Annotated in this window: 42 protein-coding genes and 1 pseudogene; 29 read left to right on the top strand and 14 right to left on the bottom strand. The window is 46.6% G+C overall.

Annotated elements, in window-relative coordinates; all coding sequences use genetic code 11:
• Positions 1-18: 18 nt before the first annotated feature.
• Together DXA74_RS11485 and DXA74_RS11480 are read right to left on the bottom strand one after the other, a co-directional pair.
• Positions 19-4,566, bottom strand: coding sequence for a leucine-rich repeat protein (locus DXA74_RS11485; RefSeq protein WP_118527730.1), 4,548 nt, complete (start codon positions 4,564-4,566; stop codon positions 19-21).
• A 9-nt stretch (positions 4,567-4,575) separates the two neighbouring features.
• On the bottom strand, positions 4,576-8,415 hold the full coding sequence (locus DXA74_RS11480) for a leucine-rich repeat domain-containing protein (protein ID WP_118527728.1): 3,840 nt from the start codon (positions 8,413-8,415) through the stop codon (positions 4,576-4,578).
• A gap of 1,611 nt (positions 8,416-10,026) precedes the next feature.
• On the opposite strand from DXA74_RS11480, the gene DXA74_RS11475 reads away from it, so the two are divergent.
• The 4 genes from DXA74_RS11475 (at position 10,027) to DXA74_RS11460 (ending at position 13,535) form a co-directional block, all read left to right on the top strand.
• Positions 10,027-11,307 carry a S41 family peptidase gene (locus DXA74_RS11475; protein WP_233550523.1) on the top strand — a complete coding sequence of 427 codons (1,281 nt, stop codon included), beginning with the start codon at positions 10,027-10,029 and terminating at the stop codon, positions 11,305-11,307.
• A gap of 337 nt (positions 11,308-11,644) precedes the next feature.
• Positions 11,645-12,622 (top strand): 26S protease regulatory subunit, encoded by a 978-nt coding sequence (locus tag DXA74_RS11470; RefSeq protein WP_118527724.1) that lies wholly within the window; start codon positions 11,645-11,647, stop codon positions 12,620-12,622.
• Between the two features lie 31 nt (positions 12,623-12,653).
• Positions 12,654-13,118 (top strand): hypothetical protein, encoded by a 465-nt coding sequence (locus tag DXA74_RS11465; protein ID WP_118527722.1) that lies wholly within the window; start codon positions 12,654-12,656, stop codon positions 13,116-13,118.
• Between the two features lie 15 nt (positions 13,119-13,133).
• Complete coding sequence (locus DXA74_RS11460) at positions 13,134-13,535, top strand: YbjN domain-containing protein (protein ID WP_118527720.1); 402 nt, start codon at positions 13,134-13,136, stop codon at positions 13,533-13,535.
• 113 nt (positions 13,536-13,648) lie between these two features.
• Here DXA74_RS11460 and DXA74_RS11455 read toward each other — a convergent pair whose 3' ends face one another.
• Together DXA74_RS11455 and DXA74_RS11450 are read right to left on the bottom strand one after the other, a co-directional pair.
• Positions 13,649-14,725, bottom strand: a complete 1,077-nt coding sequence (locus tag DXA74_RS11455; protein ID WP_118527718.1) for an ADP-ribosylglycohydrolase family protein — start codon at positions 14,723-14,725, stop codon at positions 13,649-13,651.
• Positions 14,726-14,827: 102 nt separating this feature from the next.
• Positions 14,828-15,550, bottom strand: coding sequence for a hypothetical protein (locus DXA74_RS11450; protein ID WP_147401099.1), 723 nt, complete (start codon positions 15,548-15,550; stop codon positions 14,828-14,830).
• A 272-nt stretch (positions 15,551-15,822) separates the two neighbouring features.
• On the opposite strand from DXA74_RS11450, the gene DXA74_RS11445 reads away from it, so the two are divergent.
• The 7 genes from DXA74_RS11445 to DXA74_RS11410 all read left to right on the top strand — a co-directional run bounded on the left by DXA74_RS11445 (position 15,823) and on the right by DXA74_RS11410 (position 26,586).
• A complete protein-coding gene (locus DXA74_RS11445; protein WP_118527714.1) occupies positions 15,823-16,740 on the top strand; it encodes a hypothetical protein in 918 nt (305 codons plus the stop codon).
• Positions 16,741-16,778: 38 nt separating this feature from the next.
• Positions 16,779-17,222 (top strand): hypothetical protein, encoded by a 444-nt coding sequence (locus DXA74_RS11440; RefSeq protein ID WP_118527712.1) that lies wholly within the window; start codon positions 16,779-16,781, stop codon positions 17,220-17,222.
• A gap of 13 nt (positions 17,223-17,235) precedes the next feature.
• Positions 17,236-17,685 (top strand): hypothetical protein, encoded by a 450-nt coding sequence (locus tag DXA74_RS11435; protein ID WP_118527710.1) that lies wholly within the window; start codon positions 17,236-17,238, stop codon positions 17,683-17,685.
• Positions 17,686-18,262: 577 nt separating this feature from the next.
• Positions 18,263-19,561 carry a phenylacetate--CoA ligase family protein gene (locus tag DXA74_RS11430; RefSeq protein WP_118527708.1) on the top strand — a complete coding sequence of 433 codons (1,299 nt, stop codon included), beginning with the start codon at positions 18,263-18,265 and terminating at the stop codon, positions 19,559-19,561.
• 14 nt (positions 19,562-19,575) lie between these two features.
• Complete coding sequence (locus DXA74_RS11425; protein WP_118527706.1) at positions 19,576-20,007, top strand: amino acid-binding protein; 432 nt, start codon at positions 19,576-19,578, stop codon at positions 20,005-20,007.
• Positions 20,008-20,229: 222 nt separating this feature from the next.
• Positions 20,230-21,651, top strand: a complete 1,422-nt coding sequence (locus tag DXA74_RS11420) for an alkaline phosphatase (protein WP_118527704.1) — start codon at positions 20,230-20,232, stop codon at positions 21,649-21,651.
• 243 nt (positions 21,652-21,894) lie between these two features.
• A complete protein-coding gene (locus DXA74_RS11410) occupies positions 21,895-26,586 on the top strand; it encodes a LamG-like jellyroll fold domain-containing protein (RefSeq protein ID WP_118527700.1) in 4,692 nt (1,563 codons plus the stop codon).
• A gap of 110 nt (positions 26,587-26,696) precedes the next feature.
• Here the strand turns inward: DXA74_RS11410 and DXA74_RS11405 are convergent, their stop codons facing one another.
• Positions 26,697-27,896: a hypothetical protein gene (locus DXA74_RS11405; RefSeq protein WP_118527698.1), complete on the bottom strand. Its 1,200-nt coding sequence runs from the start codon at positions 27,894-27,896 to the stop codon at positions 26,697-26,699.
• 146 nt (positions 27,897-28,042) lie between these two features.
• Here DXA74_RS11405 and DXA74_RS11400 point away from each other — a divergent pair, with 146 nt between their 5' ends.
• From DXA74_RS11400 to DXA74_RS11380, 5 genes are all read left to right on the top strand, one after another.
• Entirely contained in the window at positions 28,043-28,453 is a 411-nt protein-coding gene (locus DXA74_RS11400) for a PaaI family thioesterase (protein WP_118527696.1), read from the top strand.
• A gap of 14 nt (positions 28,454-28,467) precedes the next feature.
• Positions 28,468-29,142: a response regulator transcription factor gene (locus DXA74_RS11395; RefSeq protein ID WP_118527694.1), complete on the top strand. Its 675-nt coding sequence runs from the start codon at positions 28,468-28,470 to the stop codon at positions 29,140-29,142.
• 7 nt (positions 29,143-29,149) lie between these two features.
• Positions 29,150-30,445 (top strand): HAMP domain-containing sensor histidine kinase, encoded by a 1,296-nt coding sequence (locus DXA74_RS11390; protein WP_118527692.1) that lies wholly within the window; start codon positions 29,150-29,152, stop codon positions 30,443-30,445.
• Positions 30,446-30,510: 65 nt separating this feature from the next.
• Complete coding sequence (locus DXA74_RS11385; protein ID WP_118527690.1) at positions 30,511-30,948, top strand: PepSY-like domain-containing protein; 438 nt, start codon at positions 30,511-30,513, stop codon at positions 30,946-30,948.
• 35 nt (positions 30,949-30,983) lie between these two features.
• Positions 30,984-31,427, top strand: a complete 444-nt coding sequence (locus DXA74_RS11380; RefSeq protein WP_118527688.1) for a PepSY-like domain-containing protein — start codon at positions 30,984-30,986, stop codon at positions 31,425-31,427.
• 82 nt (positions 31,428-31,509) lie between these two features.
• On the opposite strand, the gene rmuC is transcribed toward DXA74_RS11380, so the two are convergent.
• Entirely contained in the window at positions 31,510-32,925 is a 1,416-nt protein-coding gene (gene rmuC / locus DXA74_RS11375; RefSeq protein WP_118527686.1) for a DNA recombination protein RmuC, read from the bottom strand.
• A gap of 156 nt (positions 32,926-33,081) precedes the next feature.
• Here rmuC and DXA74_RS11370 point away from each other — a divergent pair, with 156 nt between their 5' ends.
• Positions 33,082-33,651, top strand: coding sequence for a GNAT family N-acetyltransferase (locus DXA74_RS11370; protein WP_118527684.1), 570 nt, complete (start codon positions 33,082-33,084; stop codon positions 33,649-33,651).
• 169 nt (positions 33,652-33,820) lie between these two features.
• Here the strand turns inward: DXA74_RS11370 and DXA74_RS11365 are convergent, their stop codons facing one another.
• Entirely contained in the window at positions 33,821-34,444 is a 624-nt protein-coding gene (locus DXA74_RS11365) for a DUF4230 domain-containing protein (RefSeq protein WP_118527682.1), read from the bottom strand.
• On the bottom strand, positions 34,441-35,121 hold the full coding sequence (locus tag DXA74_RS11360; protein WP_147401098.1) for a DUF4230 domain-containing protein: 681 nt from the start codon (positions 35,119-35,121) through the stop codon (positions 34,441-34,443). Before DXA74_RS11360 ends, DXA74_RS11365 begins: the two co-directional genes overlap by 4 nt.
• A gap of 186 nt (positions 35,122-35,307) precedes the next feature.
• Here DXA74_RS11360 and DXA74_RS11355 point away from each other — a divergent pair, with 186 nt between their 5' ends.
• Together DXA74_RS11355 and DXA74_RS11350 are read left to right on the top strand one after the other, a co-directional pair.
• Complete coding sequence (locus tag DXA74_RS11355; RefSeq protein ID WP_118527678.1) at positions 35,308-35,868, top strand: DUF4738 domain-containing protein; 561 nt, start codon at positions 35,308-35,310, stop codon at positions 35,866-35,868.
• Positions 35,869-36,020: 152 nt separating this feature from the next.
• Entirely contained in the window at positions 36,021-36,470 is a 450-nt protein-coding gene (locus tag DXA74_RS11350; RefSeq protein ID WP_118527676.1) for a DUF4488 domain-containing protein, read from the top strand.
• A 69-nt stretch (positions 36,471-36,539) separates the two neighbouring features.
• On the opposite strand, the gene DXA74_RS11345 is transcribed toward DXA74_RS11350, so the two are convergent.
• From DXA74_RS11345 to DXA74_RS11325, 5 genes are all read right to left on the bottom strand, one after another.
• The gene (locus tag DXA74_RS11345) at positions 36,540-37,268 is read right to left on the bottom strand and encodes an HAD-IA family hydrolase (protein WP_118527674.1); all 729 of its coding nucleotides are present in this window, start codon (positions 37,266-37,268) and stop codon (positions 36,540-36,542) included.
• Between the two features lie 11 nt (positions 37,269-37,279).
• On the bottom strand, positions 37,280-38,629 hold the full coding sequence (locus tag DXA74_RS11340) for a glucose-6-phosphate isomerase (RefSeq protein WP_118527672.1): 1,350 nt from the start codon (positions 38,627-38,629) through the stop codon (positions 37,280-37,282).
• Between the two features lie 29 nt (positions 38,630-38,658).
• Entirely contained in the window at positions 38,659-39,654 is a 996-nt protein-coding gene (locus DXA74_RS11335; protein WP_118527670.1) for an NAD(P)H-dependent glycerol-3-phosphate dehydrogenase, read from the bottom strand.
• Between the two features lie 10 nt (positions 39,655-39,664).
• Complete coding sequence (gene lysS / locus DXA74_RS11330; protein ID WP_118527668.1) at positions 39,665-41,395, bottom strand: lysine--tRNA ligase; 1,731 nt, start codon at positions 41,393-41,395, stop codon at positions 39,665-39,667.
• A gap of 152 nt (positions 41,396-41,547) precedes the next feature.
• Positions 41,548-41,976: a GNAT family N-acetyltransferase gene (locus tag DXA74_RS11325; RefSeq protein ID WP_118527666.1), complete on the bottom strand. Its 429-nt coding sequence runs from the start codon at positions 41,974-41,976 to the stop codon at positions 41,548-41,550.
• 242 nt (positions 41,977-42,218) lie between these two features.
• On the opposite strand from DXA74_RS11325, the gene DXA74_RS11320 reads away from it, so the two are divergent.
• The 6 genes from DXA74_RS11320 (at position 42,219) to DXA74_RS11300 (ending at position 50,936) form a co-directional block, all read left to right on the top strand.
• Positions 42,219-43,619, top strand: a complete 1,401-nt coding sequence (locus tag DXA74_RS11320) for a leucine-rich repeat domain-containing protein (RefSeq protein WP_118527664.1) — start codon at positions 42,219-42,221, stop codon at positions 43,617-43,619.
• A gap of 16 nt (positions 43,620-43,635) precedes the next feature.
• The gene (locus DXA74_RS11315) at positions 43,636-46,323 is read left to right on the top strand and encodes a M60 family metallopeptidase (protein WP_118527662.1); all 2,688 of its coding nucleotides are present in this window, start codon (positions 43,636-43,638) and stop codon (positions 46,321-46,323) included.
• Between the two features lie 402 nt (positions 46,324-46,725).
• Positions 46,726-48,966 (top strand): formate C-acetyltransferase, encoded by a 2,241-nt coding sequence (gene pflB, locus DXA74_RS11310; RefSeq protein WP_118527732.1) that lies wholly within the window; start codon positions 46,726-46,728, stop codon positions 48,964-48,966.
• 12 nt (positions 48,967-48,978) lie between these two features.
• A complete protein-coding gene (pflA, locus tag DXA74_RS11305) occupies positions 48,979-49,707 on the top strand; it encodes a pyruvate formate-lyase-activating protein (RefSeq protein WP_118527660.1) in 729 nt (242 codons plus the stop codon).
• A 109-nt stretch (positions 49,708-49,816) separates the two neighbouring features.
• On the top strand, positions 49,817-50,041 hold the full coding sequence (locus DXA74_RS16220) for a hypothetical protein (protein WP_147401097.1): 225 nt from the start codon (positions 49,817-49,819) through the stop codon (positions 50,039-50,041).
• Positions 50,042-50,213: 172 nt separating this feature from the next.
• Positions 50,214-50,936 (top strand): TetR/AcrR family transcriptional regulator, encoded by a 723-nt coding sequence (locus DXA74_RS11300; RefSeq protein WP_118527658.1) that lies wholly within the window; start codon positions 50,214-50,216, stop codon positions 50,934-50,936.
• Between the two features lie 75 nt (positions 50,937-51,011).
• Here the strand turns inward: DXA74_RS11300 and DXA74_RS11295 are convergent, their stop codons facing one another.
• Complete coding sequence (locus DXA74_RS11295) at positions 51,012-51,761, bottom strand: response regulator transcription factor (protein ID WP_118527656.1); 750 nt, start codon at positions 51,759-51,761, stop codon at positions 51,012-51,014.
• 256 nt (positions 51,762-52,017) lie between these two features.
• On the opposite strand from DXA74_RS11295, the gene DXA74_RS11290 reads away from it, so the two are divergent.
• The 4 genes and pseudogenes from DXA74_RS11290 to DXA74_RS11270 form a co-directional block, all read left to right on the top strand.
• Complete coding sequence (locus DXA74_RS11290) at positions 52,018-53,556, top strand: energy transducer TonB (RefSeq protein ID WP_147401096.1); 1,539 nt, start codon at positions 52,018-52,020, stop codon at positions 53,554-53,556.
• Positions 53,557-53,639: 83 nt separating this feature from the next.
• The gene (locus DXA74_RS11285) at positions 53,640-55,013 is read left to right on the top strand and encodes a hypothetical protein (protein ID WP_147401095.1); all 1,374 of its coding nucleotides are present in this window, start codon (positions 53,640-53,642) and stop codon (positions 55,011-55,013) included.
• A gap of 298 nt (positions 55,014-55,311) precedes the next feature.
• A complete protein-coding gene (locus DXA74_RS11275; RefSeq protein ID WP_118527650.1) occupies positions 55,312-55,926 on the top strand; it encodes a TetR/AcrR family transcriptional regulator in 615 nt (204 codons plus the stop codon).
• Positions 55,927-56,023: 97 nt separating this feature from the next.
• Positions 56,024-56,203, top strand: a pseudogene (locus DXA74_RS11270) (recombinase); the annotation flags it as partial.

Here is a 56,203-nt window from a genome sequence, read left to right as displayed (position 1 = left end):
AGAAGGACGCTGAAGAGCTTAGTTGCGGATTTGAGGATTTTCTGAAATAAGTTTTGCAACGTCAGCTATTTCATCTTGCGTCTTGCTGATTTCTTTTGCAAGACGCGCCATTTCATCTGGATCTGTGGCTGCCTCATATTGTTTTAATAGGTTGTTTAATTTTTTGTTCTTTTGGTTATACGTGAAGGTTTGTATGTTGATTACATATCTTGCTTCTTTTTGGTTCTCTGTAAATTCATCTATCAGAACATCGAAATTATTTTGAATCTTGAAGTATACTTTTCTTATTTCATTTAAAGCACTGTTTATTTTCTTGTTAAACTCTTCAATATTATTACTTAAATCCTTACTGGTCTTATTCTTTAGAAATTCCTTGTCGAATATTGCCATTTCAGAAAGTGTAATAATCTCCACAAATGAACGTTTGGAGAAATCAACCAAAAATACTGAAGACATTTCTTGTTTTCTGTATATGGCGGTATTGTCTGTTAATTTGATCTTTTCATATCCATCATTTATCAGATCATTTTCAGAATTCCATGTAAAAGGATGATTCACAATCTTGACATATTCTGAGACGATTGAATCAGAAACATTTGTCGTGAACATTTTATCCGTCTGTTCCAATAGGCGAGCGTTGTTCTTATCGAAAATATCTTGACTACTCTCCAACAGACTGTCTAACTGTTTCTCTGATAGTGTAGAAAGATATTCTTCTAATTTTTCGTCGACTTCGATATCAAAATCTATGTCTTCCTCATTGGTATGGTATCCTTTGATGATTGAATCCAATTCATTAGAATAGTCATCAAGCATATTACGGTCTAATAATAGCTCATTTTCGGCATCCCATGTAACAGAACAATTCTTTGGTTTTGTATTGCTGGTAAAAGGAGCTGTAGCAACCCAAAGATTTTTCTTTTCATCGTATGATGCTGGTATACTTTTAATGGAATTGTCCAAACATAAAACATGAACATGAACGTTGCTTACCTTTTCGGGAGAATTATCCGTAAAATCAACCAAGAATGTAAAGTCCGGATAAGAGGGCCAATACCAATACGTTGCAGACTCTGCCGACGGATTCTGAAAATCATAAACTGTTCTGTATTCGTACAAGTTCAAGTTTGCCGCAGTATGAGCCGTGTTCAACATTGTTACGGTCTTTACCTCGATAGCATTCGTATTATAAAACAAATCTTTCTCTTCGGAAGCTAATACGAGATTTTGTTTTGTTGTTACTTTAGCATGTAATTTATGCTTGGATAAATTATAGGGTTCATTCAGTTCACATGTTGTACTCCATACGCCATTGGCCAATGATGTAGTTTGTCCAATCAATACGTCATTGTCATAAATTTCAATGGTTGACTTGCCTATAGCTGTTCCACTGATTGGAAATGTTGTTCTTGCCACAGTGGAAGGCACATTGATAGACAGATTCTGAGCCGTATAATGGGCTGAACCAATCGGCTGTAAAATTGTGGATCCGTTCAGTTCAAACTGTGTGTATGCTGTAGGAGCATATTCGCCACCATCCGTAGGGATGACACAAAAACGCACACGGTCTGCACTGTTACTCATCGGAATGGTAAGGCGATGACCATTTAGGGTATAGCTGCTGATGCTATTCCCTACCATGACTGAGTTCTCTACAAAGGAGCATTTCTCAGGGATATCCACGATCATTTGCACATTACGTACACTGCCGGAATAAGATGGTTTAAAGTCGAGATTACCAGTCAATGTCAGATAGTTACCTATGACGATGCTTGGTTTGTTGACGGTAAAAGAGGTATTCTCTCCTGTATAGTATAACTTGCTTTCGTCAAGCATCGGCACTTCTTCAATGGCAATGGTGGTAATACAACCGCTTTTCACTTCAACTTTGTGCTGTACATAGTCCTTGTTTATTGTCAGTCCGACATTAGGCAATTGCTTGAGATCGTAAATGGTATTAAACAATTTACTGCTTCCCATGGTTACAAGTGTATATGTTCCATCTTGTAAATTGTCAATTGCTATTGATGCGTTGGTATAGTTGTATGACTTGATGTATTTTTCAGTTTCATCGTAAAGCATTGCAACTACTGCTTCATTCGAGTTCTTTGTGAAACTTGCCTGGATTTTACCCAACTCTACAATCGGGAAGGTGGCATCGGCTTGTTGGTCTTTACTGATTACAGCTGTGGCTTTTACGGGTGTGAATGCAGCTGTTCGGCTTGTTGCTGTCAATTCAATTTCATCACCGGTTGCAACTTCTTCCAATAACACAATCTTAGGATATTGCACATTGAATTGTGTGATACTCTTCTGCTGTGTTTTGTTGTAAATTGTGTAATCCACATTATTGTAGTCGCTGTACCATTCTTGCTTTTCTGCCGTCCCACCTTCTACTACCGATGGGGTATAAGTGAATGCTAACGAAACGGTTGCACCTGTGATAGGCTTCAACAGCACATCATTTAACTGAACATGCTGCTCTCCATTTACCAGAGTATCGCATGCATGAGTTTGACTGATGTAGTCGGTTGCAGCTACGGTAAGTGTAGTGGGTACACCGAAAACAGTCAAGGTATACTCACCCTTGCTGTTTGTCTTGGTAGTCACCGTATTGGTATACTTACCCGCAAAGGTTTGGGACGCACTGATTGTAGCACCATTAATAGAACTATTGGTCTGAATGTCTTTTACGCATCCAGACAATTCAACCATCCCGATTGTTGTCAATCTGACAGGAACTGTATTGTTATCTTGCTGTATGGTGTAGATGCCTTCTGCTGGTAAGTTATACTTCATGGCAAGTTCCTTGCTTAAAGTCAATTTGTATTTTACCTGATAACCTACAGGAAGGCCGCTAAGCTGCGCACCTTGCACCAAGTAATTACCAAGAGTATCGGTCCATGCTATTTGAACTTGCGAGGTAACGTCTTCACTTTCAGGAGTCAGAACGGATAATGTGACATTCTGCGGTTTTGATAAGGCGGTAAATGTCGTGGTGACGTCTTCATCCTTAATTTCCACATTTTCTATTTGTCCAAACACATCTCCGCGTTCATTTCGAATAATGATATTCCATGAAGTATTGCAGATGATATTGGAGAATGTATAGCTTGACTTGTCTGTCATGATATAGTGGAGACGTTGGCCGCTCTTTTGGTTTATCAGCTCCAGCCACATCTGGGAGAAGTCTTTCGGATTGATGCTTTCGGGTAAGGAAACAGTGATGCTCCTTATATCTTCTTGTATAGGCAGAATGGTAAAGTCTTTCCACCCTTCTGCATCTTGGTATTGGGCGATTGCAGCTGCTGGTACATAGACAATCAATCCTTCCTGTGTATTCTCAAAGACACGGTCTTCCAATACCGGTGGTGTCATAGCATAACAGGTAATGGATGTCAATGATTCGCACCCTTCAAAAGCACGATAACCTATTTTCTCAATACTTGCCGGAAGGTAGACTGATACCAAATTTGTTCCGTCAAAAGCATACGAAGGTACCTCCGTCACTCCTGCAACGCGACTCAAATCAAGTAGAGAACAGTTCTGGTAGCTGTTGGCGATACCAAAGTCGTTACTGTTGATCCGTCCGGCTACAGTTATCATCGTAACTTCTGAACTGTTGCTACCTTTTATTGCTTCTGAAACAGCATTGTTTAGTCGACCTTCGGTAAAGTCATCCACGATTAATTCACCGGTTTCCTTATCCCAGAAATTCTTTGCAGGATTTCCAGGGAGCGGGGGATCAAATTCGAAAACACCATATATCTTAGAATCACTATGAGGTATCACATAGTAAAATTCTCGTGATGAAGAAATGATTTCGCCTTTTTCATTCTCCCAATGCAAGAAATTGTATCCTGTATTGGTATAAGCATAAAGGCGAACATTGCTTCCTGCTGTTTCTGTAACACTATTTGTGTTGAAAGAACCACCGCCATTGGGTTTTGAGTGTAATGTTACAGTTGACTTTTGGGCTGTTGAGTCAGGATTTGCTGGTACATCGGGATCATAGGTGTATAGCGCAGTCAGATGGGAATTTCCCTTTGGCATGTAATAGTTAAACGAAGTTGAAGTTGATACTGTCTGATCGCTTTCATTTTTCCACGCTATAAATTTATATCCTGTATTACCGTAAGCACGCAAGTTTATTTGTGCGTTTGCCGCATATTTTCCTCCATTGGTATTCAAACTGGCAGCTCCCTCGGGAGATACAGATGTAGTTAGAGTGAAATATGTTGTAGTATCCGGCATGGCTGGGTTGTCGGGTACAGTGGGATCATAATCATATCTTGCCTGTAAAACTACATCTTTTGAAGGCATTTTGTAGTTAAAACTAGTCACAGAAGAAACCAATGTTTCTCCTTCATACCATCCCTTAAACACATAACCTGTGTTTCCGGATGTTCGAAGATTGATGGTATTACCTTCTTCGTATATTCCGCTGGTGAGATTCAGTGATCCTGCACCATTGGGTGTTACTTCCACAGACAATTTGTAGGTGGAAGCAACAGCCCATGATACATGTAGCAGACATACGAGCAATATGTTTAATAGTCTGTTCATCTCTATTGTTTATTTAATGACGATTTTCTTGCCGTTCTGAATATAGATACCCTTGCTCAAAGGCTCTGAGACTTTCATACCAGAAATAGTATAAATTTCTTTGGTATTCTCTTTTTCTTCATCTTCATTAACGCTGTCTATCGATGTTGTTTCTCTCTGCAAATACAGAATAAAGCGATTTGGATTTTCTACAGAACTTGCATTGAACATATAAGCGGTTTCTGAATCCAATACAACGCGCTTGTTCAGTGCTTTGTCTTCCAATACAATCTTATATCCATCAATTTCTTTTTGCAGTGCTATCGTGTAGATGGCTTTTGATGGAGTCTTTGCATATAAAGTGACGGCGTTTTCTGACAGCGGTCGTTCATTGATAGCATAATTCACATTATTGTGATATGAGTACAGTTGAGGAACCGATGCATCGGGACTAATGAACTTATTTGCGTCTTTATCCATTTCATAATCCATGGATGACTGGTCGTTGAAAACAATGCGGGTATAGTCTGTATTCTTATCGTCAGACAAGGTTAGGTTAACGACAATGCGTTTTGCTTCATTGAGGTTATTTGCCTTTGCCATAGTCTGTACGTCCAATGTTCTGGCGGTACGATTGGTTTGACGACCATTTTTATCGAAGTTGATCACTTTTTTGTCTACAGGGCATTGTACGAAAAATGCCTCTCCTGGACAAAGAATATATGAATCGTCAACAGGACTATAAGCGACGTACGTATTGTTCTTTATATTCCAAACAGTAATAGGAGCCGTGAAATCCATATAGCGGGTGTCATAATAGCAAGGATATGGGTTGCCGATAAGGTTCCAGCCTCTGTTATGAGCAAATTCACTTTGGTACTCATTCAATGTAACATCTATATTATTTGATGTGAAAATATTGTTTTTCCTTGCATTGTTGATGGCTTTTACTTTAAAACCACTAAAATCTTTCCATGAATTTTCTATATAACGACTACCTTGGATAATATATCCCTCACCGGCATTTAAAATGTCATCACCATTTAATCGTATCCAGGTTTTGTTGACTTCTCCAGCAGCTCGTTTGGCACCGTCATATTTACGGATTACCCAATTAGTAGTACCAGCTTCTGTAGGTTGTATCTCTGAGACCTTTACATCAAATGGGAATGTAACAAATGTCCATCTGTCATTTCGCGTAAAAAACTGAACAGACACACTGTCTGCACGAAGATGGGAGTTGTTTACCAAAGAGCAGAAATTTTGATTTCTGTTATTGTTGTTATAATCCCAGTTTGGATCCCAAATTAAAGAGAAGTTATTCATGGATAAGGTGCCTGCACCATTAACCGTTAAGCTACCATAATTATAATAATTTGAACCCTTTTTATCGTGGATAAGAGCTACGTTGGGTTTATAGTCTGCAGGAATTGTTTCCGGCAAAGTCAACTTCAGATTAGATAACACTGTGAAATTTTCCGGCAGATAATCAATCGGCTTTATCGTTGGGAATTTGTCCCAACCTGTTGTTTGCTTGTATGTGTTGATAGAAAGTGCAGGTACATACAATTCACGTCCTGCCATATCACAACCGTATGGAATCTGGTCTGTCATATACGGTGGCTCTATTGACAGGCAAGTTACTTTTACAAGATTATCACAATGGTCAAAAGGAGAACTGTTGGCAAGCACCAATGAACTTGGAAGAGTTATTTCTTTCAAAGCATCACAATGGTAGAATGCATTATCCCCAATTTGATATAATCCCTCATTAAATAGAATATCGGTCAGAGCTTTGTTCTTGTAAAATGCGTTATTTCCAATATAAGATAATGTTGTTGGGAATTTTATTGTTTTGACCGAAGGACAATCGCTAAAAGCATGTTCTTCTATTCGGGTTAAACCTTCTGCAAATTCAATATCAGTTAAATTATAAATGTCACCAAACGCATAGGGAGATATTGAAGCCAATGAAGCTGGCAACTTCACTTTCTTGATGTTGTCACAGCTATAAAATGCATACCCTTCCAGAGAAGATAGTTTCTCGGGTAAGATAACTTCTTGCAGATTGTTGCATCCGGCAAAAGCATTTTCTTTTATTGTATTTAATGTTGACGGGAAGTCTATGTTTTTTAATCCATTGCATTGATAGAATGCATATTCACCTATTGTTACCGAATTCTTTGGCAGCTTTATTAACTCAATTGCAGAACGCTGATAAAAGAGTTTATTCGGCAGGTCTTTCATATTTACATCTGCCAAGTCAATTTCACGCAGGCTGGTCAAGCGAGTTTGTATTGTTGTGATATCATCCGCATTTAATGTTCCAGAAAGTTTGATACTTTTTACGTCAATAAAATTTTCTACATATTTTAATATAGAATCTCCCAATGACCCAGGAACATCCACTGAAATATCAAGATATGTATATGAAAGGCGCTCCATTAATCTATTCATTTTCTGAATAGCTGTTTCTACCTCTTCATTGGTATATGCTCCGGTTTCATGTGCGGCAAGAACTTCTGCTTTGAAATTGTTTGCTTCTTCAATTGTTGCCGGAGATACAAAATTATCCAAATTGCTTATGCTGTCTGCAAGCATTTGGTAACTTTGATAAAGTTTTTCGTACGCAATAATGTTTTCTGCAAAAACATTATTCTTTGTAAAGGCATATATACGTGATTTTGTTGCATAATCCACAGAAGACTTCTGTTCAAGATATTTTTGAATCATCTCCTTATAGTTTTTGCTCATCGGCTTTGACACAAGATCTGTCAAGTCATCAACTATGGAATTCAACAAAACATTGACCTCTTCTTCTGTGTAATAAGACAGGCTCATGTTGTCCCATGCAGCCCAACGATCAATATCAGAATTGGGATAACAATGAATGCCAGCGGTCAATGATTCGGATTCTTTAGGTTCATAATAACTCCAAACCTCTGTTTGATACATATTTCGCTTTAAAGCAGCGGGAACTCTATTGTAGGAAGAAGGCACATAACCTCCATTATATTCCCATCGGTACGAGCCGTTGTAAATGTCTGTTTCTGCAATTTCTGAAAAGACACTCGGAATAGATACCTCATCTTTTCCAATGAATAGTTTTTGATCGAGAGGATTATCTTTATGGGCAATAGCTTCATTATTATCATTATAATAGTTTAGGCCACATGCATTTGCTGATAATTTGTACAAACCTGCTGCCATATTCGTAAAGGATTGTTCACATGTCCAATTCTTCCCATATTTATGAGCTTGAGTGTTGTTATCATAGGTAGATCGGTCATAGCTGCCTTTCCATCCATCATTATAGTCAAAGAAAGAGTTTGCCAAGGAAGTTCCTATTAGTCCGAAATCCATATATGCGTCACGTCCACCTGTGTCACTGACCTTAACAGCTAAGACATTATCGCCTGTTTTCAATAAATTTCGAACATTATAAATATTGGTTTTTGCATAGTTTGATACGACTGCACTTGATGAATATATCAGTGAATCATTTAAATATGCTTCACATCCATCATCATGTACACAATAAAATTCAAGTACATTTATATTGTTAAGACTTTCAATATTAAAATGTCTTCTCACCAGATATGTTGTATTATTATCTCCCCAAGGACTCTGATAGTTGGGCCATTTGTTATTGGTACTTAACGGGCCGTGAATTGTGTTCCATTCCTTCTCTTGGAAGTTGGTTTTATACCACCCCTCGGGAATAACTCCGCCATCAATAGGCAATTGGATTCCAACACCAGTCCATTGCTGTTGTGAAGTTTGTCCGGATTGCAATAATACTTTTTGTGCTTTTGTGTCGTTGCAACAAACTGATGTGGCAACAAGCATCATTAAAAAGCTTTTTTTCATTTTGGTAATTATTTAAATTAGAGTTTATGAAATCATTTATTTATCATTTCTTCAGATGGTATATGACTGGTTTAATTAGTTGTATCAATCAGATAGTTAGGAACCAACTGTCATCTGAAGAGTCAGTCCAAAAGAATATGGAGAAACCACATCACGGATTTCTTTTATTTTTGGAAAAGATGATAAGTCACAATTTAAGTTTGATTGCGTCAGATGTAGCTTCTATATTGTTGTGTCCATCTGATGATTTACGCTTTAGTTTTCGTTGCAGTCATCTTGCTTGAGATGATCAAATTCAGTATACCCCTATGCTTATGTTAATTATTAATTTCGGCACCATTTTTTTAATCTTGTAACTACCTTTGTCTTTTACTGTTAGCAGTAAGTCTTTGATTCTGTAACATCAGATTGTGTATTATATCTCTGTGGAAGATCCTTGATTTTACGACATTTTTTGTAAATGGAAATTTCGGAAATCTTGTTTTCATCATAACCATAGCATGCATTTGATGGTTGTCGTATCAATGATGATACAGGCGAGTCGTTACAGATGTTGCAATTCTGATTTCTAGGTGCTTATTGTATGTTATTTTGATGTACTTCCATTTGAAGGAGTTACCTAACTCGATTAACAGTTATTTTTAGTTAGATTCTCCAATAGATATCAGTCTATTCTGGAAGATAGATTCTTTATGTCATTATTTTTTTTGATTTATATTTGGGTTAATTGGCGTTCAAAAGTACGAAAATATAGTGATACGAACAAAGGTTTTTAAAAATAATATATTGTAAATCAATATTAATGCACTAGTTTGATATTTCTGCATAAAAACTTATAAGACATTGTACTTTTCTGTCTATGTTGAAAAAATTAGATAAGAATAGAATTCAGGGTATTTGGAGGGAATATATGAATAGATAAAGCTGTGCTTAAATATTTTAACGGACTTCTTGGAGTGAAAAATAGACTGTTGTCAAATAATGATATCGAAAATATTATCTATGTTTGTATTTTGTTGATTTGCAAAATCATATTATAGGAAGGAGCCAGTATTGGAGATAATAAGGTCTTTCAGGTATACTTAAGTATACTTCTGTAAAGAAAACTTTGTAGTTTTTTTTCTGATAAGAAAAGAGTTCTTATTTTTGAGCAGATCAGAATGTAAAGAGTCATTTTTAAGTATGTAGTTAAAAGATATTTTGTTTTGGCAGATAAAGAATCCTGCTGTCAAAGCAAGAAAATGTAAAATGATAGGGTTCATCTAGATTTGTTTTATGAAGCATTTGTTATGTACCATTTTATTTTGTGGTTTGTCTTTTGGGGGCATTCGCAGTTATGCACAAACTTCGCAGGTTGTTTTGGGGGATACACTTGTGTCCGATTTTGAATATCTTGTGGAAATGTTGGAAAGTACACATCCGGATCCTTATACCGGTTTCGGTGGAAAATTCTTTTTTCGAAAGGCTGCTTTTGAATTGGAAAACAGACTACGTTCCACACCTCACAGTATGCAGGATTTTTATGATCAGGTTTCGGCTTTTCTTTCAAACATACGGGATGGGCATACTTGGCTGTCCAGTCCCGCTCCATCGGGGGAACAGATGCAGCGAATGCTACCGTTACGTCTGAAGGTGATACCGGAGGGACTTATTGTGAACGGTTTGCCTAAGACATACCGTCACTTGTTGGGAAGCCGGGTGCTCTCGATCCAAGGTGATTCCCTGCAGGCTGTGTTGACTCGTGCTTCACAATTGAGAGCATGTGAGAATCTTTATGACAGCTATACCCTTATATGCAACCAAATATTGCACGAAAAATTCCTGCACCAGCTCTTTCCGAGACAGAAAGATTCGTTGTGTCTGACTTTGCTGTCACCCGATAATCGTACGGAGCAGGTTACTCTGCCGTTGGAGTCTCCAGAGAAGGCTTATGCCGACATAACCGCATTTGTTTCCACTTCCATGCAACTGCCCAAAAAGCAGTTGGAATATCGGTTTATCGATAAGGAGAAGCAGGTGATGTATATCAATATTGATATGATTTACGGTCGTGACAATTTTGAATTCATGTACAATAACGGATGGGGAGGAATGGAGCAGCTGGATAGTTACTACCGGAATTTGGGTATGAAGAAGCCTGCTGATACACTTGAGGCAATCAAGAACCTTGCTTCCTTCTCCGAAACCTTTGCGGAAATGCTGACAGAAATGAAAGATAACCGGTCGACTACATTGATTATTGACCTTAGAGGCAACTCGGGAGGATGGACACCCATTACGCTTCCTACACTCTATCAGCTTTATGGTCCGCGTTGTATTACCGTTGAAAATGGGAAATTCTATCAGCTCATTTCTCCTTTGTTGCTGCAAAAGCAGAATACAGACCTTGCCCATTTTAACAGTGCCCGGAAAGCCAATTGGAAAATGGGAGATTATACTTTGGGTGTAGAGGATACAACGGCATCAGTTCCTACAATCGAGCAATTGTGCCGTGACAATATTTATATGACCAGTGTGCCTCATTTGTTGGCAGCACAGAACGAAAAGCCGTTGTATACTCCCCGGCATGTTTTTGTGGTCACAGACTGCAATACCTTCAGCGCAGCTTTTCACTATGCATTTTATTTATGGAAATTGGGAGCTACGGTTGTAGGCGTACCGAGCAGACAGGCACCAAATACCTTTATGGAGCAAACCACGTTCAAACTTCCGCTTACCGGTTTGCGGGGGAGTATTTCCAATTCCTTGCAGATATTTCTGCCAGGCAATGATCGGCGAGCCAAGACCTTCTATCCGGACTGGATGCCATCTTATGAGGACTATAAAAAATATGATTTCGATAGAAATGCGGAAATTCTTTTTCTTCTCGAAAAATTGAAAAAGGAATTCTGATACTAATTCTTATTCTCCGGCAATCTTTTTCAGAATATAAATGATTCATTCTGAAAGAGATTGCCGTTTTTTTATAACTACAGATGTGCCATTCTGGAAACATCTGTTTCTAAAAAATGAAGGTTCCCTGATATATTCTTTTCTGTATTCTCTTCTTTAATAATGTTGACGCCCCAATACTGCACCTCGTAAAAACAGATTTGAAGGCTGGTGATGTTTTGGAGCGATACAAACATTTTGTTGATGTTTTAATAAAAAATAACAGTTTTTCGAGTAGAAGAGGTTCCTGGCATCCCTCTCTGCTTATAAAGACAAACAAAACATAGGAGGATAGAAGATGAAAACATCAGATATAGAAAAAGACTTGCTTCGCCGTATCAGCGGACAGAACCTTGTGAGCGAAGAAAAAATCTTTTCGGGGCAGGAAACCGAGCGCAAGCCCGCAGAGAAACCGAAGAAAAAGGGAAACGGTCTTGCCGACATCGCAGGAATGAATGAGCTGAAGGATTTTATCAAAGAAGGCTTTATCAATGTACTGAAGAACCGTAAGTGTGCCGAGGCGTATGGCATCAAACCGCCGTCCATGCTGTTCTATGGTCCGGCTGGTTGCGGGAAGACATTCTTTGCCGAGAAGATAGCCGAAGAACTCGGTATCAATTTTATCAAGATTGTGCCTGATGATCTGGCCTGTACGTGGATTCATGGCACACAGCAGAAAATCGGCGAAGTGTTCCGTAATGCCGAGAAAGAGGCACCCACATTGCTGTTTTTCGATGAATTCGATGCTATGGTGCCCAAGCGTTCCGGCGGTGAGGAAAATCAGCATTACAATGGTGAGGTCAATGAATTTCTCTGCATGCTTAACAATGCTTCCGAACGGGGAGTCTACGTGCTGGCTGCGACCAATCATCCGGAGTATATCGATAAGGCAGTATTGCGTACCGGACGCATCGACGAGATGGTCTATGTCGACATGCCGGATATGGAGGCACGCAAGAGTCTTTTTGCCTTGTCTCTTTCGAAACTGCCGTTTGAAGAGGATATCGATATGACCCGTTTGGCAGAACTGACAGAAGGATATAATTGCAGTGACATTTGCTATATTGTGCAATCGGCAGCACGCAAGATGTTCAATGCCACGATAAAGGAAAAGGCAGAAGACTACCGGCGCATCAGCCAGACTCTTCTGGAGGAGGTCATTTCCAAAAAGAATCCTTCGGTCAGCAAAAAGGAGTTGCGCGAGTATGAGCGGATAAGAGGCGAGTTTTCACCGAAAGATGAAGGATGCCGTCCTGCCGTGATCGGATTCAGATAAAAGAAGTAAAAAACCATAAAATAATACGACTATGAAAGAAAAACTTTTTGAAGCATTCAGTGATCTGGGATTTGTTCTGGAGCCAGAGGAAAATGCCAACTATAGCTTCACTTATGAAGGGATGAATTTCTTGCTTGTCTATAACGACAGCGACGAGGAGTTTCTCAGCCTGTCCTTGCCCGGGATCTATGAGTGCGAGGAAGGCAAGGCACTGCAAGCCTGTGCCTTGATGGAGAAGATTAACTCAACCCTGAAATATGTCAAGACCTTTATATGCGGAAGCAGTATCTGGCTTTTTTATGAAAGAGAACTGATTGGCGATGAGGATTTTATGAAGACAATTCCTCAAATGATCATTCGATTGGTTTCCGCCCTTAAATTTGCCCGTAAGGTAATGGCGGAGATTGAAGAGGCTACGTCGGATGCCAGCAGCGAAGAGGGTAGTAAGGAAACGGTTGCCGAAGAAGTGACTGATAATGATGAGGAACAAAACTAACAGGAGGAAAGCAAGATGATTAAGAAAGAAATGATTCAGGAAGCCATTGAAGCCAATGGTTACAAACCGCAGATTGACGAAGACGGCGATATTTTTGTACGCTATCAGATGAAGTGTTTCTATTTTTTGACCGGTGACGATGAAGAACCGTTTGTTTCGGCCTTGTTTCCGCAGTTTGCCGATATTGAGGAAGGCGAAGAGGCGTTGACTCTGGCCGTCTGCAATAAATTAAGCCGGGAAATCAAGCTTACCAAAGTCTATATTGACCGGACCTTGAAAAGCGTTTCAGCCAATTGTGAGTTCTTCTATACCGATGAGGAAAGCCTGAAGGTTAATGTGGGGCATATCCTGCGAATATTAGGTATGATAAGAAGCACCTATTATGAAGTGAAGGCTGAATTGGGTAATCTGGAATAACTTATCTGAGTGAGTCCTAAATGTTGATATTCGTTGCAGAATGCCGTGAAAGACAGATGACGGTGCAAATCCCCGCTATCTTCTTTCACGGCATTTTTTGTATCAGAAACTCTCTACTCGAACTGGGATTCAGCACCGGCATAAAGATCATCGGCAATATGCAGAATGACCCGATGCAGTTCCAGATTCTCTTTATAGAATGCCGGCAAGGCTTCATATCCCATTGCGGCTCCGAGAATATTTCCGGTTACGGCACCGGTTGAGTCGCTGTCGCCGCTATGATTGACCGCGGCAATCATGGCTTTCTCAAAATCGTTGAAATGGGCCAGCGAACAGTAAACGGCTATGGCTGCCGTTTCTTCGGCAACCCAACCGCCGCCCAGTTCCTTTTCAATGACGCGGACATCATCCTCCGGTGTCTCTGCCCACTGGACGGCAGTCTGAATCAGTCGGTTGAACTTCTCCACCTCCTCCGGATGTTCCGGATAGGATTCCTGAATAAAGTCCAGACTCTCTTTAATGTATTTCCTGAAGCTTTCGGCATCGGGATGCTGATCCTGTGCCAGACGGTAAATGAGGTATGCCGTGAAGGCCGATGGGATATAGCCCAACGGGTGCTGATGAGTCAGCTTTGAGGCCTCGGCTGCCAGATGGCAGGCTTCCCGGATGTTCATACGATTATCCACCGCTCCATAAAGAGAAATCGGAGAGATACGCATGATGCCGCCGCACCCCTTGCTGTTGTTGTGCGGGGTGAGTCCGGCCATAATATGGCGCAGGGCAGAGATACAGGTGTTTCCCGGTGCCCGGCGGGCGTTAAGTTCGGGTAGTCTGCGAATCCAGCACTGGTCGAATCCCTTTTTGTTCTTTTCCATTTGGGTGCATAACCATTCCAGATAAGCCTCACAAATCTCTGACAGAATGGCTGTTTGGTTCTTTTGGGCGTTCAGGATGCCGCAGGCGGTGAACAAAGTCATTTGCGTATCGTCCGACACTACGGCTGTGCCGTTGTTGTCGGTATTTTCCGTCCACCATTGCGTCGTGTCATAGCGTGTGATACCGTTGATACCATACTTTTCCTGTATGCGATGATAGGGATAGATAAATTCCACGGGGTAACCCAGAGCGTCTCCTATGGCTCCGCCAATCAGGGAACCTCTTATCCGGTCGTTTATGTTGTGATGTTCCATATTATATTCGTTTTTTACTGTGATTTTTTATTTATGGTGATGCATGGAGATTTCCAAAGATGCTTTTCCCTGGTCGGCTTTGTGAGGCGCGAAGGCCGCTTGTCATACAGACTCCAGTTTGAAGAATGCGATGATCATTGCCGGTTGGCTTTTGATTTTGGAGTGCTCCGACAACTTCCCTTCGGCCGAAACCGTTAGAGCCAGTGCTTCGGTATAATTTACGTCGTTTTCCGATGTCGGATGTCCGTTGTCTGTCGAAGACCATATTTGCAGTTCCCGGTTCGTATAATCTTTTCCGGATTGTAGGGAGGCATACTTTCTCCACGCGGCTGCTACCAGAGGATTGGAAAACATGTTCCATAATTCATCAAAGGCCGGCAGATACCATCCGGCTCCCAGAGAAGAGCAGAAGTCGAAGGCCGGAATGTAATACTCCGGTGGAGGACAGCCGTAAGTGTTCCGGGTAGGTGATTCTAACTGACGGATCAATGATTCCACCAGAAACTGGTTTTCGGCTCCGTTGCTCCGGCTTGTAGCCTGGGTCTTCAGTCCGCAGTCGCCATTGTAACCCACCTCGTGCAGGTAGGGGCAATATGAATTCATAAATTGCCATTTGCCTTCCTGAGCGGCAATGGTGGCTATGGTCTTTTCGTCCACAACGATGGCGAGTGTCTTGTTCTGGATGACCAGGTCTCCCACGTTCCATACTTCTTCTTTATGCTTGGCCAGTTGCATCAATCCGGCATGTTGCAACTTGTTTTTTGCATAGTTCATGGCGGCTTTGGCCATTAGATGGGTGGCGGTTTTGATTATTTTTTGTTTCATGGCAGTTTCTTGTTTTTCTGAAGGTTATTCTCAATGAAGTTTGGCAATCATTCCTCAAAGTTAATCATCCTGTTTTATATTTTTCCATGAAAAGTCCGAAATTTTGTGCGGATTTTTTATTTTTGTGAACTATGGCATTCTGCGGTTTCATCGGCTGTAGTCTTTTCTGATAGATTTCATGCTGTTGTCCCCTCCATTAGTTATAGAAACAGTAAAAGCATGGGCGGTGAATCTATTTGCAGGAGCATCCCTTGTTAAAATCAGGTAGAGAGATGAAGATAAAGAATTTGATATGGGCCATTGCAGAGCAGCTGACACGACCGGGAGCATTCGCCAATATATTTGTGACACGCAATGCTTGGGGGATATTCAGCCGCTATAGCCATGTCTCGCGTCGGAGCGGAGTACTGAAGGTTTCCTATCCGTCGAAAATGGCCGCACAAAAAGCAGCCGATGCTATGGGAAGTAAACGGGGTGTGCATTTTTCGGTATATAAATGTGCCTGGTGTGATGGGTGGCATATCGGAAAGAATGCACAAAACAAGATTCCGTCTTCGCAAGGGTTACAGGCGGATGGTGCGGCAGGGTTTCGGAAGACGAACGCTCTTTTTGAGCATCTGAAACCGTTGCCTATTGTTGATCTGGCCCCCGTGACGGCATGCGGAGTGCGTGGGCGTACCCTTTCCGGGCGCGGCAGTCACTGGCTGTTGCAGCGTGTCCGTGCTGCCGGAGTGAAAGTGATTATTGATTTGCGGACTGCCGACCAGACCGACCGTTTTGCCCGCGAGGTGCGGCAGGCCGGCATGGAGTATTACAGCATTCCGGTGGACAGTCGGCAGACAGATGTGCATCGGATTATCGCCTCGTTGCCTTTGCTGTTCCGGCTGATAGACCGGGGTGGGTTTTATCTGTCCTGTGCCATGGGATTGCATCGCACGGATATAGCCCTTGCGCTGTATTACGTCTTTCATCCGTCTGTCCCTTTGGCCGAGGTGCCGGAGATGCGCGGGCACCGCACGGAGGGAAATTTCCGTTGCGAAGACATTGCCGCCCGTCTGAACAGTGTGATGAAAGCCCTTACCGCCGATGAACGGTGTTCCTTAGGACTGGGGCAGGACTTTGAAAAGGAGTTCCTGCTCCGGAAGAAGCATTTGTTTGCGGTAAACCGGGTCTTTGTAACGGAAAGATAGAGACTTTTATTGGAAGGAATCATAAAAATGAAGAGAATATGACAACGGAAGAGGAAAAGCGCCTGCTTTGGGGCATTGAGCGCGGATATTTGGTTTATATCTTCAACATCCATGATTTGGGAGAAGACATGCTGTTTCTGGAATCGAAGGGCTCGAAGCAAAGGCTTCTTATAGACTGGAGAACGAGGCAGGTGGTGGAACTGACAGACTTCGAGGGCACGATGGTGGCCTTTACGGAACAGGATGTCTGTCAGTCGGTCAGAGACCGCGATGTGAACACAGACAATGCCGTCCGACTGAGAGCCCTCTATCGTTTTTGGGTGTATGAGTTTCAGTCTGGCCGCGCCCGTGTATCCTGGACGGTTTGCCCCGATGGCCGTTTCTTTGCAGATGAGGATGGTTTCGGCGGCAAAGAATATAACGAACTGACTGTGCAGGCCGTTATCAACCGGAAGGGAGAGGTGCTGATTCCGTTTCATTAATGGTTTGGAGCGTATGAAAAGAGTTGTTTTTGTTTGTACCGGCAATGCCTGTCGTTCTCCTTTTGCAGAATGCGTGTTGCGGACACTTTTGGAGCGTGAGGGAATACAGGATGTGGAAGTGTGTTCTATGGGGACTCTGTCCTGGGGGCAGAACCCGAGGGATGAGGTGATGACGCGCGTCGCGTCGGAGATGGGGTATCGGATGACCGGGGAAACTGCCCCGCTCAATCATAGGCCGCTGTCTGCTGCCGACCGGATTATTGTTTTTACAAGGGGGCATCGTGATGCGGTTACCCGTGTGCTGGGGTATAACTATTGGGACCGGATCATTTTGTTCGATCAATGGGCCTTCGGTACGGATACCGAAGTGGAGGACCCCAATTTCCAGTCCGAGGCGGTCTATCGGCGGGTGGCCCGGCACATCGAAGAAGGATGCCGGAGGAAGTTGCATGAGTTCCGCTGACATTCTGATTTTTTAAGGCTCTGAGATTTCTGAAATTACAGCCGTGGTTCCGGCGGGCTGGAATTTTGGAAATCTCAGAGCCTGTTTTTAGTTGTATCTTTTTGTAATACAGTTTGATAAGCTGAATTTATGCCATCGGACAGATTCACGAAATAGCTCGTGAAATGTGAAAAAACGGCATATTGCGAGAGTCTTTCAAGTTTCATTCAGACGGTTTTGGAAAATTCCTTTGATGCTTTCCGAAAGTCATCGTATTGTTTTCTGGGGAGAACCGTGGGAAAGCTCCATTCAGAACGGACTGTTTCTTGCATAAAAAGCGTATATATACTGTTTTTATTCCTTTTTCAAGAGTATTTTTATGCAGAATAGAAGCTGGAGTGCACATTGCTGAAAATTGTCCGGTTACTTTTTGAGCAGAAAAAATATCGCGATGAGGCCTGTCGGCGGCTTTTTGCTGTCATTTTGTTTGTTTCGTTTTCTGATAGTCTGCTTCCAGTGGAAAATAATCTGAATTCTGCTTCTTTTTATTACTTTTTTCTTTATCTTCGCATCATTAACTTTAAAATCATAAGATAGCATGTATTTACATCCTGAATTAGAAACACTGTCGCGTGCCGAAATCGAGGCCTTGCAGCTGGAGCGTCTCAAAAAGACGGTGGCGCAGTGCATGAATTCCCCTTTCTACCGCAAGCGCTTTGCCGACCATCATATTACGCCTGCCGATATCCGTTCGCTGGATGATTTGCAGAAGATTCCTTTTACCACCAAGCAGGATTTGCGCGACAACTATCCTTTCGGGCTGGCTGCCGTGCCGATGGAGCAGGTGGTGCGTCTGCACTCTTCCAGTGGTACGACCGGTACTCCGACGGTCATTCTGCACACACAGAAGGATTTGGATGAGTGGGCCAATGCCGTGGCGCGCTGCCTGTATATGGTGGGCCTGCGTCCTGGCGACATTTTCCAGAATTCATCGGGCTATGGCATGTTTACCGGCGGACTGGGATTCCAGTATGGTGCCGAGCGTTTGGGCATGCTCACCGTGCCTGCGGCTGCCGGAAATACCAAGCGCCAGATCAAGTTCATCACCGATTTCGGAACAACCGCTCTGCATGCCATTCCCAGCTACGCCGGCCGTTTGTATGAGGTGATGGAGGAGATGGGCATCGACCCGAAACGGGATACCAAACTGCATACGCTGATTATCGGGGCCGAGCCGCACTCCGAGGAGCAGCGCCGCCGTATTGAGGACATGCTGGGCGTGAAGGCATATAATTCCTTCGGCATGTCGGAGATGTGCGGTCCCGGAGTGGCTTTCGAATGTAAGGAACAGAACGGACTGCATATCTGGGAGGATTATTATATTGTGGAGATTGTGGACCCGCAGACCCTCGAGCCTGTGCCTCAGGGCGAGGTGGGCGAGCTGGTGCTGACCACTATCAACCGCGAGGCCATGCCGCTGTTGCGTTACCGCACCCGTGACCTCACCCGCATTCTGCCGGGAGAATGCCCCTGTGGGCGTCATCACATCCGTCTGGACCGCATGAAGGGACGCAGCGACGACATGATGATTCTCAAGGGCGTAAACATCTTCCCGATACAGATCGAAACCATCCTGATGCAGTTTGCCGAGCTGGGTAATGACTACCTCATCACGCTGACCAATGAAGAGGCCAACGACCTGATGACCGTAGAGGTGGAACTCAAGGAGTTCTGTGATGACTATCCTCGTCTTCAGGCACTGACCAAAGAAATTACCCGTCAGCTCAAGGATGAGATTCTCATCACTCCGGTGGTGCGGCTCGTGCCTAAGGGAGCGTTGCCCAAGCAGGAAGGTAAGGCCGTGCGTGTGAAGGACCTGCGCAAAACATTAATCTAAAGAAACCGTAAATTATGAAGACCGTAAAACAGATATCCGTTTTTGTAGAAAACAAGTCGGGCACTCTGGTCCGTGTGCTGGAACTTTTCAAGGAAGCCCGCATTCAGCTCATTGCCTCCACCATTTCCGATACGGTGGAATATGGTATTTACCGCATCATCTGTGCCGAACCTGACCGGGCCCTCGAGGTGCTCAAGGCTGCGGGCATCTCGGCCAATGCTTCCGAGGTGTTTGCCATCACGCTCGACAATGTGCCCGGCCGTGCCGCCGATGCGGTCCGTCAGATCAGCAGTGCCGGAATCGCCATTTCCTACCTTTATTCCTTTATGCTGGCCGGAAAAGGCATTCTGGTGTTCCGTACGGACAATCCCGAGAAAACGGCTCAGGTTATCGACGGGCAGGGGATGAATGCCCTCACCGGAGACACACTCCTTTCTCTGGTATAGTCGCCGAAAATACAGGCCGTCAGTCTCCCGAAAGGGGCTGGCGGCTTTTTCGGAGGATGAGGCTGCCCGCCCTGCGCATCCTCGTTTTGTAATTTCTCTGTTGCTTTTTCGGCGAAAGGAAGGGGCGGGGTGCGTTTTTTCTTTTCCGGCACAAGGCTTGCAGCGAATAAAATGCTATTTTTGCTGCAGGAATATCAGAAATGAAAAAAATATAATACGTTTATGAAGAAAAGATTAATGACACTTGGTGCAGCCTTGATGCTCGCCTGGTCTGCATGGGCCGAAGGACAGGCCAAATATGTGTTCTATTTCATTGGCGACGGCATGGGCGTGAATCAGGTAAACGGTACGGAGACCTATCTGGCTGCCCTCGAAGGACGCATCGGAGTGAAACCTTTGCAGTTTGCACAATTCCCTTATACCGGACTGGTGACTACCTATTCGGCCACCAACGGAGTGACGGATTCGGCTGCCGGAGGAACGGCACTGGCCACGGGACAGAAAACCAAGAACGGAGTGTTGGGTATGCTCAAGGATCAGAAAACACGCATTGCCTCCATTGCCGAGCGGGCCAAGAAAAGCGGACGAGCCGTGGGAGTGATGACCAGCGTATCGGTCGACCATGCCACACCGGCTTCGTTCTATGCCCATGTGCCCGACCGTGATATGTATTATGAAATCGGTCAGGACCTGATTCGTGCGGCATTCGATTTTTACGGCGGTTCGGACTTCCTTCAGCCTACCGACAAGAAGAATCCTCAGACTCCTTCGCTGTATGCGCAGTCTGAAGAAGCCGGCTATGTCATTGCTCGCGGCTATGAGGATTATGAGAAAAAGAAGAACGATGCCGGAAAGATGATTCTTTTGCAGACCGAAGAGGCTTCGAAGAAAGACCGCAGCCGCATCCCTTATGCCATCGACCGGACAAGCACGGACCTGACGCTGAAGCAGATTACGCAGGCCGGCATCGACTTCCTGACCACTCAGGGCGACCAGGGATTCTTCATGATGGTTGAGGGCGGTGCCATCGACTGGGCCTGCCATGCCAATGACGCGGCTGCCGCTTTCCGCGAGACCGAGGATCTGGATCAGGCCGTGAGTGTGGCTTATGACTTCTATAAGCAGCACCCCGATGAAACGCTGATTGTCGTTACAGCCGACCATGAGACGGGCGGACTGGCACTGGGTGTCGGTCCTTATGAAATGCATACTCAGGTGCTTCAGAACCAGAAGATGAGCATTTCAGACTATTCGGCCGAGGTGCGCCGTCTGCGCGAGACTCTGAAAGACAAGTTCACCTGGGAGGCCGTGAAACAGAGTCTGAAGGAGAACTTCGGATTCTGGGATCAGGTGCAGCTGAGCGAGAACCAGACCAAACGCCTGAAGCAGGCTTATGACCATATTCAGAAAGGTATTGCCGAGAACAGCAAGACGCTGTATCAGAACGACGATGAGCTGGCCACTGTAGCCAAGCAGATTCTCAACAAAGTGGCTTGCGTGGGCTGGCAGAGCGGCGGTCATTCCAACGGTTATGTGCCGGTATTCGCCATCGGTGTGGGAGCCGAGCGCTTCACCGGACGGATGGATAATACGGACATCCCCAAGAAGATTGCCGAAGCGGCCGATTATGAGGAGATAAAATAATAAAATCCATAGAGTTGTTGAAAAAGGTGGGTTGCAGTTTCCTGAAGAGGAAGAGCAACCGACCTTTTTCTGTTTGTATCCGTTCATGTTTTTGGGATTTTGTTGTGCGTTTTCTGCAAAAAAACATTTATTTTGCAAAACCTTAATATTCAGTATCACCCCGGAGGAGATCTTTTCTGTGCCTGTATTGTTTGCCGGTTTTCCTCTGTAGCGGTGACGCATCATCTTTAAATACATACCATTATGAGAAAAACGAAACGAAGTTTTCCGGCTTGGTGTCTGATGACTTGCTGGGGACTGGCTACCCTTCCGGTGGGAGCCCGGGCCGCAGTTGCAGACTCCGTGAGAATCGGTGTGGAGCCGCTGCCGCCCGTACAGTCATTTAATCCTTATGAAGGCCTGAGATGGGCCCGTCAGGATGGTCGGTCAGGCGTGAAGAGTACGGCTGCACAGCGCCCTCTGCGTGTGAACAACGCCGAGCGTATTTATTTCCCGCCAATATTTCAGCAGGAGCATGCTTCCTGCACGGCTGCGGCGCGCATTGCCTATATGTTCACTTATGAGATGAACGCGGCCCGCCGGCTCGATGCCAGCGTCGAGAAGAACCAATATCCTACCCATTACAACTGGTTGCATTATTATCAGAACACCGACTATCCTTCGGTGCTGAAGGATCATGGAGTGCCCGATGCCGTTACTTACGGCGGACGCACATTCTCCAAGGATTTTGGTTCGGACCAGAACTGGTACAGCAATGACTACGGATGGATGCAGGGCTACGACAAGTGGTATGCCGCCATGTTCAACCGCATTGAGCGTGCTGCCATGTTCCCGCAGAATGTGCGCACGGAGGAAGGACGCGAGGCCGTGAAGCAGTGGCTTTGGAACCACCAGGGCGATAATTCGTTTGATGCCGGTGGAGTATGTACCATCGCAATCGGCTTCGTGCAGGGATACAGTACCTCTACGGTGCCCGATACCGAAACCAACCGCTCACTGGGAGTTGTGGGCGACGGCTATGTGGCGAGCTGGGGAGTACAGATTGACCATGAGATGGCTGTCGTAGGTTACGACGACCGCATCGAGTTTGACCTCGACGGCAATGGAGTAGCCGGTGAGAAGGATAAGGACGAAGTGGGCGCCTGGATCGTGGCAAATTCCTGGGGACCGACCTGGGATGGCAACGGACTGATTTATTGTCCTTACAAGACTGCCGTGTGCCTCGGTACCGATGGCAACGGTAACCCGGATATGTATGGCGTGGGTTACTGGAATCCGGAGGTGTATTATGTCACTCCGGACTATCGTCCTTTGCGCACCATGAAGGTATCTGTTGACTTCAGCAAGCGCAGTGAGATTTCACTCGTGGCCGGAGTTTCATCCGATACGTCTGCTACCGAGCCCGAGAAGTCTGTGGCAATGGAGTACTTCAAGTTTGCCGGCAACGGAATGAAACTTGATGACAACATTTATCCCGATGCCGAGACACCGATGCTGGGACGCTGGGCCGACGGTAAGTTGCACGACGAGCCGATGGAACTGGGTTACGATCTGACAGCCCTTACCACTGGCTACGACTTGCGCAAGCCTCTTAAATATTTCTTCGTGATCGATTCCAAGAAATCAGCTGTGGGCGAGGGACATGTCAATGCCTTGTCGGTGATTGACTATGAATTCGATGCCTACGGAATCGAAACGAAGGCCGAACTGCCGGCCGATGGTGTGAAGATTGAGAATCAGGGAGGAAAGACCATTGTTTTTGTCATTGTGGGAGGAGAATCGTTTAATGCCCCGCGCAATGTGATGGCCGAAAGCAATGTCCTCACTTGGGATCAGCCTTCACCGTCGGGTTATGTGCTTCAGGGATATCGTCTTTATGCCGATGGTTCTCTTGTGGCTTCACTCAACGGAAACCAAAAACAATATGATTTGTCTTCCTTGACAGAAGAACAGAAGAGCGGAGCGCTCAGTCTGGTGGCTCTTTATCAGCTGAACGGCAAGGAGGTGGAATCATCCCGCATTCCGGTAACAGTGACACCGGAGGCTGCCACTGTCGCTGCCAACAAGGTGCGCAATTTCATGAATTCTTCTTTCACCGTGCCCGATGTATTTGACAGCAAATACAATACCCTGACTATGGAATTCTGGCTGAAGCCTACATCCTTGGCCAACTATAACCAGCAAATCGGTCCGGGATGGGGCAAATTCCTGTTCCATAGCAGTGCCGACAAGAACATCACTGCCGGCTGGACTATCAATTCCCGGGTAAGTACATCGGCCGGTTCGCTCAAAGTGAACACTTGGCAGCACGTGGCACTCGTCATCAACGGCAACCGCTTGACAGTTTATATTGACGGCAAGGAAGCTGCAACGCTGACGAATAACCAGGCAGTCGGAATCGGCGGATTCGGCGACATGGTCTTCGGCTCCAATAATAATCTGATGAACGGCCGCATGGACGAACTGCGCATCTGGAGCACGGCGCGTACACAGCAGCAGATTCAGGATTGTATGAATGTATCCTTTGCCCGCCCTGAATTCCAGACCGGATTGTTGGCATACTACAAGATGGACAGCTATGTTCAGGATAATGTGGTTTACCTGTTTGATTCGGCCGGTGGACACCATGCCCGCGTTTCAAAGGGTTCTACTATTCCGCTCGAAGATGCAACCCTGGCTTTGGAACAGAATGCCATTAAGGCCGATTTCGACTTCTCTCTGCCGCAGGTTTATGTAGGGCAGGAAGTGGTGGCCAAGAGTACTGATGCTCCGGGTGCCGTGCGCTGGCAGTGGACCACAGCAGGGGCACAGACCGCTGATTTCAGTCTGCCGGAAGCCAAACTGGTATTCGATAAGGCCGGTGAGCAGGAAGTGACCCTGACGGTATTTGATGCTGCCGGTAACCAAAACCAGGCTACCCGTAAGATTCAGGTATTGCCTATGCCGCAGCCGGATGCTACTTTCGCTGCTTCCGAAACGGAAGTGCCGGCTACCGACCGTGTGGTGTTTACTCCAAAGCAGGATCTGGCCGTGAATACTTATGAATGGTCTATTCCGGGTTGCTCTCCGGAGAAGATTTATACACGTCAGGCATCGGTTTCTTTCCCGAAGGAAGGTAAATATACCGTAACGCTCAAGGTGACCAATCCGCAGGGTTCCGATACCTATTCCATGGAGGTTACAGCAATGTCTTCAGCTCCGAAGACTGCCTTTGCCGTGGCTCCGGATATTGTGGTGAAAGGCGAGAAGGTCTTTTTGGAAGACCGTACCGAATACTCACCGAATCAGTGGCAGTGGGAGCTTGTTAATGGCGACTACCGCTTGCTGGTACATGGCCAGAATACTTCTTTCGTGGCCAAGGAAACGGGTATCTACGACATCACTCTGTCTACTTCCAATGCCATGGGAAGCGACAAGCTCACCAAGGTGAAGGCGCTGACTATTTGTAATGCAGACGGAAAACAGGGACTGCGTTTCTATGGCGATCAGGCGCGTGTGGTCTATCAGTCTCCGATGACTGAGTCCGAATCGTTCACCATCGGCTGGTGGATGTATCCGAATACTTTGCAGATTAAGGGTAATGGAATCGGAAATACGGAGAAGGACTTCCTGATGTATACCGAGGCGGATGGATCCATGCATCTGTATACTGCCGATGGTCATGTGCAGTCGCCTGCGGGATATATGCTGTCGGGTTCATGGCATCATTATGCCGTTACCTTCCAGTATGGCAGTGTGTCTTTCTATCGCGACGGCAAGCAGGTCGGCCAGAGTCAGAATTTGCCTACTGCAAAAATAGCTTTTGGCGACAACTTCATTTTGGGAGGTTCCTCAGCTCCTTTCTATGGCGTGATTGATGAACTTCAGGTTTGGAAGAAAGCACTTACCGTAGATCAGATCCGCCAATATGCCAATGCACCGATCTGGCCGGACCAGGAGGCACGTCCGGAAGTGGGAGAGATTGCGGCTACAGTGTCCGAAGCTAAGGAAGCTGGTCTGGTATTGTATTCTCCGTTCAATCAGAACTCTGGAGATGTGCAGGACTTGTCCGGAAACGGAAATACCGGTCGCCGTGAAGGATTCGGACCGGATGGTGATGCCTGGAGCAGCGCCAAGGGCATTTTCTGGCTGAATTTCAACGAGCGTCAGGTGAAAGATATTTCAGACCAGTACCTGACTAATTATAAAGCTCCGTTCCTGCATGCAGAAACTCCGTTCTATACGGATCCGATTGCACAGTATCAGAATTATGAACTGGAAACAGAAACCGACAAGTCGGGATGGATATTGGAGAATATCGCTCAAGGTAGTGTTCCAACCGGTTTCCATGTAACCGATAAGGAATATAATTATAATATGGTGGTCGAAGCCGGTAGAGGATTTGCTCAGGAGATTCCAAACCATAAGGTATACCAGACCATAGAACTTCCGGCCGGCTTCTATCAGTTCTCTGTAGACTTTGGTCCATATTATAAGTTCCTGACTTCTTATCTGGTGGTCAATAAGGGAGAAGGACTTCCTGACGTTGATCATCTGGATGAGGCTCTGGTGTATGACGACATTGCCAACGGAAAAGTGGCGTTCCAGCTCTCGGAACCGGCAACGGTTTCTTTGGGCGTTCTGGTTGACTGGCGTGATCCTTCTAACTGGGGTAGCGGAACAATCAGCCGTTTTACTCTGTCAGAGATTCCTTATGATGAGATTGAATCCAATGGAGAAACGACAGGACTGGAAACAGTGACTCCGCAGACAAAGGACATTCAGGTACGCGTGGTACGCGGAGGATTGTATCTGTCGTCCGACGAACCTCAGATGGTAACGATCCATACTGTTGCCGGTACGCAGGTCTTTGGCGGAAAGGTAGTCGGTACACGTCCTGTTCTTCTGAAGTCAGGAATCTATATTGTCAACAAGATGAAAGTGTTTGTTCCTTAATGGAACCACACTGAATTCCAATAAAAATAACCGCATCAGAACTCATACGTGAGTTTTGATGCGGTTATTTTATGTAGGCCATGGCCTCGGCTGCGGCTTTGTGCAGTTCCTTATTTGCCGATAGACTGAATGGATTTTCTTATGTTGCGGGAAATTTCCAGAAACATGTAATTCTTGTTGTCGGTGCCGAACAGTTTCTCATAACTCTGATATTTCTTGTTGGCATACTCCTTGGATTTCTCAAAAGCAATGCGTGACACTTCGTTCTGGCTCTTTCCTACCATTGTGGAGTCGAGTTTCTCTTCGGGGAAGAATTCGTCCATGTCCACATCACCTATCATGGTTGTTTCCAGAAAATTGATTTCCTTGTGTCCTTTGTCGGTGTAGTATCCTACAAACATGTGGCCGGGAATGCGAACCAGCACCGGGTCGATATTGATGGCCCGCAGCAGTGAGGCGAAGAGGACACTTCCGTCCACACAGTTTATTTGTGAGGATTTGAGGGCATCCTCAAAGGTGCGCACCCGTTGGGAGAATACGACGTTGCTCGACAGACTGCTGTAAGAAATGGAACTGTATCTGAAGTTTCTTTTCTGAAGCACGTTCCAGAGTGCATACACCTGTTTGTCCACATAAGCGGGCTGTTTGCTTTGGTATCCCAGAAAGCGGTTCACGATTTTAGTGTTCAGGGCCTCGCGGAGCACCTCGTCGATGAGAGGGTTCTCTTCGTTCACATAAGCGGCAAAGAACTCATAAGTCGTGTGATATTTGTTGTCTTTTCCGAGATAGCCCAACAGGCATTCATTGATGCTGCGCATGGAAAAGGTCTTGATATGCTGTCCCCAGTCCTTATTGTTGGCGCTGACCTGCATCACTACGTTGATTGGTGTGGCCTGTTCGTTGTTGCGCAGCTTTTCATAGTTCCAGATGATGTCCGGATAAACGGTATATTCGGTACCTTTTTCCGGAAGTACGAATTCCGAGACCGAGGTGCGGTAAAAAGGCGTTTCGGCAACGGTAACCTGAATTCTGCAGTTTTCCGACGGGGAGTTGATTTTCAGGGCCAGTCCCGATTTCGGATTTCCAAGATAGTTTTTTAGGGTCGGTTTGATGATCATGGCATCGGTTGTGGCCGTAGACAGAATGGCCGAGGGGAAGATATTTCCTCCCAGATCGTCGGTTATTTCAAAATCATGTGTCGGAATCACCCAGCGGGTGGTCCAATAGGCTCCTGCTGCGATTACTCCGAGAACCAGGCAGAACAACAGGATTTTTTTCCAGCTTTGTATTTCTATTTTTATACTGATCATAATGGTACTTTTTTTTACTGAAAGCGAAGATACGCAATAATCAGACAGGTTGTTCGTGATTTCGGTTTTTTCTTTTTTATCATTTCAAACTCTTCTTAATCCATCACTTTTTACTAACTTTATCCAATCATTAGAAAAATAGATTTATGAGTACACTGAAAGATTTGTTCGATTGCGATGAGTTTGAAAGAATGTTGGGTTCAGAGGTGGTTGAGGCCCGCGAAGGCTATGGCCGGGTGCGCATGACCGTAAAGCCGTGTCACCTGAATTTGGGAGGAATCTGTCACGGAGGAGTGATTTTTGCCTTGGCAGACATGGCTTTCGGAGTAGCCGCCAACAGCCGGGGAAAGCTGACTTTGTCGCTGAATGCCGGAATCACTTTCTTGAAACCCGCTCATCCCGGAGAACTGTATGCCGAGGCCCGCGAGGTGATGAACCACGGAAAAGTACCTTTTATAGAAGTGCGCGTGACTGACGGGCAGGGGGAGCTGATTGCTCTGATGACCAGTTCGGGCTATCGCAAGCGCGAAGATCTCCAGGTGGACGGACTGATGTAAAAACAGAAACGCTTATGAAAATTCTGGTAGTGGAGGACGAAGATGGCCTGCGCGATATGGTGCGCGAATCTTTGGAAAAAGAAAAATATATCGTGGAGTGCGCGTCCGATTATCAAACTGCTCTGACCAAAGTGCAGGAGTATGACTATGATTGTGTGTTGCTGGATATCATGTTGCCGGGCGGAAGCGGGCTGGGAATTCTTTCCGCACTGAAGCGTCTGCGCAAGCAGGAGCGTGTGATCATCCTGTCGGCAAAGGATTCGGTGGATGATAAAATCAAGGGTCTGGACATGGGAGCCGACGACTATCTGGCCAAACCGTTTCATTTGGCCGAGTTGCATGCCCGCATCAAATCGTTGCTGCGACGCAAGAACGCACACGGCGATACCAGCATCATTCTGGAAAATCTGGTGGTTTATCCCGACAAAAGACAGGTGATGGTGGGCGATACGGAGATACAGCTGAACCGGAAGGAGTTCGATCTGCTGTATTATTTTGTATCCAATCCGAACCGTCTGATCAACAAGACTTCTTTGGCCGAATCGGTTTGGGGCGACCATATAGACCAGGCGGACAGTCTGGATTTCCTGTATTCGCAAGTGAAGAATCTGCGTAAGAAGATGAAGCAAGCCGGCGCTGTTCCCGAAATCAAGGCCGTGTACGGGTTCGGATATAAACTAATCGTATAGAGCGCCTATGAATTTATTGCGATACACCAATCGGGTGATTTTCCTGATTGTTCTGTTCTTTCTGGCTCTGTGGGGCACGGTGTTCTATTTCCTGGTGCTTTACGAAGTGATGGATGAAACCGATGATGCGTTGAACAACACGCGTGAGATTCTGATCGGAAAAGTGCTGCACAATCCAGAGCTGCTCCACAGCAACGATTCCATCATGCAGCGCTACCAGTTCCGTCCCATAACCGAAGAAGAGGCGGAAAACTATCGGGAAACCTATTTCGACTCGTCGGTATACATACAGACCGAGAATGAGTTTGAGCCCGTGCGCGTGATGAAAAGTTGTTTCCGCACGGCTGACGGGGCTTATTATGAGCTCACGCTGATGAGTTCCACGCTGGAGCGCGATGATCTGATCCGGGCCATCTGGTGGGCTTTGGTCGTGCTGTATGTCGTGCTGCTGCTGTGCACCACACTGGGAGTATATGCTTCGCTCAAACGGGTGTTCCGTCCGTTGCACCGTCTGGTGCTTTGGTTGCAGGAGATGACGCCCGGAAAGCCGGTACCCGACTTGGAAAACGATACCGCCATCCGAGAATTCCGCATCCTGAACGATGCCGCATTGGATATGGCCCACCGGGCCGAATCGGTCTATCGGGAGCAGAAACAGTTCACGGAGAATGCGTCGCACGAGTTGCAGACTCCGCTGGCCATCATTCGCGGCAAGCTGGAGTTGCTGGCCGAATCGGACGGAGTTACCGAAAAACAGCTGGAATATGTGGGAGACATGTTTACGGCCCTGAATCGGGTGGTGCAGCTCAACAAGTCCCTGCTTCTGCTTTCGCGCATTAACAACGGACAGTTCATTGACTCCGTTCCGGTAGACCTTTCGCAGATGATTGCCGACATACTGGAGATTATGAACGACATCTATGAGTCGAAGCATATCGACACGCATTTTGAGTGCAGCGGCGCGCAGCCGGTTCTGATCAATGAATCGCTGGCGCATGTGCTGGTCAATAATCTGCTCAAGAACGCTATGGTGCACACTCCGTCGGGCGGAAAGGTAGAAGTGCTGCTGACCCGTGAGTGGTTGATGGTAAAAAACAGCGGAAACACCCCTCTCGATTCCGAAATGATTTTCCGCAGATTCTATCATGACCGCAGCAAGACTTCCGAGTCCACCGGCCTTGGTCTGGCTCTGGTCAAGTCGATAGCCGACTTCTATCACCTTCCTCTGATCTATAATTATGAGGGAATGCACGTGTTTAAGTTAAAGATTGTAAATATCGAGAAAACCGATGCAAATTCCTAAATGATTCCTATTTTCATGTTTTCCTTTGTCGTATCAAAAATAACCAACGAAGAAAGGAGAAAGATATGAAACGCTTATTTCTATATTTATTATTGCCCGGCACTTTGCTGCTGACGTCGTGTAAGGATGATGTGGTGACCCGCGATGTGGCTCAGCTTCCGGAACTCGCCCGACAGTTTGTTCAGAGTAACTTTTCGCAGTATCACATCTCGTACATCAAGATTGACCGCGAACTGTTTTCCACAGAATACAAAGTGGTGCTGACCAACGGCGATGAGCTGGAGTTTGATTCCGACGGCGAATGGAAAGAGGTGGAATGCAAAAGAACGGCCGTACCGGTACGGTTTTTGCCCGATGCTGTGAAGCTGTATCTCAATCAGAACTTTGCAACCGACTCGGTAGAGAAAGTCAAGCGCACTTCCCGCGAGATGGAAGTGGAGTTAGGCAATGGCCTGGAAGTGATTTTTGATACAGAAGGCAATTTCAAGAGAATGGACGATTAAATAAACTGAAAATAGAAATCTAAAAATTTACGATTATGAAGAAACTGTTTTTTTTATTGGTGATGATGATTGGTTTGTCAGTTCAAGCAATAGCTAAAGATGTGATAACCCGCGATGTAAACCAGTTGCCTCAGGCAGCACGTACTGTCATTCAGAAGAATTTCCCGAAGGCAAAGCTTTCCTATATCAAGATCGACAAGGATTTTCTGGAAGCTGCCACTTACGAAGTGATTTTTGAGGATGGCACTCAGGTGGAGTTCAACAGCAAGGGAGAATGGACCGAAGTGGACTGCAAGTTGAATGCCGTGCCGGCTGCCTTGATCCCGACGGCCATCAAGAATTATCTCAAGCAGAACTTCCCGAATGTGGGTGTTGAGAAAATCGAGCGTTACAGAAAAGGTGGCTATGAGGTGGAATTGAAGAACGACCTCTCTGTAGAGTTTGATGCTCAGGGCAATTTCCTGAGAATGGACGATTGATACATCGTATGTAGATAAGAGTTATAAATTCGCCCGGACGGTTGCAGAAAAGCACGGTCCGGGCGTTGTTGTATCGGCAGGTTTATGATTTGTCGGTCAGATAAGCGGCGTTTTCCGATTGTGAAGGGATGCCGCTTTCGTTGGTTTCGGGCAGTGTCTTGTTGCTGCTTGTCTTGGCTCCCAGGCGGATCAGTTTGTTGGCGCCTCCCACAACGCTCTGCTTGCCGTCGCGCAACTTGTTGGCCGATTTGATATAACAGTTGTGCGCTTCCTGCAGCTTCTGTCCCATCTCATCAAAGAATTTGATGAAGTCCGACACACGGTCCAGCAACATGCGCGCCGTGTCGAATATGGCCTCCTGATTGCGTGCTTGCTGCACCTGCGTCCAGGCAATCTGGATCATGCGCAGGGCTGCCATCAGATTCTGTTCGCTGGTGATGAACACCCCTTTCTCGAAGGCGTCGTGCCACAGAGCCGGTTCACTTTGCAGGGCCAGCTGCAGGGCCGATTCGTTGGGTACGAACATGATGACGTAGTTGAGCGACTGGCGCGGCGGTTTGATGTAGGCGCTGTAGTCCTTGCGTGCCAGTTCGCTGACATGCTGCTTCACACTCTGCACATGCCGTTTCAGGGCCTCGTTCCGTTCCTCGTCGGTCTCCGCGTTCTGATAGTCCACAAAGGCCGTCAGCGACACTTTGGAGTCGATCACCGCGTCCTTGCCGTCGGGGTAGTGCAGGATGGTGTCGGGAATCATCTTCTTGCCCGACTCCTCATTGCGGAGAGCCCGTCCCTGTCCGTCGCGCAGCGTCACCTGTTTCTCGTAGTGCAGCCCCTCTTTCAGGCCCTGTCCGCAGAGCAGGTCGTCCAGAATCAGCTCACCCCAGTTACCCTGCGTCTTGCTCTCGTTGCGCAGGGCGTGAGCCAGCTTGTCGGCTTCCTTACCGATGTCCACCGTGCGTTTCATCATTTCCTCGATGGCTTTCTCGAGCGAGGCCGTGTTGCGGTTGTGCACATCACGGTTGCTCTCCATCGTCTGTTTCATTTCGGAGATAGACTGCTTGAGTGGGGTGAGCAGGGCGCTCATCTGTGACTGGTTGTGCTCCGACAGTTCGTTCGACCGCTGCTTGAGCATTTCCTGGGTGGCATTCTGCATCTGCTGTCTTACCATATCCATCTGTTCCTTCAGGCGCTCCTTTCCGGCCTCTTCCTCCAGCGCAATCTGTCGCCGGAGCAGTTCTATTTCCTTTTCCGAAACGGCCCGTGCCGAGCGCAGTTCCTTGTTTTCCTCATTCATTTGGGTGAGCCGCTGTTCTAGTTCGCGTTCGCGCTGCTTGCTCCGTTCCTGTTCCAGCTGATACAGCTGGCGTTCGCGCTCCAGTTCACTATCCTTGGCAGCTATTTGCACCAGCATGCCCCCGTTTCTGCTTTTCTGGAGGAGCCATCCCGCGGCAAAGCCTCCCAAAATACCGATGAATAAAAAAATGATGCTTTCAGTCATGATTTCCGGATTCTTGTTTTACCGATTTGTTTTTGGTTACTCCTGCAAAGATAACTTTTTTCGGCGGCATGTTTTTATGCGGCGAAAACAAAAAAACGAATATTTGTTTCTGAGCTTTTGTTTTCTTACATTTGCCGGTAAATAAATTTTGATGCTATGATTGAACTGAAAAAGATTAAGACCGGAGATGCGGAATATGCCCAGGTGGAGCATTTGTTTGGAACCGCCTTCCCGCCCGAGGAAAGACGCAGCCGGGAAGACCAGCGCCGGGTGACCGACGAAAGTCCTTTCTTTATTACCTATGCCTTGAATCAGGAAGGCGCTTTTGTGGGATTCGTCACCTGTTGGCAGGGCCCCGACTTTGTGTATGTGGAACATTTTGCCACCGTGCCCGAGGTGCGTGGCAAGGGCATCGGCAGCGAGGTGCTCGGCCTGTTGGCGCAGCAATATACCGTTCCGCTGGTGCTCGAGGTAGAGTTGCCTGTAGAAGAATTGGCGCAACGGAGAATCGGTTTCTACCGTCGCAACGGTTTTGTGCTTTGGGAGAACAGTCCTTATGTGCAACCACCTTATCAGAAGGAGTGCCAGCCGATAGCCCTGCATCTGATGGTGCGGGGAGAGGGACTGGATGAGGCGGCCGATTTTGAACGCATCAAGCGCTGGCTCTACACAGAGGTGTACCGCTGCAACGACTTCGACCTCACCTTGCCGGAAGGCGGAAAATAAGTTTTCAAACCATTGTGATGATTTCAGAAAGTCATTACGATGGTTTTTTCATTTCATTGAGATGAATTTTTCGGACGGTGCTTTTCAAAAAAAACTCCCGTACGGGCGCGTGGTGCGGCCCATACGGGAGTTATGGTTTGCAGCGGCGTTTCTGCCTGGAGAAACGCTCTTATTTTTTCTTTCCGGAAGTGTTTCCTTCAAACGAAATGCTCACATGACTGAATCCCATGGAGTTCATCAGCTGCGTAATCTGGATGCGGGCCTGCTGCTCTGCTGTCAGGCGGTTTTCCTTGGAGTAGGCACGTTGCAGCATTTTCCGTCTGGCTTTCTGATAGAGCTCTTCCTTTTCCTTTTCGTTCCAGTTTCCTTCTTCAAAAAACACATTGGTCTCGGCCTCGTTGATGAAATTCTGGTCGAGCAGTCCCACTGCGGGCAGCCGGAGGGCAATGCTGTCTCCTTTCTGTGCGGAAATCCAGGTACTGTCGCATTTCTCCATATCAATGCCCAGCGACAGGGTGCCCCGATAGATGCACACGATGCGGTCGTCGAAGAAAAATCCCTTTTTCACCGAGTCCACCAGTTCTTCGGTCTTGATGGAAAGAAACTCCCATTGTCCGATGCGGCGTATGCTGTTGATCTCTATCGGTGTTTGGTCAATATCCTGCTGTGTGGTCAGCGAAAGGTTCACCAGTCCGCCGTTATCCAGGGCTTGCTTCACTTTGCTGCCCGCCCAAAAGAGCAGTCCGGCCGCCACAACGACCAGAATCAGGGTGAATATGATTTTCTTTTTCATGACTTTCTCTCTTCAATTGTTTTAAAAAGCAGCAAAGACTCTTTGGAATCTTCCTTCAGATTGTCTCTGTATTGAATGTGAATCTCCTTAAAGCCCATAGCCTGCAGGATGGGAAACAACGTGTAGGCCGCATTGCTTCGGGCTGTTTCCAGAAACTCGTTCCACGGCAGATCCTTGTGCAGGCTGTTGACACCCTGACGGGTCAGCCGGTTGATGTCCTGCTCCTGATAGCGGCTGCGCATGAGTTCGGCCGTCTGGGCTATGTTCTTGCGGTCTATCTTCACGGCCGTAACGGCAAACTGCGGGTCGGGCAGGATGATGGAAATCTTTTTGCCTTCCACCTTGATGTTCTTCTCGCTGATCTGGGACAGATCCGTATATCCTTTAATCACCACATCAATGGGAATGGCTATTTTGCGTGTTCCGCTGGGGATGGGCATGTCCACCTTCCGGTTGATGATGTTTCCTTCCAGTTTCATCTGGTCCCGGTTGGTGATGATTTTGTGAATCTTGTATTCGGTGGAGTAGATTCGCGAGCATTGCTGGAGCCGCAGAACCACGGTGGCCGAGTCCGCTTGCTCGATGGCGCTTTCTGCTTGTCCGGCCGTTTCCTGCCGGCATGCGCTGGCCGAAAGCAGCACGGCCAGCCCCGCAAACAAAAGATATCTCTTTTTCATATCGGTTTCTAGATAACGTTTTACCAAAGATACAATGATTTTATTTTATTTGTTTCATTTCGTGCAGGCAAGTGCACTTTTCTATGTTATTTTTTGTAAATGCAGGCCTCATATTTTCAATGAACGGAGAATCTGTTTTGTGGTTTTGGTCTTTTTTTGTTCCTTTGTTCTATAAAAATTAAAAACATGAAGTTACATACAGCAATAATGTGCGGTTTGCTGCTCGGACTTTTTTCGGCATGTGGTGACGAGAAAAAGGCTGCCGGGAGCGATGCCGAAACCAGAATTTATTCGAAAGACACGGCCAGTGCCGTGCAGAAAATGAACAAATACCATTATTCGGACCAGATAAAGTGGGGCAGCCGTTCGGTAACCTATCAGGTGGATCGCCATTCGGTAGATTCCCTGCCGCTGGTGACCGATGATGCCGGAACGAAGTATGCCGACAATGTGATTACCCTGACTGTGAACCAGGGCGACCGTCAGCTGTTCCAGAAAACATTTTACAAGCGTTCGTTTAAGGAATACATGGAGCGTGATTTCTATGAGCACGCCATTCTGGAAGGCATGGCTTTTGACAAGGTGAAGGACGGCAACCTGTGTTTTGCCGTGAGTGTAAGCTACCCGATGTCAGACCTTTACATACCGCTGGTCATCACCTTGCGTCCTGACGGAAGCTATGACGTGGCCAAGGATCTGGTGCTCGACAATGTGGTGGAAACGCTCGATACCACCTCTGCTGAGTAACGCTCGGAAGCATGCCTTTTATCCTCTTTAAAGGAGCTTTCTCATCTTTCTGTTTTTTTTGGAAAAGTTTCTGCAAGAATATTTTTTTTATAATATTTTTTTCGTAACTTTCGAACAGTTAACCCAAGTATTAACTTTAAAACAGGAAAGACATGATGAAGAAATTTTTAATGTTGTTTGCCTTCATTTTGGGCGCAACTACAATTTCGGCGCAGTCTGTGAAGAAAGCAGATTTGGTGGGTACATGGCAGCTATGCAACATGATAGACGGAATGCTGGATTCATCTCCGGAGATCAAACGTGCTCCGTATCTAAAGGTTTTCAGCCCGGGTGGTGCATTGACCAACCTGATGATTTCCAAAGAAGGAGACGTGTTCCTGACCATGGAAGGTACGTATGAGAAGAAATCGGACAGCAGTTATGTGGAGCACATCAAGAAATTGCTGGTTTCTTCTGCCATGGACGGAGTGGATAATCTGATGAAATATGAGTTCCTGAACGAGAATCTTATGGTAATCACTTTCCAGATCGTAGACGAGAATGGAGAGAAAATGAACTGCCAGGAAGTGTGGGAGCGCGTATCGATGCCGTCCAGAAAATAAGATCAGTCAGTTTTTAAAACAGATACATAACAAAAAATCAGGCAAGGATTCTTGCCTGATTTTTTTGTTTTAGATAAAGGTGCGGTGAATTTCTTCCCAGTTGTCTCTCAATTCCTGCATGGAATGAAACAGAAGGTTGGCACCGGCATCCAGAAGTACCTGGTCGGGCAGGGGACCGGTATTTACGGCAATGGTAAATATCTTGGCAGCCACACCGGCTTCTACACCCAGTGGGGCATTTTCTACGACAATACCTTCCCAAGGTTCCACACCAGCCTTTTTCAGGCCCATAAGGTAAGGCTCGGGATTAGGCTTGCCATATTTCACGTCAAAGCTCGTCACCATCTTGTCTTTGGTAAAGATGCCCGGAAAATGTTTGTTCAGACGGTCTATCAGCGAGAGCTGTCCCGAACCGGTAACCAGCACCGGTTGGCATCCTGCCTCTTTCACGGCATACAGCATGTCTTTGGCGCCCGGCATTTCGGGAGCTTCCTCACGCATGTTGAACACATCTGCCTTGGCCTGATAGATTTCATCCAGTTCCTCTTCGGTGGCATCGCGTCCCCAGTATTTTTGGGTCAGCAGGTTGATGGTACCGTTTCCGGTTCTTCCTTCGTGCATATAAGCCTCCTCCGGACTCATCTTGAGTCCGAACTGTGTCATGGCGTGGCTCCAGGCGTATGCGTGATTCGGCATCGAGTCAAAGAGCACTCCGTCCATATCAAATAAGACGGCTTTGAGACGGGTAGTCTCAAAGCCGTTGGAGGTAAGATATTGTTCTCTCTCTTTTTCGAACATGGTTATCTTGATTATTTGTTCAGTCTTGCCTGGATAGCTTCGCTTTCCTTCTCGTAGCCCGGTTTGTTCAGCAGGGCAAACATGTTCTTCTTGTATGCCTCTACACCCGGCTGGTTGAAGGTGTTTACACCCAGCAGGTTTCCGCTGATACCGCAAGCCTTCTCGAAGAAGTAGATGATCTGTCCCAGATAGTATTCATTCAGAACCGGTACAGACAGACGCATGTTAGGCACGCCACCGTCTACGTGAGCCAGCTGAGTACCCAGCTCGGCCATCTTGTTCACTTCGTCGATTCTCTTTCCGGCCAGGAAGTTCAGACCGTCCAGATTCTCTTCGTCGCTCGGGAAGAGCAGAGTGTGCTTTGATGACTCAATGCTGATAACTGTTTCGAAGATGGTGCGCTCGCCTTCCTGAATCCACTGACCCATAGAGTGCAGGTCGGTAGTGAAATCAACAGCTGCCGGGAAGATGCCCTTGCCGTCTTTTCCTTCAGATTCGCCGTACAGCTGCTTCCACCATTCGTTCATGAAGTGCAGCTTAGGCTGGTAGTTCACCAATATCTCAATCTTCTTGCCGCTCTGATACAGGGCATTTCTGCAAGCTGCATAAACGGCTGAAGGGTTCTCCAGGAATGGAACTTCAGGAGCGGTAGCCTTTTCCATATCGGCAGCACCGGCAACCAGCTGCTCAATGTCGAATCCGGCAATGGCAATCGGCAGCAAACCTACCGGAGTCAGTACAGAGAAACGTCCACCCACGTTGTCCGGGATGATGAAGCTCTTGTAACCCTCTTTGTCGGCTGTAGTGCGTGCGGCACCCTTCTTGGCGTCTGTAATCGCCACGATGACCTTCTTGGCCTCTTCTTTTCCTCTCTGGTCTTCACACTGCTTCTTCAACAGACGGAACGCCAAAGCGGTTTCGGTAGTAGTACCACTCTTGGAGATGTTGATGACACCGAATTTCTTGTCCTTCAGATAGTCGCTCAATTCTGCCAGATAGTCCTCACCGATGTTGTTACCTGCAAACAAGATGACAGGGTTCTTCTTGTCGTTCAGCAACCACTGGAAGCTGTTGCTCAGAGCCTCGATTACGGCTCTTGCGCCCAGATAGCTGCCGCCGATACCTGCCACAACCACCACGTCGCAATTCTCACGGATTACCTGAGCGGTAGCGTTCAGCTCATTGATAAACTCCTTGGTAATGGAAGAAGGTAAGTGCAACCATCCCAGAAAATCGTTTCCCGGACAAGTTCCATTCTCAAGAGCTTCTTGTGCTGCCTTAACCTGTGGTTCGAATGCTGCAATTGCATCGTTGCTCAGAAACTGAGTTGCTTTTGTGATGTCTAATTGAATATTTTTCATATTTCTTACACTTTAAAATAAGTATATTGTTATCTGAATGAATCTGTTAACAGTTTAATCTCAATACTAGGGGAAATGCGCTCGTATAATATATTATAGACCGCGTCCAATATAGGCATATTCACGTGCAGATGGCGGTTCAGGTCCTTCATGCACTTGGTTCCATAATAACCCTCTGCTATCATTTCCATTTCGATTTGTGCGCTTTTCACACTATATCCTTTTCCAATCATAGTTCCGAATACCCGGTTGCGGCTGAAGTTGGAATAGCCGGTCACGAGCAAGTCACCCAGATAAACGGAGTCAATCAGGCTTCGTTCAATGGGGTGCACAGTCTTGAGAAAGCGTTTCATTTCCTGCACGGCATTGGCAATCAGCACCGCCTGGAAATTGTCGCCATACTTCAGTCCGTTGCAGATACCCGAAGCGATGGCATAGACATTCTTCAGTACCGAGGCGTATTCAATACCAATCACGTCGGCACTGATCTTGGTCTTTACGTACTGACTGGCCATCATGTCGGCAAAACACTGCGCCTTTTTCAGGTCCGAGCAGCCGATTGTCAGATAGGTGAGTCGGTCCATCGCCACCTCTTCCGCGTGGCTCGGTCCTCCGAGCACGGCCAGATTCTCGTCGGGCACATTATATACCTGATGGAAATATTCTGAGCAAACCAGATTCTCATCGGGTACAATACCTTTGATAGCCGTCACGATGAACTTGTCTCTGAGTTTCACTTTCAGTTTTTTCAGATGACTTTTCAGGTAAGGCGACGGAGTGACGAAAATCAGTGTATCGGAGTTCTCCACTACCTTATTAATATCAGAAGAGAAATGGATACGGTCGACATCGAAATGAACACTGGTAAGATAAGCCGGGTTATGGCCCAGGCGACGGAACTCCTCAATGCGGTCGTCCCGTCGCATATACCAATAAATGGAGTCGTTTTGCTCCAGCATCATCTTGGCTATGGCGGTAGCCCAGCTACCGCCACCCATGATTGCTATGGTTCCGCAATTCTCCATGATGTTTTTTTTATTTCAGTTTCTCCACCCATTCCGCGATGTCGTTTACGGAAGGCTTGTTCATCTCTAATTTGTATTTCTTAATGATATCGCCAATCTGCTGCTGAATCTTTTGCGGATTGCCGTCTTTCAGGTCATTTACCAGATTATATCCGGCCTTTTGCAGCACAGGAACGATTTCTTCGGGCACACCGATTGCTACATATTCACGCGGAGCGTCTTTCGGGATTTTCTTTTCCGGACGCATTTGCGGGAAGAACAGAACTTCCTGAATGGTAGTCTGTCCGGTGAGCAGCATGGTCAGACGGTCCATACCGATACCGATACCAGCCAGGTTTGGCATACCATATTGCAGGGCGCGCAGGAAATCCTGGTCGATGAACATGGCCTCGTCGTCTCCCTTTTCGCTCAGGCGCAACTGCTCCTGGAAGCGCTCCTCCTGATCGATCGGGTCGTTCAGCTCAGAGTATGCATTTGCCAGCTCCTTACCGTTAACCATCAGCTCAAAGCGCTCGGTCAGTTCCGGATTGTTGCGGTGCTTCTTGGTCAGCGGAGACATTTCAATAGGATAGTCTGTGATGAAAGTAGGCTGGATGAAAGTTCCTTCGCAGAATTCGCCGAAGATTTCATCAATCATCTTACCCTTACCGAAGGTCTCGTCCACCTCTTCCAGTTTCAGAGCCTTGCAAACCTCACGGATTTCCTCTTCGCTCTTGCCGTTCAGGTCATATCCTGTCTTCTCCTTGATAGCGTCCAGAATGGTGATGCGCTTGTAAGGAGCCTTGAAGTCGATGATGTTGTCACCCACCTTAACCTGAGTAGTACCGTTTACGTCGAGAGCAATCTTTTCCAACAGTTTTTCGGTGTAATCCATCATCCAGTAGATATCCTTGTAGGAAACGTACAGCTCCATGCAGGTGAACTCCGGATTGTGATTGCGGTCCATACCCTCGTTGCGGAAATTCTTTGAGAATTCGTATACACCCTCAAATCCGCCCACAATCAGTTTCTTCAGATACAGCTCGCAGGCAATACGCATATACAGGTCGATGTCCAGCGCATTGTGATGTGTGATGAACGGACGTGCAGAGGCACCACCCGGGATAGACTGCAGGATCGGAGTTTCCACCTCAGTGTAACCGTCCTTGTCGAAGAAGTCTCTCATAGACTTGAAGATCTTGGATCTCTTCAGGAAGGTTTCCTTCACACCCTGATTTACCACCAGGTCCACATAACGCTGTCTGTATCTCAATTCAGGATCATCGAAAGAGTCATACACCTCGCCGTCCTTGGTCTTTACGATAGGCAGCGGCTTGATGCTTTTTGCCAGAACGGTCAGTTCTTTGGCATGCACACTGATCTCTCCGGTCTGTGTCTTGAATACGAATCCCTTGACGCCGACAAAGTCGCCCAAGTCGAGCAGCTTCTTGAAGACAGTGGTATACATATCCTTGTTTTCGCCCGGGCAGATATCATCGCGAGTGATATACACCTGGATGCGTCCTTTTGAGTCTTGAAGTTCGATGAAGGAAGCCTTACCCATGATGCGTCGGCTCATCATACGGCCGGCGATGCATACTTCTCTTGGTTCATCGGTTTCGCAGAATTCATTGCGTATATCTGTTGAGAAGGCGTTTGTTGGGTATTCGGCAGCCGGATACGGGTCGATGCCCAAAGCGCGCATTTCATTCAGATTGTTACGTCTTACGATTTCCTGTTCACTTAATTCTAAAATATTCATGATCGTTACAATTTCTGTATTTAATCGCAAAAATACAAAAGTTTTCCGAGCAAGGCAATGATTTTCGTATTTGTTGCTGTATTTCCTATATAAAAATGTATATCAGAATGTATTTATTTGTTATTTGATTGCTTTTTTCGGCGATTTTGGCCCTACCATTTCTTCAGATAAACGTTTGTTTCCTTTTGGGGGAATCCCATTTTCTGATACAGTTTGTTGGCCTGAATGCGGGTTGGTTTAGAAGTAAACATCATCTGTTCGGCCTGCAGTTTGCGGGCCTCTTCGGTGGCGTATGCCACCAGCATGCGTCCTCCGCCCTTGCCCTGGAATTCCGGCAGTACGGTCACATCCTCGAGGCAGGCCTTTTTGCCGGTGATGCTATAGTAAATACCCAGGCAGCAACAGCCTGCAAGTGTCTGTGATTCTTCGTCGTACAAGCCATACAGATGACTTTCTTCCGCCTGAATCAGCTGTTTCAGTTTCTCGTCCGAAAAGGTGCAGTTGCTGCTGAGTGTCTGTAAGAGCCTTTTCAGGCTTTGTATATCCTGTTCGTTGGGGTTTGTGATTTCTTTTACGTACATGGGTCTTTTCAATTGTTTTTTTAGCGGTGGCAATATGGTAAAAAAAACTGTATTCTGCAAATCTGCTTCCGGTTTTATTTTTTGCGGTCAGGATGTTCTAATTGGCGTTGAAGTCGTTAAGGTTGTCTCTCTTTGGTTAAAAAGAACAAAATCTCGTTTGCTTTCAATTTGCCGATTATGAGTTTAATTTAAATTTCCTTACTTTCGAATGTTACTAAACAAAACTAAATGATTAATTCGTTATGAATATTTATAGTAAAAATCTTTTTGCAGCAGTTTTACTGACTGCTTTTGGCTCTCCACTTTATGCCGATGGTTTTTCTGTGGTTACGGATAAACCGACAGGAGAGGTCTTGTCATTGGCTGTGAATGCCGGTGTGCGCGCCACGGTGATGTGGGACGACGATGAGACTACCCGGCAGGAAGTGCGTTTTACGGGAGACTTTCTGGAGATTCCTGTTGCCGGAAAAACATTGCAGGTGAACAGTGAGCAGACCATTACCCAGCTTTATTGCAGTGGAAATATGCTGAGCCAGCTGAATGTTGCCGGCCTGAAAAACCTGGAGACTCTGGTTTGTAATGACAACAACCTTAGCATGCTTTCTCTTTACACCAATACTCAGCTTCAGGAACTGTCCTGCCAGCGCAACCAGCTGAAAAGCCTGTCTTTGCAGACCAATAAGGAGCTGGAACGCCTGAATGTGGCACAGAATCCTTTGACTACACTGACCTTGACCAGCGCTCCTCAGTTGGCCTATATCAATCTGGCACAGACCCAGATGAACCGTTTCAATGCAACCAATTATTCGGATCTGAAGGTCTGCATCGCTCAGGAAGGAACACTCTCTACAATCACTCTGCCTGCTTCGGTTGAGGAAGTTTATGTTTCGAAGAACGAATTGCAGGAACTGGATTTGAAGCAGAATACCGGATTGAAGCAGCTCTGGCTGTCGGACAACCAGTTGACTAATCTGGATTTGAATGCCCAGGAGGCTCTGGAAGGTCTGGTTGCCGAAAACAACCAACTGAAGAGTGTCGGCATTTCACGTGCCACCCGTCTGACTCTGGAAAACTTCTTTGTGGCAGGCAATGCTTTGACCTACAATTCATTCCCGACACCTTCGGGCAGTCTTACCGTATCGGTATCACCGCAGCAGACCTATAACCTGAATGTTTCGGTACCGGTGGGAGAGACTTTGAAACTGGACTCTCTGCTGTATCGCAATGCCTGGGGTGCTCAGCTTAATCCGGAGGTGGTTTGGAAATATAAGGAGAACGGCAATCCGCTGCCCGAAGGCTCTTATGAAAATGCCCGCGGAGGAGTAGGCTTTATCTTCAATGAACCGGTGGGAGCTGTCTGCTGTGACGTGACTTCTTCGCTTTATCCCGATTTCGTGATGCAGATTGACGGTATTCAGGTGGGTTCTTCTACCGGTGTGCATGATGCCACTCAGGATGCAGACTGCACGATTTCTGCGGGCAAGCAGCAACTGACGGTTGCGTGTGCCCGTCCGACATCGGTTACCGTGCTTCGTGCCGACGGTTCCTTGGTGCTGACCGAGCAGGTGTCTTCCGGAACACACACCTGGAATCTTCCTTCCGGAGTTTATTTGGTAAACAAGAAAAAGGTATTTGTAAGATAAAATATTGAAACACATTATGAAAAACAGATATAAAACATTTGCGGCCTGTTTGCTGGCCTTCACTTCTTTTCCGCTGGCAGCTCAGGTTGCCGAGCCCTTGCGCCTGAATGTTCCCAAAGGGCATGTTTCCGTGATCCGTACCGATAAGGATACCGTGACCATGGGATATAATCAGGGACTTTCTCACCTGTCTCTGCTTACAGATCAGGACTATACCGTAAAGGTATCGCCCGACGCGGAGAAAATGCTGCAAGTGAAAAAACAGGGAGCCGATGAACTGACTTTCCTGGTGGGTTATAACGGACAGCCCGATGCCCGTACCGGAAAACTGACGCTCACTTCGGCCGACGGTACCTGCTCTCACGAGATTGTGGTTCTTCAGTCAGGAAACACTTCGGCCAACGAACTGCCCAGCGACACGCAGCTTCAGATCGGTTCTGCTGTAGCCAGCCAGTTCCAGCCCGGCGAGGATATTTCCCGTTCTTACGACGGTAATGTGTCCACTCTTTACCATTCTCCATACAGCGGCACACAGTTCCCGGTGACACTGACCTATAATCTGAAGTCTCCGTCACACGTAGACTATCTGATTTATACTCCCCGTCAGTCCGGCGGTATGAACGGTGTGTTCGGTAAGGTAAATGTATATTGCGCCACCCAAGACAATCCTACAGACTTCAAGTTGGTTGCCCAGAAGGATTTGGGTCAGTCATCGGCAGCTTCGTCTATTGATCTGGGCGAGAACGGTGTAGACAATGTGTCATCAGTCCGCATTGAGGTGCTCAGCGGTTACGGAAACTATGCCAGCTGTGCCGAGATGGCTTTTTATGAGCGGAATCACGAACTGGACCAGTTGTTCTCTGCCTATTTCGAGGATCCGTTGTGCACCCGTCTGAAACCAGAGGTGGACGAGGAGATGGCTGCTCAGATTGAAAACAATTACGTGCGCATGCTCGTGAGCTACGTGCTGGCAAATCCGGATTATGCCGAATCAAAATACCGCATCGCTTCGTTCGATGCCTACGAGCCGTTGTCAACCTTGTCTTCTCGTCTGAAGGTCAATACCTATAATGCTTATGAGAATCCTACCGGTATCTATTTTGAGGCAGGCAAGCCTCTGGTGCTCTTTGTTGAAGGCATCGGTCAGGACGAGGTTTCCCTGAAAATCAAGAATTTCGGTCGTGCTTACGAAGGAGAGCCGCAGAGCGAGAGCGCTTATCCGCTCAAGAACGGTGTGAATATCATCAATCCGAAGAACCGCGGTAACGGTTACATCTCTTATTATACCGCCAATTACCAGACAGCCTCTCCGGTGAAGATTCACTTTGCGATGGCTACAGAGAACGGTTACTTCGATCTGGAGCGCGGCGATACCAACGAAGACTGGATTAATTTGTTGAAGAACGCCAAGTCAGACATCATCGACCTGCGTACCAAACGCATCCAGGTGGCTTATCCGACAGCCCGCTTCAAGCAGTACTGTCCGGAGAATGCTGTCGAGCTGGCCTTGTTGAGCGACAGTACCATCTACTATGAGCGCGACATCATGGGTCTGTTGGGCAAGGAGCCTAAGAACCGTCAGTTTGCCCGTGTCGTTTGGAGCGGCTTTATGTTTGCCGACGGTGTGGGAGCTGCCGCTCATGATAATTCCCTGTCCGGATGGATGACTCCAAGCAATTTTGAGCCTTGGGGCTTCGGTCATGAGCTGGGTCATGTGAACCAGGTTACTCCGGGATTGAAGTGGGTAGGTTGTGGCGAAACCACCAACAATATCTATTCTTCTTGGGTAGAGCACAAGCTTGGCAAGGGATATCACCGTCTGGAATCAGAGCAGAGTGGTGTGAACGATTACAGCGGTCTGCGTGGCGGACGTTTCAACACTTACCTCGAGGAGAACGTGCGCAAGGGTGTGAGCTGGCAGCTGGCCGACGGTCCTGACTATCACGGTTCTCAGTACAACGAGAAGGTGGTCAAGAACCAAGACTATGCCGGAAACACTCTGGGTCAGGACACCACTGTGTTGACCCGTAACTTCGACCATTTTGTAAAACTTGTTCCGTTCTGGCAGCTCCAGCTTTATTGTCAGGAAGCCAAGGTGTCTCCTAACGTATTCGGCAAGGTGATTGAAGCCCTGCGCAAGGACGACGACAGCAACATGAGCAACGGTATGCACCAGATGCGCTTCATGCGTTTGGTATGTGATTCTACCGGTCTCGACTTCCTGGACTTCTTCGAAAAGGCCGGTATGCTGCGTCCGATCAATGCCTTTATCGAAGACTACGGAGCAGCCTGGCTGAAGATCAGCGAAGGCATGATCAGCGAGTTGCGTGAGTATGTAGCCCAGAAGGGATATCCGAAACCACAGGGCGAAATCAATTACATTTCGGCCCGTAACTGGAAAATCTATCGTGACAAATTGCCGCTCGAAGGAGCCTCTGTGGGCGAAGGCTGCACTGTAGTGCCGGCCGGCGATGCCAAGCGCATCAAGGTATCGCACGACGTATGGAAGAATGCCGTGGCCTTTGAGACCTACGATGCCGAAGGCAATCTGCTGCGCATCTCTATGGGTGGTCTTGGCGAAGATACTGATGCAGGATACAAATTCACACAGGTATTGTGGCCGGAGACCGATTCCGAAAAGGCAGCCTACATCATGGCTGTGGGTTGGGACGGTACCCGAATCAAGTGTTACGAAAAACAATAAGACTTTCAAGGACTTCCGGACTTGCTTCTGCTTCCGGAAGTCCTTCTTTTTTGAAAGATCTTTACCCGCGTACGCAGCGGCACTGCATCCGTTTCCGGGCCGGCAGGAGCACCGTTTCAAATCATCACAATGATTGTTTCCTTTCATCCTGATGATTTGCATTTTTCATCGAAATGAAATTTCCGGGCGGTTTCTGTGTGGCAGAAGGCAAGGGGACTTTTTTTCAATTGAAAATCTCTTTAGATTTGTAAGAAGCAAAACCTGTAATTGTTTCAAGTTTAGCCTCATAATATTTTTTATTGTAAAATACCTACATTTAGGTATGAGATATTTGAAAAATTATACGTATCTTTGCATCGAGAAAAGAGAAAGACGAAGTATCATATTTTTATCAATATTTTTATGGAATTTACACAGGAAAGCTGGGCCGGCTTTAAAGGCGATCTTTGGAAGAAAGAGATCAATGTAAGAGACTTCATCCAGAACAACTACACTCCTTACGAGGGAGATGATTCTTTCTTGAAGCCTTCTTCAGAGAAAACTCGCAAAGTATGGGACAAGTTGACCGAGATGTTCAAGGTAGAGCGTGAGCGCGGTGTTTACGACACTGAGACCAAACTTCCGCAGTCAATTTCCACTTACGGACCGGGTTACATTGACCAGGAGAACGAGGTAATCGTTGGTTTGCAGACCGATGCACCTTTGAAGCGTGCCATTTTCCCGAGAGGTGGAGTCCGCATGGTGGAGAACAGCTTGAAGGCATACGGCTACCAGTTGGATCCGCTGACCAAAGAGATCTTTACAAAATATCGTAAAACCCACAATGAGGGTGTGTTCTCAGCATATACTCAGGACATCCTGAAAGCCCGTCACGACGCCATCATTACCGGTCTGCCGGATGCTTATGGCCGTGGCCGTATCATCGGTGACTACCGTCGTGTAGCTCTTTACGGTACTGCCATTCTGATTGAGGACAAGAAGGATTTCCAGAAACGTCTGGAGTCAAATGAGATGACCGAGGAGACGATCCGTCGCCGCGAGGAAATCACCGAGCAGATCAAGGCTCTGAAGGAGTTCGAAGGCATGTGTGCTTCTTACGGTTTCGACGTAACCCGTCCGGCCAAGGATGCTCGTGAGGCTGTTCAGTTCGTATATCTGGCTTATCTGGCTGCCGTGAAGGATCAGGACGGTGCTGCCATGTCTATCGGTCGTACCGCTACATTCCTGGATATCTATATCGAGAAGGACATCAAGGAAGGCAAGCTGACAGAGGAAGAGGCACAGGAACTGGTAGACCAGATGATCATCAAGCTGCGTATCGTTCGTTTCCTGCGTACTCCGGAATACAACGACCTGTTCTCAGGTGATCCGGTTTGGGTAACCGAGTCTTTGGGTGGTATGGGCGTAGACGGCCGTACCTTGGTAACCAAGACCTGTTTCCGTTACCTGCACACCCTGTACAATCTGGGCCCTGCTCCAGAACCAAACTTGACTGTTCTGTGGGCTGAGAAGTTGCCGGAAAACTGGAAGAAGTTCTGCGCCAAGGTATCTATCGATACTTCTGCCATCCAGTATGAGAACGACGACCTGATGCGTGTTGAGTACGGTGATGACTACGGAATTGCCTGCTGCGTATCTCCGATGAAGATCGGTAAGCAGATGCAGTTCTTCGGAGCGCGTGCCAACCTGGCCAAGTGCTTGCTTTACGCCATCAACGGTGGTCGCGACGAGCGTACCGGCGATCAGGTAGCACCTAAGTTCGAGGCTATCACTTCTGAATATCTCGACTACAACGAGGTAATGGAGAAATACGAGCAGATGATGAAATGGTTGGCCAAGGTTTACACCAACGCCTTGAAGATCATTCACTACATGCACGACAAGTATAACTACGAGGCATACGAGATGGCGCTCCACGACGGAGACGTGCACCGTATCTTCGCAACCGGTATCGCAGGTCTGTCTATCGTGGCCGACTCACTGGCTGCCATCCGCGACTGCAAGGTGAAGGTGATTCGCGACGAGCGCGGTCTGGCTGTTGACTTCGAGCGTGAGGGTGAATATGTTCCTTACGGAAACAACGACGACCGTACTGACAGCATCGCAGTGGAAATCGTAACCAAGTTCATGAACTATCTGCGTCAGCACGAGACTTACCGCAACGCTGAGGCTACCCAGTCTATTCTGACCATTACCAGCAACGTGGTTTACGGAAAGAAGACCGGTACTACTCCTGACGGACGTAAGGGCGGAACTCCGTTCGCTCCGGGTGCCAACCCAATGAACGGACGCGACGTGAAGGGTGCTGTTGCCGCTCTGGCTTCAGTGGCCAAGTTGCCGTTCCAGCACGCACACGACGGTATCTCATTCACCTTCGGTATCTCACCGGCTACTTTGGGTAAGGAGCGCGACATTCAGGTAGACAACTTGGTTGGTCTGTTGAACGGTTACTTCACTCCGCAGGGTGGACAGCACCTGAACGTGAACGTGTTCGACCGTGAATTGCTGATCGACGCGATGGAGCATCCGGAACTGTATCCGCAGCTCACCATCCGTGTTTCCGGTTATGCGGTGAACTTCGTGAAACTGACTCGTGAGCAGCAGCTCGACGTGATTTCACGTACCATCAACCACTCTTTGTAATTTGTTGAACAAGTGATTAAAGGAAAAATACATTCACTGGAGAGTTTCGGGACCGTTGACGGTCCCGGAATTCGTTTTGTGACCTTCCTGCAGGGATGCCCTCTGCGTTGCCAGTACTGTCACAACCCGGATACCTGGGACAAGAACCGTGCCGTGAAGTATGAGTACACCCCTCAGGAACTGCTTGAAGAGGTGTTGCGCTACAAAAGCTTTATCCGTAACGGTGGTGTGACTCTGACCGGTGGCGAACCGCTGGTGCAGGCTGAGTTTGCACGCGAGTATTTCCGTCTGTGTCGCGAGGCCGGACTGCATACGGCGCTCGATACTTCGGGAGCCATCTGCAATGAGCAGACGCTGGCCGTGCTGGACTATACCGATTTGCTGATGCTCGACATCAAGGCGCTGGATGAGGCCCTGTGCCGCAAGGTATGCGGCAGCGACGGGCGCAATGCCTTGCGCTATCTGGACGAGGCCCAGAAGCGAGGTGTTAAGGTTTGGATCCGTCACGTGGTCGTGCCGGGACTGACCGATGACGACGAGCAGCTCGACCGCCTGGTGGAATATCTCAAGGGCTATCCGGTGGTGGAGAAAATCGAATGGTTGCCTTATCACACGATGGGTGTGTTCAAGTACGAGCAGTTGGGCTTGCCTTATCCGCTGAAGGATGTGGAACCGCTCTCGGCAGAACGGATCAAGACCATCCGTGAACGCTATAAGGACGTGTTTCCGGTTCAGAAATAATCAATAAAAGTATAATGGCAGATTGTATCTTCGGTATGAGATGCAGTCTGCTTTTTTTGTTTCACTAAACCAAATTATGATGAAATCCAGTTTATTCAATTTGTTTTTTATGGCAGGTTCTGTTTTTGTCCTTTTGGCCTCCTGCCAGACATTTCGGGAAACCACTCGGGATATGATGGTGGAGTCTATTGTCGATCCCAAGACGGGCAAGCGCATTTTTGTCCGTCAGCAGGAAAACGCGCCCTACGGGGTGGACGCGGCCGGAATTTATAAAGCCCGTAAAGAAGCCAAAAAACGGAAAAAGACCGAGTGGATGGAAAACTATTTTTTCTAGAAAACGCTGCATTGTTGTATAAATATTTACATGTATTCAAAATAAAAGTTGCTTTTCTTTTTCTCGTCAGCATTGTTTTTATAACTTTGAATTCAGTTGGATGGGTGAGCCTGTCCGATTGCTGAATTTGTGTAATAACGGGATTGATATTCCCTATATAATACTTTTTATAATGGAACAGGAAAACCGTAAACCGAGGAGACCGAGACGAAGCAAAGCCGATATAGAAAACTGCATTGACAAAGCCGCCAAGGAGCTGGTATTGAAAAAGAGATTCTCCAATGTGACCGTTTTGGACATCATTAAGCGCGCCAAGATTGAACCGATTACCTTTTACAGCCGTTATCAGAACCAGGAAGATTTCTTTGAGCATTTTGTGCGTGAGTTTGATTACTGGTTTAAGGACACGATGAGCGCGGAGAATAATCAGGTTCGCACAGAAGAAGTTTATGCCGAACTCTTGATCAATCTACTCAATGAATTAAGCCAAAAATCCATCATGCTGGAGCTTTTGCGTTGGGAGATATCAGACACCAATCAGGTTACCTTGCGTACGGCCATGAACCGCGAGCTGCATACCATCCCTCTGGTGGATAAGTATGAGGCGGATTTTAAGGATTCTGGAATGGACATCAGTGCCATATCCAGTTTGCTGATTGGCGGAATCTATTATCTGTGTCTGCATAAGGAATGTTCTCCTTTCTGTCGGATTGATCTCAATACAGACGAGGGGAAACGGAAAATTCAGAATGCGATACGAACTTTGTCCCGCTTGCTGTATGAACACAAGCAAGGCACCCGTTCACCAAGCAAGGATGAATTAGAGGGTATTGCGGAGCGTATGAGACAAAGGGGAATGAGTGAAGAGGATATTCGGTACTGTCTGATGAAATAAGGAAGCTATATCACAATCCCCTCTTTTTAAAACCGCTTTAAAACGGTTTTAAAAGGAGGGGATTGTTGTATGTCGTTAAAACAGTTTTTTATTGGTGCAACAGATAATGGCCTCAGACATGTTTTTTACATGTAGTTTCTGGAACAGGATTTTTTTTCTTTTTTTAATGGCACTCTCAGACAATTGCAAATTCTCAGACATTTCTTTTTCTGTAAACCCTTGAACAGACAGTCTGACAATTTCTTTTTCTTTCTCGCTTAATTGAGGACTTGGCATTTCGTCCCAACATTTTGTTTCCCGGTTCCATAATATTTCTTTTTCGCCCACTTTGGCCATGATCATATTCGGGTGCTTCTGATCGGTCAGAGAAACCTTACAGAGTGCCCAGACAATTTCCTGACACTCGTTCTTGATCAATGGAATCAGAGTATGGCGCACGGGAAAATAAGCGTCCCCGTTTTTGATGCGGAAATCATAAGAGATATAGCCGTCTTTATTGCGATCTTCTTCTGACAGTTCCCGATATTTCCGGAAACCTATCTCGTTGACTTCGAACAGAAATGGAATATCCTCGGGGTGTACGTATCGGTCATAAAATTTATATCCCATATCCTGAACCTCATGGGCAGAATGTCCGCACAAGAACAATGGATTGTCATGGACATATACAAATCGCTTCTGGCTATAATCTATGATATAAAAACTCTCGTATTCATCCAGCAAAATCAGTTTTATAAGATGGATCAGTTGGGCAATTTGCTCTTCTGAAAAATGATCCGTATCAGTTACTTTATTCCATTCATTAAATAATTTATGTATGTTCATTGTCTTCCTATATTTTATTTAGGCTAAGATAATGTTTTTTATTATTTCATCGAATGATATCCCTCATAATATTTCTTCTGAGGTATACTTAAGTATACTTTTAACAAAAAAACATCATTTATATTTGCTTTACATTGTTTTTTGGGCTCATTTTGTGATATGTTTCTACTAGTAAAGGTTATTTTAATGACCTGTTCCTATAGGAATAGAGCAAAAAATATAAGGACTTATTGTTTAACGATTAAAAGATTTTGGTATGAATTATCGTGTTGCTTTACTTGGCCTTTTGCTGCTACCATGGGCTGCAAATAGCAAGCCCCTTACGAATTTAGATCAGGACGAAGGGGTTATTCCTTGGTTGACACAACAATACAAGGAGTATTGGTTGAATGAGGACATACACCGCACTGAGGATGCGAACAAGAAATATCTCACTAAGGCCATGCTTGCGAAGGTATATCGGGCCAGCAATGTGGTGGATGCAAACTTGATGACCCGCTCTCAGGATGTGACTTCCTATGCTGCCCAGTCGGTGACCTGCCGTCATTTGGACGGTAACTGGTATGCTGTTTCCTGGCGCTTTTCTCCGGATGGTTCCCTGACGGATATTCCGGTGCGTGTTGTCGGAACAGAAGGTAATTACCGCATTTCTTACGTCACTCCATTCTGGGGCGGTACGAAGTATGGAGATTCCCTGTTTGAGATTTCCCGCCAGCCTGTGGATCAGGAAAGCACGGCGGAGCATTTTGTCCGCTCGTTTTATGAAAGATACCTGTCCGCCTATATCCTGATGCCCGATACTTTGGAACAGGAGTTGTCCCATTTGCGTTCGGCCTATTGTGCGGAACCGGTTTTGCAGGCTTTTGATAAGAAAAGGGAAACCATGCAGCGTATGGACGGAGTGCCCTTTTATGACCTGTTGGTCGGCGAATCGGACTTTGACGCTTTCTGGAAAGACAGTTTTAAGATCCGTCCTGTAGATGATCGGACTTTTGAGGTCTCTTATGACATTTTTAAGGACGGGCAAGCACCAGAAGTGTGTTTCCGCGTGCAAGTGGGCAAGAATGACGGAAAATATCTTATTGAAAAAATTTCGGAGAACCGGAATACGCCTTCTACAAACGGAGGAAATGTTTGCACTTTCACGGTAGAGGACTCCCAACTGTATGACTATCAGCCGGAGTTTGCAGACAATGTGAAATTGATTTGCCTTCACTTTTTGAAGTGGCCGGAAGGATATCCGTCTGAGCAGCCTCTGTCTGCGGAAGTCCGTTTTACGATTGGTCCGGATGGAAAAATAACCGATGTTGTTCCGGAGGCCGATTCACCGGCAGTGAAGCAGGAGATGGAGCGCATGTTTTCCTCCCTTCCTAAGGCTTTGCCGGCATGGCAGGATGGTAAGGCGGTGGCCAGCAGTTGTGTGGTGCGTCTGAATCTGAGTAAATCCGAATGGGATCAATGTCAACGGAAAGAAACAGAGGCAGACAGCCGTCCGGTTTATGTGGACCCGGAACTCCCGGCTCATCCGTCCGACGGCTTGGAGGCGTTTCAAAACTACCTGAGTACCCTTATGCCTGAGAAATCCTCCGGAAAATTACTTTATTCTTTTGTGGTAAAGAAGGATGGAAGAATGAGTGAGATCACATGCGTCAGAAACTCAACGAAGAATCCGGATTTGGAGAAAAAGGTGACCGAGTCACTGACAAAGATGAGCGAAAAGTTCCGTTGGCATCCGGCATCCGCCAATTTTGTTTTTGTAGAGAGTAAGTTTTCTATTCCGATAACGCTGAAATAACTTTCCTGTTACTATAAAAAATAGAATTTATTACTCAGAAAACTGTTTAAAACGAGATCTATAACTAATATTACTCAAAAACAATGACTAAAAAAAGTCTTTTGATGGGCATATTGCTGCTCTGTTGCTGTATAAGAGCGGTAGCCCAAACCGTGAAAATTCAAGTCGATATTGAAGACGAGTTCCTGAAGATGCCGCTTAGCGGTGTCAAGTTGTCCGTGCTGACTCCGGACAGTGCGGTTGTAGTGGATTCCGCTTCCTGTATCTCTATTCGTTCTACCTCCGGCAAGTCTCTGAAAGAGATTTATACGGCTTCTGTAAAAGCCGGCCGTCATTACCTGCTGCGTGCCAAAAGAGCTGGCTATGGGGATGTGTGGCGCCGTTTTTCCGTACCTTCCACGCAAAAAAGTGAGCTGAGTCTGTCCACCCTCATGATGCGCAAGGAATGGAAGGAGGAGATGAGCGAGGTAGTGGTCAAGGCTACCAAAGTCAAGATGTATTATAAGGGAGATACAATCGTCTACGATGCCGATGCCTTCAAACTTCCGGACGGTTCGATGCTGCAAAGCCTGATAGACCAGCTTCCGGGCGTAACGATGAATCAGTCCGGAGAGATCTTTGTCAACGGGCGTAAGGTGGACGAACTGATGTTGGGATCGCGCACTTTCATGCACGGCAACAAGAAAGTCCTGATGGAGAATCTGCCTTATTACACGGTGAAGGACATCAAGGTTTATGACAAGCAGACGGACAAGAGTGTGGCTCTGGGTTACGATGTGGAACCCCGCAAGTTTGTGATGGATGTGAATCTGAAACCGGAATACAGTCAGGGGTACATAGCCAATGTGGAAGCCGCCGGAGGTACGAACGACCGCTGGCTGGGGCGTGGCTTTCTTTTGGGCTTCACCGATTTGTGGCGTTACTCCGTGATGGCCAATCTGAATAATGTGAATGAGAGCCGTCATATCGGCGAGCGCGGATTCTGGTCTCCGGCCACCATGCCCCGTTCGTTGACCACCACACGCAGTGCGGCTTTTGATCTGGACTATCAGTCGAAAGACAAGGTCCGTAAGAACAATTTTGTGGCAGACTACACCAGCACATCGGATGACAGAGAGATGCGCCGTCGCCAGGAACAGTTCCTGGAAGGCAGCCATCCGTTGTCACAGACCGAAAGCACCAGCCATTCCGGTAACTGGAAAGTGAAGCTGAGTAATGAGTATGTAGCTACCAAACCGGGTTATCTGAGAATAAATACCAACTTCGATTATGAAAAGCGCCATGCCAACGGTCATTCCCTTTTCAACCAGTGGGACGACTTGCAGAGCGACACCCTGACAGCCTCCATGTTTACGGATAATCTGAGCGAGGGTCAAACCCTGCATTTCGATCAAGGTATTATGGGAGCCTTTAATACGAACAAGGAGAAAGAACGGGTTTTGAACCTACAACTCTAACCGATTATATTTCAGCTACTTCGCTTTCAAAATTTCAAATAGGTAACGAAACAGTAACGATTTTCAGATGTTGGGCTTGTCCAACTTTGACCGCTGTTTGTCTGCCTAACTTTCGGGTTCAAAGATACGGCTTTCTTTTGAAACTCGCAAATATCTGATAATAAATATTTTTGGGTTAGTGCAAGGTGCAAGCTATATATATAAATATATACTTGCACCTTGCACTAAAAAAAAGCACTGGGGTACAAATGGTTAAAACAAAATCCGTATCTTCGTAACCGATTAAAAACAAACGTGTATGATAATAACTAACCGTGAAGAAGTAATAGATAAAGCGTTCGGAGTATTTGTCAGGATGAACTACGAGAAAGCAAGCATCATCACGCTTGCCAAAGCCTGCGGGGTGACAAAAACGGGTATCGTTTATTATTTTCCGCACAAGCTGGATTTATTTATGGCTGTGGCGGACAAATACGTGTTGCAGATGCACGAACCGGAAAACAAGTTTGCCGCTCCCGCCGCTACGTTGGCGGAGTTCATCGGGCAATACGTGGCGGGGGTAGCCGCTTCCATGAAAAGGATTGTTGAACTGATTGGCGATAATAGCAGCCCGCATGATTGTAGTCCTAACTTCTACTACTTTCACTTTCTGTCACAAGTGCGCATGTACTATCCGGGCATCAGGCAGAAAATTGAGAAAATCTACCGACAAGACTATGAACTATGGGAGAAAGTCATACAGAAAGCAAAAGAAAGCGGAGAAATCAGGAGTGACACGGACGTGAAGAAAACGGCTATCATGTTCCGGCAAATGTTTTTAGGACTGTCATACGAACAAGCATTTCTGAACGGTCTGAACGTGGAAGAACTGGCAGAAAACTTTCGCCATATCTATTCGCTGCTTAAAGCCTGATAGAGTTTTGTTTTTTTAACTTCCACTATTTTTGAACGAATGTTCAAAATATGATGTTTTTGTTTTATCTTTGGAGCATGAAGCAAAATTCAGCGACATGGATAAGGTTCAGAAACAAAGAGGAAGCATCGTGCTGCACAAAGACGCAAGGGACGGTGCGGACTACATACGGATAGAATATGCGAACAGTCAGGCTGTCGCCCTGCTGCTCGCCCAAGAAACGGGCATAGAAATGGCTGGCAACGGCTCTGCATACATAGCGTCAGCCGCTTTCAGC

This window comes from Bacteroides sp. OF04-15BH (assembly GCF_003477995.1).
In the GTDB taxonomy this organism is placed as follows: Bacteria; Bacteroidota; Bacteroidia; order Bacteroidales; family Bacteroidaceae; genus Paraprevotella.
This window is presented reverse-complemented; position numbering and strand designations above follow the sequence as displayed.

What these genes read in the sequence shown, in the direction of transcription:
- DXA74_RS11475 (WP_233550523.1), top strand. Translation starts at nt 10,027, where the DNA reads ATGCTACCGTTACGTCTGAAGGTGATACCGGAGGGACTTATTGTGAAC.
- DXA74_RS11300 (WP_118527658.1), top strand. Translation starts at nt 50,214, where the DNA reads ATGGAACAGGAAAACCGTAAACCGAGGAGACCGAGACGAAGCAAAGCC.
- DXA74_RS11455 (WP_118527718.1), bottom strand. Translation starts at nt 14,725, where the DNA reads ATGGAACATCACAACATAAACGACCGGATAAGAGGTTCCCTGATTGGC.
- DXA74_RS11425 (WP_118527706.1), top strand. Translation starts at nt 19,576, where the DNA reads ATGAAGACCGTAAAACAGATATCCGTTTTTGTAGAAAACAAGTCGGGC.
- DXA74_RS11320 (WP_118527664.1), top strand. Translation starts at nt 42,219, where the DNA reads ATGAATATTTATAGTAAAAATCTTTTTGCAGCAGTTTTACTGACTGCT.
- DXA74_RS11295 (WP_118527656.1), bottom strand. Translation starts at nt 51,761, where the DNA reads ATGAACATACATAAATTATTTAATGAATGGAATAAAGTAACTGATACG.
- DXA74_RS11275 (WP_118527650.1), top strand. Translation starts at nt 55,312, where the DNA reads ATGATAATAACTAACCGTGAAGAAGTAATAGATAAAGCGTTCGGAGTA.
- DXA74_RS11405 (WP_118527698.1), bottom strand. Translation starts at nt 27,896, where the DNA reads ATGATCAGTATAAAAATAGAAATACAAAGCTGGAAAAAAATCCTGTTG.
- DXA74_RS16220 (WP_147401097.1), top strand. Translation starts at nt 49,817, where the DNA reads ATGGCAGGTTCTGTTTTTGTCCTTTTGGCCTCCTGCCAGACATTTCGG.
- DXA74_RS11460 (WP_118527720.1), top strand. Translation starts at nt 13,134, where the DNA reads ATGATTAAGAAAGAAATGATTCAGGAAGCCATTGAAGCCAATGGTTAC.
- DXA74_RS11435 (WP_118527710.1), top strand. Translation starts at nt 17,236, where the DNA reads ATGAAAAGAGTTGTTTTTGTTTGTACCGGCAATGCCTGTCGTTCTCCT.
- DXA74_RS11315 (WP_118527662.1), top strand. Translation starts at nt 43,636, where the DNA reads ATGAAAAACAGATATAAAACATTTGCGGCCTGTTTGCTGGCCTTCACT.
- DXA74_RS11470 (WP_118527724.1), top strand. Translation starts at nt 11,645, where the DNA reads ATGAAAACATCAGATATAGAAAAAGACTTGCTTCGCCGTATCAGCGGA.
- DXA74_RS11325 (WP_118527666.1), bottom strand. Translation starts at nt 41,976, where the DNA reads ATGTACGTAAAAGAAATCACAAACCCCAACGAACAGGATATACAAAGC.
- DXA74_RS11420 (WP_118527704.1), top strand. Translation starts at nt 20,230, where the DNA reads ATGAAGAAAAGATTAATGACACTTGGTGCAGCCTTGATGCTCGCCTGG.
- DXA74_RS11340 (WP_118527672.1), bottom strand. Translation starts at nt 38,629, where the DNA reads ATGAAAAATATTCAATTAGACATCACAAAAGCAACTCAGTTTCTGAGC.
- DXA74_RS11450 (WP_147401099.1), bottom strand. Translation starts at nt 15,550, where the DNA reads ATGAAACAAAAAATAATCAAAACCGCCACCCATCTAATGGCCAAAGCC.
- DXA74_RS11345 (WP_118527674.1), bottom strand. Translation starts at nt 37,268, where the DNA reads ATGTTCGAAAAAGAGAGAGAACAATATCTTACCTCCAACGGCTTTGAG.
- DXA74_RS11400 (WP_118527696.1), top strand. Translation starts at nt 28,043, where the DNA reads ATGAGTACACTGAAAGATTTGTTCGATTGCGATGAGTTTGAAAGAATG.
- DXA74_RS11430 (WP_118527708.1), top strand. Translation starts at nt 18,263, where the DNA reads ATGTATTTACATCCTGAATTAGAAACACTGTCGCGTGCCGAAATCGAG.
- lysS (WP_118527668.1), bottom strand. Translation starts at nt 41,395, where the DNA reads ATGAATATTTTAGAATTAAGTGAACAGGAAATCGTAAGACGTAACAAT.
- DXA74_RS11385 (WP_118527690.1), top strand. Translation starts at nt 30,511, where the DNA reads ATGAAACGCTTATTTCTATATTTATTATTGCCCGGCACTTTGCTGCTG.
- pflB (WP_118527732.1), top strand. Translation starts at nt 46,726, where the DNA reads ATGGAATTTACACAGGAAAGCTGGGCCGGCTTTAAAGGCGATCTTTGG.
- rmuC (WP_118527686.1), bottom strand. Translation starts at nt 32,925, where the DNA reads ATGACTGAAAGCATCATTTTTTTATTCATCGGTATTTTGGGAGGCTTT.
- DXA74_RS11465 (WP_118527722.1), top strand. Translation starts at nt 12,654, where the DNA reads ATGAAAGAAAAACTTTTTGAAGCATTCAGTGATCTGGGATTTGTTCTG.
- DXA74_RS11350 (WP_118527676.1), top strand. Translation starts at nt 36,021, where the DNA reads ATGATGAAGAAATTTTTAATGTTGTTTGCCTTCATTTTGGGCGCAACT.
- DXA74_RS11410 (WP_118527700.1), top strand. Translation starts at nt 21,895, where the DNA reads ATGAGAAAAACGAAACGAAGTTTTCCGGCTTGGTGTCTGATGACTTGC.
- DXA74_RS11395 (WP_118527694.1), top strand. Translation starts at nt 28,468, where the DNA reads ATGAAAATTCTGGTAGTGGAGGACGAAGATGGCCTGCGCGATATGGTG.
- DXA74_RS11445 (WP_118527714.1), top strand. Translation starts at nt 15,823, where the DNA reads ATGAAGATAAAGAATTTGATATGGGCCATTGCAGAGCAGCTGACACGA.
- DXA74_RS11370 (WP_118527684.1), top strand. Translation starts at nt 33,082, where the DNA reads ATGATTGAACTGAAAAAGATTAAGACCGGAGATGCGGAATATGCCCAG.
- DXA74_RS11365 (WP_118527682.1), bottom strand. Translation starts at nt 34,444, where the DNA reads ATGAAAAAGAAAATCATATTCACCCTGATTCTGGTCGTTGTGGCGGCC.
- DXA74_RS11360 (WP_147401098.1), bottom strand. Translation starts at nt 35,121, where the DNA reads ATGAAAAAGAGATATCTTTTGTTTGCGGGGCTGGCCGTGCTGCTTTCG.
- DXA74_RS11480 (WP_118527728.1), bottom strand. Translation starts at nt 8,415, where the DNA reads ATGAAAAAAAGCTTTTTAATGATGCTTGTTGCCACATCAGTTTGTTGC.
- DXA74_RS11355 (WP_118527678.1), top strand. Translation starts at nt 35,308, where the DNA reads ATGAAGTTACATACAGCAATAATGTGCGGTTTGCTGCTCGGACTTTTT.
- DXA74_RS11380 (WP_118527688.1), top strand. Translation starts at nt 30,984, where the DNA reads ATGAAGAAACTGTTTTTTTTATTGGTGATGATGATTGGTTTGTCAGTT.
- DXA74_RS11485 (WP_118527730.1), bottom strand. Translation starts at nt 4,566, where the DNA reads ATGAACAGACTATTAAACATATTGCTCGTATGTCTGCTACATGTATCA.
- DXA74_RS11440 (WP_118527712.1), top strand. Translation starts at nt 16,779, where the DNA reads ATGACAACGGAAGAGGAAAAGCGCCTGCTTTGGGGCATTGAGCGCGGA.
- DXA74_RS11390 (WP_118527692.1), top strand. Translation starts at nt 29,150, where the DNA reads ATGAATTTATTGCGATACACCAATCGGGTGATTTTCCTGATTGTTCTG.
- DXA74_RS11335 (WP_118527670.1), bottom strand. Translation starts at nt 39,654, where the DNA reads ATGGAGAATTGCGGAACCATAGCAATCATGGGTGGCGGTAGCTGGGCT.
- DXA74_RS11290 (WP_147401096.1), top strand. Translation starts at nt 52,018, where the DNA reads ATGAATTATCGTGTTGCTTTACTTGGCCTTTTGCTGCTACCATGGGCT.
- DXA74_RS11285 (WP_147401095.1), top strand. Translation starts at nt 53,640, where the DNA reads ATGACTAAAAAAAGTCTTTTGATGGGCATATTGCTGCTCTGTTGCTGT.